The sequence below is a fragment of the Streptomyces sp. NPDC001153 genome, assembly GCF_053598315.1.
This window is the reverse complement of the sequence record NZ_JBSFJZ010000038.1, coordinates 39450-96463: the sequence shown is the minus strand read 5'-3', so window position 1 is coordinate 96463 and position 57014 is coordinate 39450. Positions and strand designations below refer to the sequence as shown.

The 57014-nt window shown below is 72.5% G+C and carries 53 protein-coding genes (1 of these 53 only partly in view); 29 read left to right on the top strand and 24 right to left on the bottom strand.

The window, feature by feature from the left end; genetic code table 11:
* The 15 genes from ACWDEN_RS35015 to ACWDEN_RS34945 form a co-directional block, all read left to right on the top strand.
* A protein-coding gene (locus ACWDEN_RS35015; RefSeq protein WP_450861906.1) for an acyl-CoA dehydrogenase family protein crosses the window boundary here: on the top strand, positions 1 to 386 show its final stretch. Its footprint begins 1252 nt before the window's first position; only the last 386 of its 1638 coding nucleotides appear in the window; the start codon falls outside the window, past its left edge; it ends in the stop codon at positions 384 to 386.
* A 319-nt stretch (positions 387 to 705) separates the two neighbouring features.
* Complete coding sequence (locus tag ACWDEN_RS35010) at positions 706 to 1992, top strand: GAF domain-containing protein (RefSeq protein ID WP_450861915.1); 1287 nt, start codon at positions 706 to 708, stop codon at positions 1990 to 1992.
* Positions 1993 to 2167: 175 nt separating this feature from the next.
* Complete coding sequence (locus tag ACWDEN_RS35005; protein ID WP_450861904.1) at positions 2168 to 3502, top strand: hypothetical protein; 1335 nt, start codon at positions 2168 to 2170, stop codon at positions 3500 to 3502.
* Between the two features lie 398 nt (positions 3503 to 3900).
* Complete coding sequence (locus tag ACWDEN_RS35000; protein WP_351607430.1) at positions 3901 to 4473, top strand: GNAT family N-acetyltransferase; 573 nt, start codon at positions 3901 to 3903, stop codon at positions 4471 to 4473.
* A gap of 139 nt (positions 4474 to 4612) precedes the next feature.
* Positions 4613 to 4696: a putative leader peptide gene (locus tag ACWDEN_RS34995; protein WP_309486338.1), complete on the top strand. Its 84-nt coding sequence runs from the start codon at positions 4613 to 4615 to the stop codon at positions 4694 to 4696.
* A 126-nt stretch (positions 4697 to 4822) separates the two neighbouring features.
* Positions 4823 to 6520 (top strand): nitrite/sulfite reductase, encoded by a 1698-nt coding sequence (locus ACWDEN_RS34990; protein ID WP_351607432.1) that lies wholly within the window; start codon positions 4823 to 4825, stop codon positions 6518 to 6520.
* Positions 6517 to 6708, top strand: coding sequence for a hypothetical protein (locus ACWDEN_RS34985; protein ID WP_351607435.1), 192 nt, complete (start codon positions 6517 to 6519; stop codon positions 6706 to 6708). Before ACWDEN_RS34990 ends, ACWDEN_RS34985 begins: the two co-directional genes overlap by 4 nt.
* On the top strand, positions 6705 to 7424 hold the full coding sequence (locus tag ACWDEN_RS34980; RefSeq protein ID WP_450861901.1) for a phosphoadenylyl-sulfate reductase: 720 nt from the start codon (positions 6705 to 6707) through the stop codon (positions 7422 to 7424). Before ACWDEN_RS34985 ends, ACWDEN_RS34980 begins: the two co-directional genes overlap by 4 nt.
* 29 nt (positions 7425 to 7453) lie before the next feature.
* Positions 7454 to 7990: an adenylyl-sulfate kinase gene (cysC, locus tag ACWDEN_RS34975; RefSeq protein WP_450861899.1), complete on the top strand. Its 537-nt coding sequence runs from the start codon at positions 7454 to 7456 to the stop codon at positions 7988 to 7990.
* On the top strand, positions 7987 to 8931 hold the full coding sequence (cysD, locus tag ACWDEN_RS34970) for a sulfate adenylyltransferase subunit CysD (RefSeq protein WP_351607440.1): 945 nt from the start codon (positions 7987 to 7989) through the stop codon (positions 8929 to 8931). The genes cysC and cysD overlap by 4 nt, the downstream gene beginning before the upstream one ends.
* Before the next feature lie 2 nt (positions 8932 to 8933).
* Positions 8934 to 10268 carry a sulfate adenylyltransferase subunit 1 gene (locus ACWDEN_RS34965; protein ID WP_450861897.1) on the top strand — a complete coding sequence of 445 codons (1335 nt, stop codon included), beginning with the start codon at positions 8934 to 8936 and terminating at the stop codon, positions 10266 to 10268.
* Positions 10269 to 10490: 222 nt separating this feature from the next.
* The gene (locus ACWDEN_RS34960; protein WP_450861896.1) at positions 10491 to 11600 is read left to right on the top strand and encodes an aliphatic sulfonate ABC transporter substrate-binding protein; all 1110 of its coding nucleotides are present in this window, start codon (positions 10491 to 10493) and stop codon (positions 11598 to 11600) included.
* Between the two features lie 36 nt (positions 11601 to 11636).
* Positions 11637 to 12416, top strand: a complete 780-nt coding sequence (locus ACWDEN_RS34955; protein ID WP_351607448.1) for an ABC transporter ATP-binding protein — start codon at positions 11637 to 11639, stop codon at positions 12414 to 12416.
* Positions 12403 to 13287, top strand: coding sequence for an ABC transporter permease (locus ACWDEN_RS34950; RefSeq protein WP_351607451.1), 885 nt, complete (start codon positions 12403 to 12405; stop codon positions 13285 to 13287). The genes ACWDEN_RS34955 and ACWDEN_RS34950 overlap by 14 nt, the downstream gene beginning before the upstream one ends.
* A gap of 8 nt (positions 13288 to 13295) precedes the next feature.
* Positions 13296 to 14045 (top strand): sirohydrochlorin chelatase, encoded by a 750-nt coding sequence (locus ACWDEN_RS34945; protein ID WP_351607453.1) that lies wholly within the window; start codon positions 13296 to 13298, stop codon positions 14043 to 14045.
* Between the two features lie 49 nt (positions 14046 to 14094).
* Here the strand turns inward: ACWDEN_RS34945 and ACWDEN_RS34940 are convergent, their stop codons facing one another.
* The 5 genes from ACWDEN_RS34940 to ACWDEN_RS34920 all read right to left on the bottom strand — a co-directional run bounded on the left by ACWDEN_RS34940 (position 14095) and on the right by ACWDEN_RS34920 (position 18413).
* Positions 14095 to 14403, bottom strand: coding sequence for a hypothetical protein (locus ACWDEN_RS34940; RefSeq protein ID WP_351607456.1), 309 nt, complete (start codon positions 14401 to 14403; stop codon positions 14095 to 14097).
* Between the two features lie 605 nt (positions 14404 to 15008).
* A complete protein-coding gene (locus ACWDEN_RS34935; RefSeq protein WP_351607459.1) occupies positions 15009 to 15644 on the bottom strand; it encodes a mycothiol-dependent nitroreductase Rv2466c family protein in 636 nt (211 codons plus the stop codon).
* A 55-nt stretch (positions 15645 to 15699) separates the two neighbouring features.
* Positions 15700 to 16650 carry a sigma-70 family RNA polymerase sigma factor gene (locus ACWDEN_RS34930; RefSeq protein ID WP_450861893.1) on the bottom strand — a complete coding sequence of 317 codons (951 nt, stop codon included), beginning with the start codon at positions 16648 to 16650 and terminating at the stop codon, positions 15700 to 15702.
* Positions 16651 to 16723: 73 nt separating this feature from the next.
* On the bottom strand, positions 16724 to 17767 hold the full coding sequence (locus ACWDEN_RS34925; RefSeq protein WP_450861891.1) for a ketopantoate reductase family protein: 1044 nt from the start codon (positions 17765 to 17767) through the stop codon (positions 16724 to 16726).
* 94 nt (positions 17768 to 17861) lie between these two features.
* Positions 17862 to 18413: a DUF1697 domain-containing protein gene (locus ACWDEN_RS34920; RefSeq protein ID WP_450861889.1), complete on the bottom strand. Its 552-nt coding sequence runs from the start codon at positions 18411 to 18413 to the stop codon at positions 17862 to 17864.
* A gap of 422 nt (positions 18414 to 18835) precedes the next feature.
* Here ACWDEN_RS34920 and ACWDEN_RS34915 point away from each other — a divergent pair, with 422 nt between their 5' ends.
* From ACWDEN_RS34915 to ACWDEN_RS34905, 3 genes are all read left to right on the top strand, one after another.
* Complete coding sequence (locus tag ACWDEN_RS34915; protein WP_450861887.1) at positions 18836 to 21088, top strand: MMPL family transporter; 2253 nt, start codon at positions 18836 to 18838, stop codon at positions 21086 to 21088.
* A gap of 61 nt (positions 21089 to 21149) precedes the next feature.
* A complete protein-coding gene (locus tag ACWDEN_RS34910) occupies positions 21150 to 21497 on the top strand; it encodes a hypothetical protein (protein WP_450861885.1) in 348 nt (115 codons plus the stop codon).
* 154 nt (positions 21498 to 21651) lie between these two features.
* Positions 21652 to 22515 carry a phosphotransferase enzyme family protein gene (locus ACWDEN_RS34905; RefSeq protein ID WP_450861883.1) on the top strand — a complete coding sequence of 288 codons (864 nt, stop codon included), beginning with the start codon at positions 21652 to 21654 and terminating at the stop codon, positions 22513 to 22515.
* 106 nt (positions 22516 to 22621) lie between these two features.
* Here the strand turns inward: ACWDEN_RS34905 and ACWDEN_RS34900 are convergent, their stop codons facing one another.
* The 4 genes from ACWDEN_RS34900 to ACWDEN_RS34885 form a co-directional block, all read right to left on the bottom strand.
* A complete protein-coding gene (locus ACWDEN_RS34900) occupies positions 22622 to 23347 on the bottom strand; it encodes an exonuclease domain-containing protein (protein ID WP_450861881.1) in 726 nt (241 codons plus the stop codon).
* Between the two features lie 102 nt (positions 23348 to 23449).
* Positions 23450 to 24688: an SAV2148 family HEPN domain-containing protein gene (locus ACWDEN_RS34895; protein WP_351607480.1), complete on the bottom strand. Its 1239-nt coding sequence runs from the start codon at positions 24686 to 24688 to the stop codon at positions 23450 to 23452.
* Positions 24689 to 24803: 115 nt separating this feature from the next.
* Positions 24804 to 26120 carry a copper amine oxidase gene (locus ACWDEN_RS34890; RefSeq protein ID WP_450861879.1) on the bottom strand — a complete coding sequence of 439 codons (1317 nt, stop codon included), beginning with the start codon at positions 26118 to 26120 and terminating at the stop codon, positions 24804 to 24806.
* Positions 26121 to 26168: 48 nt separating this feature from the next.
* Positions 26169 to 26969, bottom strand: a complete 801-nt coding sequence (locus ACWDEN_RS34885) for a Tat pathway signal sequence domain protein (RefSeq protein ID WP_450861878.1) — start codon at positions 26967 to 26969, stop codon at positions 26169 to 26171.
* 194 nt (positions 26970 to 27163) lie between these two features.
* On the opposite strand from ACWDEN_RS34885, the gene glgX reads away from it, so the two are divergent.
* Both glgX and treY read left to right on the top strand, forming a co-directional pair.
* Complete coding sequence (gene glgX / locus ACWDEN_RS34880; RefSeq protein WP_450861876.1) at positions 27164 to 29275, top strand: glycogen debranching protein GlgX; 2112 nt, start codon at positions 27164 to 27166, stop codon at positions 29273 to 29275.
* Positions 29276 to 29429: 154 nt separating this feature from the next.
* A complete protein-coding gene (gene treY, locus ACWDEN_RS34875) occupies positions 29430 to 31805 on the top strand; it encodes a malto-oligosyltrehalose synthase (protein WP_450861874.1) in 2376 nt (791 codons plus the stop codon).
* Between the two features lie 29 nt (positions 31806 to 31834).
* Here the strand turns inward: treY and ACWDEN_RS34870 are convergent, their stop codons facing one another.
* Positions 31835 to 32737 carry a LysR family transcriptional regulator gene (locus ACWDEN_RS34870; RefSeq protein WP_351607493.1) on the bottom strand — a complete coding sequence of 301 codons (903 nt, stop codon included), beginning with the start codon at positions 32735 to 32737 and terminating at the stop codon, positions 31835 to 31837.
* Positions 32738 to 32848: 111 nt separating this feature from the next.
* On the opposite strand from ACWDEN_RS34870, the gene ACWDEN_RS34865 reads away from it, so the two are divergent.
* Complete coding sequence (locus ACWDEN_RS34865) at positions 32849 to 34402, top strand: dihydrolipoyl dehydrogenase (RefSeq protein WP_450861871.1); 1554 nt, start codon at positions 32849 to 32851, stop codon at positions 34400 to 34402.
* Between the two features lie 138 nt (positions 34403 to 34540).
* Positions 34541 to 35791, top strand: a complete 1251-nt coding sequence (locus ACWDEN_RS34860; protein ID WP_351607497.1) for a M14 family zinc carboxypeptidase — start codon at positions 34541 to 34543, stop codon at positions 35789 to 35791.
* A 41-nt stretch (positions 35792 to 35832) separates the two neighbouring features.
* Here the strand turns inward: ACWDEN_RS34860 and ACWDEN_RS34855 are convergent, their stop codons facing one another.
* On the bottom strand, positions 35833 to 36261 hold the full coding sequence (locus ACWDEN_RS34855; RefSeq protein WP_351607498.1) for an SSI family serine proteinase inhibitor: 429 nt from the start codon (positions 36259 to 36261) through the stop codon (positions 35833 to 35835).
* A gap of 108 nt (positions 36262 to 36369) precedes the next feature.
* Entirely contained in the window at positions 36370 to 36921 is a 552-nt protein-coding gene (locus ACWDEN_RS34850) for an FHA domain-containing protein (protein WP_450861869.1), read from the bottom strand.
* A gap of 191 nt (positions 36922 to 37112) precedes the next feature.
* Between ACWDEN_RS34850 and treZ the strand changes: the two genes are divergently transcribed.
* Positions 37113 to 38858: a malto-oligosyltrehalose trehalohydrolase gene (treZ, locus tag ACWDEN_RS34845; protein WP_450861867.1), complete on the top strand. Its 1746-nt coding sequence runs from the start codon at positions 37113 to 37115 to the stop codon at positions 38856 to 38858.
* Between the two features lie 216 nt (positions 38859 to 39074).
* Here the strand turns inward: treZ and ACWDEN_RS34840 are convergent, their stop codons facing one another.
* The 4 genes from ACWDEN_RS34840 to cyc2 form a co-directional block, all read right to left on the bottom strand.
* Entirely contained in the window at positions 39075 to 40010 is a 936-nt protein-coding gene (locus ACWDEN_RS34840; RefSeq protein WP_450861865.1) for a phosphotransferase family protein, read from the bottom strand.
* 66 nt (positions 40011 to 40076) lie between these two features.
* Entirely contained in the window at positions 40077 to 41204 is a 1128-nt protein-coding gene (locus ACWDEN_RS34835; protein ID WP_450861863.1) for an aminopeptidase P family protein, read from the bottom strand.
* Between the two features lie 217 nt (positions 41205 to 41421).
* Positions 41422 to 41997: a PDZ domain-containing protein gene (locus ACWDEN_RS34830; RefSeq protein ID WP_450861861.1), complete on the bottom strand. Its 576-nt coding sequence runs from the start codon at positions 41995 to 41997 to the stop codon at positions 41422 to 41424.
* Positions 41998 to 43241: 1244 nt separating this feature from the next.
* On the bottom strand, positions 43242 to 45404 hold the full coding sequence (cyc2, locus tag ACWDEN_RS34825; RefSeq protein WP_450861859.1) for a germacradienol/geosmin synthase Cyc2: 2163 nt from the start codon (positions 45402 to 45404) through the stop codon (positions 43242 to 43244).
* Positions 45405 to 45558: 154 nt separating this feature from the next.
* On the opposite strand from cyc2, the gene ACWDEN_RS34820 reads away from it, so the two are divergent.
* Together ACWDEN_RS34820 and ACWDEN_RS34815 are read left to right on the top strand one after the other, a co-directional pair.
* Entirely contained in the window at positions 45559 to 46398 is an 840-nt protein-coding gene (locus ACWDEN_RS34820; protein WP_450861858.1) for an alpha/beta fold hydrolase, read from the top strand.
* Entirely contained in the window at positions 46395 to 47657 is a 1263-nt protein-coding gene (locus tag ACWDEN_RS34815; RefSeq protein WP_450861856.1) for a cytochrome P450, read from the top strand. Before ACWDEN_RS34820 ends, ACWDEN_RS34815 begins: the two co-directional genes overlap by 4 nt.
* Here the strand turns inward: ACWDEN_RS34815 and ACWDEN_RS34810 are convergent.
* Positions 47650 to 48840 (bottom strand): damage-control phosphatase ARMT1 family protein, encoded by a 1191-nt coding sequence (locus ACWDEN_RS34810; protein WP_351619531.1) that lies wholly within the window; start codon positions 48838 to 48840, stop codon positions 47650 to 47652. The two genes, ACWDEN_RS34815 and ACWDEN_RS34810, sit on opposite strands and share 8 nt — an antisense overlap.
* A 22-nt stretch (positions 48841 to 48862) precedes the next feature.
* Positions 48863 to 49510, bottom strand: coding sequence for a ScbR family autoregulator-binding transcription factor (locus ACWDEN_RS34805; RefSeq protein ID WP_351619534.1), 648 nt, complete (start codon positions 49508 to 49510; stop codon positions 48863 to 48865).
* A 434-nt stretch (positions 49511 to 49944) separates the two neighbouring features.
* Here ACWDEN_RS34805 and ACWDEN_RS34800 point away from each other — a divergent pair, with 434 nt between their 5' ends.
* The gene (locus tag ACWDEN_RS34800; protein ID WP_351619536.1) at positions 49945 to 50760 is read left to right on the top strand and encodes a lytic polysaccharide monooxygenase; all 816 of its coding nucleotides are present in this window, start codon (positions 49945 to 49947) and stop codon (positions 50758 to 50760) included.
* A 30-nt stretch (positions 50761 to 50790) separates the two neighbouring features.
* On the opposite strand, the gene ACWDEN_RS34795 is transcribed toward ACWDEN_RS34800, so the two are convergent.
* Complete coding sequence (locus ACWDEN_RS34795) at positions 50791 to 51444, bottom strand: Tat pathway signal sequence domain protein (RefSeq protein ID WP_351619538.1); 654 nt, start codon at positions 51442 to 51444, stop codon at positions 50791 to 50793.
* Positions 51445 to 52295: 851 nt separating this feature from the next.
* On the opposite strand from ACWDEN_RS34795, the gene ACWDEN_RS34790 reads away from it, so the two are divergent.
* The gene (locus tag ACWDEN_RS34790) at positions 52296 to 52850 is read left to right on the top strand and encodes a DUF6230 family protein (RefSeq protein ID WP_450861913.1); all 555 of its coding nucleotides are present in this window, start codon (positions 52296 to 52298) and stop codon (positions 52848 to 52850) included.
* A gap of 5 nt (positions 52851 to 52855) precedes the next feature.
* A complete protein-coding gene (locus ACWDEN_RS34785; RefSeq protein ID WP_450861853.1) occupies positions 52856 to 53326 on the top strand; it encodes a DUF6114 domain-containing protein in 471 nt (156 codons plus the stop codon).
* 71 nt (positions 53327 to 53397) lie between these two features.
* On the opposite strand, the gene ACWDEN_RS34780 is transcribed toward ACWDEN_RS34785, so the two are convergent.
* From ACWDEN_RS34780 to ACWDEN_RS34760, 5 genes are all read right to left on the bottom strand, one after another.
* The gene (locus ACWDEN_RS34780) at positions 53398 to 53574 is read right to left on the bottom strand and encodes a hypothetical protein (RefSeq protein ID WP_351619546.1); all 177 of its coding nucleotides are present in this window, start codon (positions 53572 to 53574) and stop codon (positions 53398 to 53400) included.
* 40 nt (positions 53575 to 53614) lie between these two features.
* Complete coding sequence (locus tag ACWDEN_RS34775; RefSeq protein WP_351619549.1) at positions 53615 to 53983, bottom strand: ArsR/SmtB family transcription factor; 369 nt, start codon at positions 53981 to 53983, stop codon at positions 53615 to 53617.
* 226 nt (positions 53984 to 54209) lie between these two features.
* Positions 54210 to 55172: an ABC transporter substrate-binding protein gene (locus ACWDEN_RS34770; protein ID WP_351619552.1), complete on the bottom strand. Its 963-nt coding sequence runs from the start codon at positions 55170 to 55172 to the stop codon at positions 54210 to 54212.
* A gap of 137 nt (positions 55173 to 55309) precedes the next feature.
* Positions 55310 to 55978, bottom strand: coding sequence for an ABC transporter permease (locus tag ACWDEN_RS34765; RefSeq protein WP_351619555.1), 669 nt, complete (start codon positions 55976 to 55978; stop codon positions 55310 to 55312).
* A complete protein-coding gene (locus ACWDEN_RS34760; RefSeq protein ID WP_351619558.1) occupies positions 55975 to 56628 on the bottom strand; it encodes an ABC transporter permease in 654 nt (217 codons plus the stop codon). The genes ACWDEN_RS34765 and ACWDEN_RS34760 overlap by 4 nt, the downstream gene beginning before the upstream one ends.
* On the opposite strand from ACWDEN_RS34760, the gene ACWDEN_RS34755 reads away from it, so the two are divergent.
* Positions 56628 to 57014: hypothetical protein (locus ACWDEN_RS34755; RefSeq protein WP_450861849.1), on the top strand; the 387-nt coding region annotated here is incomplete at its 3' end. The genes ACWDEN_RS34760 and ACWDEN_RS34755 overlap by 1 nt on opposite strands.

Here is a 57014-nt window from a genome sequence, read left to right as displayed (position 1 = left end):
CACCGCTGAACTCGATATGGGAGGGCGCCGGAAACGTTCAGGCACTGGACGTGCTCCGGGCGCTGCAACGCGAGCCGGGCGCACTCGACGCCTGCCTGACCGAGATCGGCCGGGCCCACGGCACCGACCACCGCCTCGACCGCGCCGTGAAGGACCTCTTCACCGAACTCGCCGACCTGGACGCCGTCGAGGGCCGCGCACGACGGCTCGTGGAGCGCCTCGCACTGGTGCTCCAGGGCTCACTCCTGGTCCGCCACGCTCCACCGGAGGTGGCGGACGCCTTCTGCGCGTCCCGCCTGGGCGGCGACCGGGGAGCGTCTTTCGGCACGCTGCCAACGGGCCTGGATCTGGCGTCGATTGTGGAGCGGGCACGTCCGGCACTGTGAAACGCGGACCGAGCCGAGCGAAGTCGGCCACATCCCCGGTGGGGGTGGTGCTGCGCCGACACGGCACCACCCCCACCTCATGGGCCCGTTAAGCCCGCGGACGCGACATCGCGTCGGGTCAAGTCTCGGCCACCCTCGGGCCGTCCACCAGGGTTGCAGGGGGTTGCAACTTAATGGTGCACATGCGCGGAGTGTGTGCCTCCGGCCTGCCCGGAGCGGCAGTATGAGAGGCACAGTCGGACCGGAAACCGCCGCCCGGGCGGCTTGACAAGTGTGTTCGACGCCCTTTCCCGGGAGGACCCCCGTGGTGAACCCGCTGATCAACGTGGCGCGCCTGGCCGCCATGGACGCGACGCAGGCGGCGCGGCTGCTGAGCGAGGTACGCGACGCCACCCTTGCCGGTCAGCGGGCGAGGATCGCGCCCCGGCCGGTGATCGAGGAGTCCTGGGGACGGATGCTGCGCAGCGGTGTCGATCCCGACCACGACTTCAGATCCGGGCTGCTGTCCTCCGACGAAGTAAGGCGCCGGCGCGAGGAGTCACCGCTCAGGCACGTCCTGCCGGTGCTGCGCCAGGGGCTGCTTTCGGTCGCCGATGTCGCCCAGCACATCATGGTCGTCGCCGACGCCGACGGGCGGGTGCTGTGGCGGGAGGGGGCCTCGCCGGTGCTGCGCAAGGCGGACGGGCTGGGCTTCGAACTCGGCGCGGACTGGCGGGAAGACGTCGTCGGCACCAACGGGGTGGGCACCCCGGCGGTCGTACGGCGGCCGGTGCAGGTCTTCGCCGCCGAGCACTTCGTCCGCTCGCACGCCTCCTGGACCTGCACCGGCGCGCCGATCACCGATCCGCGGGACGGCCGGCTGATCGGTGTGGTGGACATCAGCGGCCCGCTGGAGACCATGCATCCGGCGACCCTCGCCTGGGTGGACTCGGTGGCCAAGCTGGCCGAGGCGCGGCTGCGGGAGCTGCACCTGGACTCGCTGGAACGGCTGCGGTCGGTGGCGGCGCCGGTGCTGGCCCGGCTGGACGGGCGGGCGCTGGTGGTGGACCGGGACGGCTGGTCGGCGGCGATGTCCGGGATGCCGTACGTGCGGCGTGTCGCGCTGCCCAAGTCGCTGGCGCCGGGCCGCCGGTGGCTGCCGTCGCTGGGTTCGTGCGCGGTGGAGCCGCTGGCCGGGGGCTGGTTGCTGCGGGCGGCCGAGGAACCGGCCGGCACGCCCACGCGGATCGTGCTGGATCTGGCCGCACCGGGCCGCAGTACGCTGACGGTGTCCGGTTCGGCGGGTTCCTGGTCGCGTGAACTCAGTCCCCGGCACGCCGAGTTGCTGTATCTGCTCGCCGCGCATCGCGCCGGCCGCGGGGCGGCGGCCCTGGCCGGGGATCTGTTCGGGGATCCCTCGCGCACGGTGACGGTACGGGCGGAGATGTCCCGGATCCGAAGATATTGCGGGGAACTACTGCAGCATCGGCCGTATCGTTTCCGCGAGGACACGGAGATCGAGGTGCTCCTTCCCGACAACCCCCGTGACCTGCTGCTCTCCTCGACGGCGCCGGCGATCACCCAGAAGCGGACGGCCGCGCAGTGCGGCGGGCCCGCGGACCGGTGAGCGTGTCTTCCGCATATTTGCGGGGTCTTCGCCCTGCGCGGACCGTTACTGCCGTAGCATCCCCTAAGGGCCTCCCCAGCCGCTCCTCGCGTCAACGTACGGACCACCAGGCGCAGTTGGACCGCCACCGGCCGGCGCGCCCCGGCGGCTGAGGAGCCCTGGAGAAGGGGACGAGATGAAGCATCGCGGCAGACACCGCCGGCGCAGGCGGGGCGCTGCACTGCGCGCGGTCCTGACCGGGACCGCACTGGCGCTCACCGCGGCCGCCACGCTGATCAGCGCCTCCCAGGCGGACGTCACCGACAGCCCCGGCGCGCTCAAGCCGCTCTCCTCCCCCGCGGACACCGGCCGGCTGCGGCTCCAGGAGCACCTGGTCCCCGCCCGCACGCTGGACCGGCTCTCCGCCGCGATGGGCCGCCCGGTCGGCGTGGACGCCGTCCTGGCGAGCGCCGACCGCGGGATGCGCACCTCCGCCGACTGCTCCTCCGCCGACCGCGCGTCCCTGCCCGTCACCCCGGCCGCCACCCGCGGCTACTGCTGGGACCCGGCCGACGCCGTCGGCAACGGCTGGCGGCCGGCCTCCGTGACGACGTCCGGGGACGCCGACGACGACGGTGTCTGGGGCACCCACCGGGTCGTGCTCGCCGGCTGGACCCACAGCACCGCCACCGGCCGGGCCGCCGAGCGGGGACTGGCCAGGGTGGCCTTCGTGAACGCCGACGACCCCGCCCGCCTCGACTACCGCTGGGTGCTGCTGGTGGTGCCGGTCGACGGCGGCCGTGACTACCGGGGGCTGGCCTCCGGGATCTCCGGGATGGTCTGGTACCAGGACAAGCTGCTGGTCACCGCCAGAACCGGCGGCGCCGACGCGCTGTACGTCTACGACCTCGACCGGATCCAGCGCGTCGGCATGGACGGGCCCGCGATCGGCCGGGTGCCCGGCGGCTGGTCGGCCGACGGCTACCGCTTTGTGATGCCCGCGATCGGCTCCTACCGCTTCACCGGGGGCCGCTGCGGCCGCTCCGGCCCGCCCTGTCCCGGCGCACTCGCCGTCGACCGGGGCAGCGTGCCGGACAGTCTGGTCGCCGCGGAGTGGACCGCGCCGGACGGGGAGCGGAACGCCCGGCTGTGGCGGTACGCGTTCAGCACGGATCCGGCGCGCGGAGGGCTGCTCGACGCGGACACCGCGGGGCGGGTGAGGGCGGCGGAGGCGTACCGGACCCGGGCGGCGGGGATTCGGGGGGTGCTGTCGTACTGGCAGCCGGGCGCGGTGGAAGCGTCCTGGTATGTGGGACGTCTGCCCGGCTCACGGGACGGCCACGGCACGCTGTGGCGGCAGGACGCCGGCGGGGCGAAGGCGGCGCACTGCGGTGCGGACGGCTCGCGCCGCTGCTGGGCCGAGGGGGCGGGTTCCCTGTCCTACTGGCAGGCGACGGGCGAGGTGTGGTCTCTGACGGACCGCATGCTCTTCGCCCTGCCCCTGGCCGAGCTGGACCGTTCCCTGCACTGACCGCGCCGTTCGCTGCGCGCGCCGGAACGACCGGCTCACTGACGCGACCCCGGGTGACTCGCCCGCCCGACCCGCCTCGGCTCTGGCCCGCACGCCGGGCCAACCCCCGGGCTGGGCATGCCGCCGGACCAACCCCCGACCCGACCCTGCCGCCAGACCATTCGCTCAGGTACCCCACTCCCGGGACCAGCGCCTGAACCGGCCCTGCCGCAGAACCGGCCCCGAGGCGCCCCCGGTCGTCCGGCCGATGCCCCGCGGTCCGCCTGGTCCGTGCGTAAGGTGCCCCGCGGTCCGCCTGATCCGTGCGCCAGGTGCCCTGCGGCCGTCAGGTTCCCCGCCGTCCAGTACGTGACCAAGTCGATCGACAGACCGGCCGGTGGGATGATTCCCTGGCTCGCATGAGCAGCGTCCCCGTCACCACCTGGTCCCTGGAGCAGACCTCGCCGGCCGACCTCCTGCCCGCCGCCGTGCCCGAGGGCGACGTCCGGATCGTGCGCGCCGAGGTCCCCTCCCCCGAGTTCAGCCGCTTCCTGTACGCCTCGGTCGGCGGCGACATCCTCTGGACCGACCGGCTCGGCTGGACCTACGCGCAGTGGCAGGAGTACCTGGAGCGGCCCGGGGTGGAGTCCTGGGTGGCCTACGACCGGGGCACCCCGGCCGGCTATGTGGAGCTGGATCCGCAGGACGAGGGCGTGGTCGAGATCGCCTACTTCGGGCTGATCCCCGCCTTCCGCGGCCGGCGCATCGGCGGCCATCTGCTCTCGTACGGTACGGCGCGCGCCTGGGACCTGGCCGAGCGGTGGCCCGTGCGGACGCCGACCAAGCGGGTGTGGCTGCACACGTGCAGCAAGGACGGCGAGTTCGCCATGGACAACTACCAGCGGCGAGGCTTCAAGCTGTTCGACACCAAGGTCGAGCTGGAGCCGGACCTGGCGACTCCGGGTCCCTGGCCCGGCGCGCACCCGGCCTGATACCCCGCCTGACCTGGCGGGACAAGACCCCCCGCGCGGCATGTGAGCGACGACACCCTTGTCCCATATTCCGGGACAAGGGTGTCCGCATGATGGATAAAGCTGGACTGTGTCCAGATCGCCATGACACGCTTCCGTCATGTCTGGAACTGGAATTGCCTTGGTGAGTCGGCGGCACGTCGACCTCGGCCGCATGTCCAGCGCCATCTGTCCGGCGAGCTGACCGCCCCAGCACCGCCGCGAACCCTCCACCCGATTTTTCCTTGCGCAATGACGCGCACGCCTGCCCGCGTGCGCGCATATGTGCAGGTCAGAGTCGATTCCCACCGGTCCCGAAGGACGTAGAACCATGGCCGCCACCCCGCCGAACCCCGCCGCCTCCGCGCCCCGCCGCAAGGTGAGTCGTCACCGTGGTGAGGGTCAGTGGGCAGTGGGCCACTTCACCCCGCTCAACGGCAACGAGCAGGTCAAGAAGGACGACGACGGTCTCAATGTGCGGACACGCATTGAGACGATCTACTCCAAGCGCGGTTTCGACTCGATCGACCCCAGCGACCTGCGGGGCCGGATGCGCTGGTGGGGGCTGTACACCCAGCGCAAGCCCGGTATCGACGGCGGCAAGACGGCGGTGCTGGAGCCGGAGGAGCTGGACGACCGCTACTTCATGATGCGGGTGCGCATCGACGGCGGCGCGCTGACCACCCAGCAGCTGCGGGTCATCGGCGAGATCTCCCAGGAGTTCGCGCGCGGCACCGCGGACATCACCGACCGGCAGAACGTGCAGTACCACTGGATCCGGATCGAGGACGTGCCCGAGATCTGGGAACGGCTGGAGGGCGTGGGCCTGTCCACCATCACCGCCTGCGGTGACACCCCGCGTGTGATGATCGGTTCGCCGGTCGCCGGTATCGCCGAGGACGAGATCATCGACGCCACCCCCGCGCTGGAGGAGATGAAGCGCCGCGTCCTGAACAACAAGGCGTACTCGAACCTCCCCCGGAAGTTCAAGACGGCCATCTCGGGTTCGCCGCTGCTGGACGTCGTGCACGAGATCAACGACGTGGCGTTCGTCGGCGTACGCCACCCCGAGCACGGTCCGGGCTTCGACGTGTGGGTCGGCGGCGGCCTGTCCACCAACCCCAAGCTGGGCGTGCGGCTCGGCGCCTGGGTGTCGCTGGAGGAGGTCACGGACGTCTACGAGGGCGTCATCTCGATCTTCCGTGACTACGGCTACCGCCGGCTGCGCAACCGCGCCCGGCTGAAGTTCCTCGTCGCCGACTGGGGCGCGGAGAAGTTCCGTCAGGTGCTGGAGGACGAGTACCTGGGGCGCAAGCTGACCGACGGGCCCGCTCCCGAACAGCCCGTGCAGCAGTGGCGCGACCACATCGGTGTGCACCGGCAGAAGGACGGCCGGTTCTACGTCGGTTTCGCCCCGCGGGTCGGCCGCGTCGACGGCACCACGCTGACGAAGATCGCCGACCTCGCGGAGGCGCACGGCTCGGGCCGGGTGCGCACCACCGTCGAGCAGAAGATGATCGTCCTCGATGTCGAACAGGGGAAGGTGGACTCGCTGGTCGAGGGCCTGGAGGCGCTGGATCTCACCGCCCGGCCGTCCTCCTTCCGGCGCGGCACCATGGCCTGCACCGGCATCGAGTTCTGCAAGCTCGCCATCGTCGAGACCAAGCAGCGCGGCTCGTCCCTGATCGACGAACTGGAGCGCCGCCTGCCGGACTTCGACGAGCCGATCACCATCAACCTCAACGGCTGCCCGAACGCCTGCGCCCGTATCCAGGTCGCGGACATCGGTCTCAAGGGCCAGCTCGTGCTCAACGACCAGGGCGAGCAGGTCGAGGGCTACCAGGTGCACCTCGGCGGCGCCCTCGGCCTGGAGCCGGGCTTCGGCCGCAAGGTGCGCGGACTGAAGGTCACCGCGGAGGAGCTGCCCGACTACGTCGAGCGGGTGCTGAAGCGGTTCCAGGCCGAGCGCGAGGACGGCGAGCGGTTCGCCGCCTGGGCCGCGCGGGCCAGTGAGGAGGCTCTGTCGTGACGGAGCGTGCCGCGCCCTTCTACTGCCCCTACTGCGGCGACGAGGACCTGCGTCCGAGCGAAGCTCTGGAAGGCGGTCACGGCGCCTGGGAATGCGGGGCGTGCAACCGCGCATTCCAGCTGAAGTTCCTCGGGCTGCTGGCCCGGGGCCTTCGGCGAGCCGACAACGGAGGGGACCGACAGTCATGACGACGGCTCAGGAAAGCCGCACGACCGAGGAGTTGAAGGCGCTCGCCGAGCAGGCGGGCCGCGACCTGGAGGACGCCTCCGCCCTGGAGATCCTGCAGTGGGCGGTCGACACCTTCGGCGCGAAGTTCTGCGTCACCTCGTCCATGGAGGACGCCGTCGTCGCCCATCTCGCCTCCCGGGTACTGAAGGGCGGGGCCCCCGTGGACGTGGTATTCCTCGACACCGGTTACCACTTCCCGGAGACCATCGGCACCCGCGACGCCGTCGAGGCCGTGATGGACGTCAACGTCATCACCCTCACACCGAAGCAGACCGTCGCCGAGCAGGACGCGGAGTACGGCCCGAGGCTGCACGACCGCGACCCCGACCTGTGCTGCGCGCTGCGCAAGGTCAAGCCGCTCGAGGAGGGACTGCGGGGCTACCAGGCGTGGGCGACCGGACTGCGCCGCGACGAGTCCCCGACCCGGGCGAACACCCCGGTCGTCGGCTGGGACGAGAAGCGGCAGAAGGTCAAGATCTCCCCGATCGCCCGCTGGACCCAGGCCGACGTGGACGCCTACGTCACCGAACACGGCGTGCTCACCAACCCGTTGCTGATGGACGGCTACGCCTCCATCGGCTGCGCCCCGTGCACCCGCCGGGTCCTGGAGGGCGAGGACGCACGCGCCGGCCGCTGGGCGGGCCGCGCCAAGACCGAGTGCGGGCTGCACGGATGACGAACCATCAGACTCTTCAGGAGACCGACGTGACCACCGGAGCCACCGTCTGGCTCACGGGTCTGCCGAGCGCCGGCAAGACCACCATCGCCTACGAGCTGGCCGGCCGGCTGCGTGCCGAGGGCCACCGCGTCGAGGTGCTCGACGGCGACGAGATCCGCGAGTTCATCTCGGCGGGCCTCGGCTTTTCCCGCGAGGACCGGCACACCAACGTCCAGCGCATCGGTTTTCTCGCCGAGCTGCTCGCCCGTAACGGCGTCAAGGCGCTGGTGCCGGTGATCGCGCCGTACGCCGACAGCCGGGAGGCGGTGCGGGGGCGGCACGAGGAGAACGGGACGCCGTACCTGGAGATCCATGTGGCGACCCCGGTCGAGGTGTGCAGCGTGCGCGATGTGAAGGGGCTGTACGCCAAGCAGGCCGCGGGCGAGCTGACCGGGCTGACAGGTGTCGACGACCCCTACGAGGAGCCGAAGGCGCCGGATCTGCGGATCGAGTCGCAGCACCAGAGCGTGCAGGAGTCCGCGGCGTCGGTGTACGCCCTGCTGAGCGAGAGGGGACTGGCATGACGACCGTGGCCAAGGCCGCGACCGGCGACGAGGGTACGGACAGCCCGTACGCCCTCTCCCATCTGGACGCGCTGGAGTCCGAGGGCGTGCACATCTTCCGCGAGGTGGCGGGCGAGTTCGAGAACCCCGTGATTCTCTTCTCCGGCGGCAAGGACTCGATCGTCATGCTGCACCTGGCGCTGAAGGCGTTCGCCCCCGCGGCGGTGCCCTTCTCGCTGCTGCATGTGGACACGGGACACAACTTCCCCGAGGTCCTTGAGTACCGGGACCGTGTGGTCGCCGCACATGGGCTGCGCCTGCATGTGGCCTCCGTCCAGGACTACATCGACCGGGGTGTGCTCAAGGAGCGTGCCGACGGCACCCGTAACCCGCTGCAGACGCTTCCGCTGACGGAGAAGATCCAGAGCGAGAAGTTCGACGCGGTCTTCGGCGGCGGACGCCGGGACGAGGAGAAGGCGCGGGCGAAGGAGCGGGTGTTCTCGCTGCGCGACGAGTTCTCCCAGTGGGACCCGCGCCGCCAGCGCCCCGAGCTGTGGAACCTGTACAACGGCCGGCACGCCCCCGGTGAGCACGTGCGGGTGTTCCCGCTGTCGAACTGGACCGAGCTGGACGTGTGGCAGTACATCGCCCGTGAGGGCATCGAGCTGCCGCAGATCTACTTCGCGCACGAGCGCGAGGTGTTCCAGCGGGGCGGGATGTGGCTGACGGCCGGCGAGTGGGGCGGCCCGAAGGACGGCGAGAGTGTGGAGAAGCGCCAGGTGCGCTACCGCACCGTCGGTGACATGTCCTGCACCGGCGCCGTCGACTCCGACGCCACCACGCTGGACGCCGTGATCGCCGAGATCGCCGCGTCCCGGCTCACCGAGCGGGGCGCGACCCGAGCAGACGACAAGCTGTCCGAGGCCGCGATGGAAGACCGCAAGCGCGAGGGGTACTTCTAGCCATGAGCACGACCACGACCGAGGCGCTCTCGGCCACCACGCTGCTGCGGTTCGCCACCGCCGGCTCCGTCGACGACGGCAAGTCCACGCTCGTCGGACGGCTGCTGCACGACTCCAAGTCGGTCCTCACCGACCAGCTCGAGGCCGTGGAGCGGGTCTCCGCGAGCCGCGGCCAGGACGCCCCGGACCTCGCGCTGCTCACCGACGGCCTGCGTGCCGAGCGCGAGCAGGGCATCACGATCGACGTGGCCTACCGTTACTTCGCCACGCCCAGGCGCCGGTTCATCCTGGCCGACACCCCGGGCCATGTGCAGTACACCCGCAACATGGTCACCGGCGCCTCGACGGCGGAGCTGACGGTGATCCTGGTCGACGCCCGCAACGGCGTGGTCGAGCAGACGCGCCGGCACGCGGCGATCGCGGCCCTGCTGCGGGTTCCGCACGTCGTCCTCGCGGTCAACAAGATGGACCTCGTCGGGTACGAGGAGTCCGTGTTCGCCGCGATCGCCGAGGAGTTCACGGCGTACGCGACCGAGCTGGGCGTGCCCGAGGTCACCGCCATCCCGATCTCGGCGCTCGCCGGTGACAACGTGGTGGAGCCGAGCGCGAACATGGACTGGTACGGCGGCCCGACCGTCCTGGAACACCTGGAGACCGTGCCGGTCAGCCATGATCTGGCGCACTGCCACGCCCGGCTGCCCGTGCAGTACGTGATCCGGCCGCAGACCGCCGAGCACCCCGACTACCGCGGCTACGCGGGCCAGATCGCGGCGGGCACCTTCCGCGTCGGCGAGGAGGTCACGGTCCTGCCGTCCGGTCGGACGTCGAGGATCTCCGGCATCGACCTGCTGGGCGAGCCGGTGGACGTGGCGTGGACGACGCAGTCGGTGACGGTCCTGCTCCAGGACGACATCGACGTCTCGCGCGGTGACCTGATCGTGCCGACGAAGGACGCACCGGCCACCACCCAGGACGTGGAGGCGACCGTCTGCCACGTGGCCGACGCCCCGCTGACCGTCGGCCACCGCGTGCTGCTCAAGCACGGCACCCGCACGGTCAAGGCGATCGTGAAGGACATCCCGTCCCGCCTCACGCTCGACGACCTGTCCCTGCACCCGCACCCGGGACAGCTCCTCGCCAACGACATCGGCCGGGTGAAGATCCGTACCGCCGAGCCACTGCCGGTCGACTCCTACGCCGACTCGCGGCGCACGGGCTCCTTCATCCTGATCGACCCGAGCGACGGCACCACGCTCACCGCGGGCATGGTCGGCGAGTCGTTCGCCACCCCCGAGCCGGTCAAGGACGAGTCCGAAGACGACGGCTGGGACTTCTGACATGACGACGACCGACGTCTACTCGACGTTCGCGAAGGAGGGCGGCCGCATCGGCAGCGGCGCCCTCGGCAGCGGGCAGGGCGGAGTGGCCCGATGTGTGCGCTGACGTACGCGCACCGCTTGCGCGCCCTCACCCCCCACCGCCGTAGACGAAGACCTGCCGACCTCCCGGCCACGACCTGAGAGACCGTGACCGCCGGGCCAACGAGAGGAAAACCTCCCGTGCCTGCCTCCCGCTCCGCGTTGTTCCGTCGCGGCATGGCCGCGCTCGCCGCGCTCCCCCTCCTCACGCTCGCCGCCTGCGGTTACGGCTCCCAGGCCAAGAACGGCGACACCGCCAAGGTCGCCGCCGGGGCCAAGAAGGTCGACGGACTCGACACCGTCAAGATCGGCTATTTCGGCAACCTGACCCACGCGACCGCCCTGGTCGGCCGTGAGCAGGGCCTCTTCCAGAAGGAGCTGGGCGCCACCAAGGCGGACTACGCCACCTTCAGCGCGGGCCCGTCCGAGATCGAGGCCCTCAACTCCGGTTCCATCGACATCGGCTGGATCGGCCCGTCCCCGGCGATCAACGGCTACACCAAGTCCGACGGCAAGAGCCTGAAGATCATCGGCGGTTCGGCCTCCGGCGGCGTCAAGCTGGTCGTCAACCCGAAGAAGATCACGTCCCTGAAGGACGTCAAGGGCAAGAAGATCGCCACGCCGCAGCTCGGCAACACGCAGGACGTGGCGTTCCTCAACTGGGTGGCCGAGCAGGGCTGGAAGGTCGACCCGCAGAGCGGCAAGGGTGACGTCACGGTCGTCCGCACCGACAACAAGATCACCCCGGACGCCTACAAGTCCGGTTCCGTCGACGGTGCCTGGGTGCCTGAGCCGACCGCGTCCAAGCTGGTCGCCGAGGGCGGCAAGGTGCTGCTGGACGAGTCGTCGCTGTGGCCGGACAAGAAGTTCGTGATCACGAACATCGTCGTGCGGCAGGCCTTCCTCAAGGAGCACCCGAAGGCCGTCGAAGCGGTGCTGAAGGCCTCGGTCGAGGCCAACAAGTGGATCAACGCCAACCCGGACCAGGCGAAGGCGGCCGCGAACAAGCAGCTGGCGGCGGACTCCGGCAAGGCGCTGCCCGCGAACGTCCTCGACCCGGCCTGGAAGTCCATCCGGTTCACCGACGACCCGCTGGCCTCCACCCTCGACACCGAGGCGGCGCACGCGGTCAAGGCCGGCCTGCTGGACAAGCCGGACCTCAAGGGGATCTACGACCTGACGATCCTCAACAAGGTCCTCAAGGCCGAGGGTGACAAGCCGGTCGACGCGGCCGGTCTCGGCACCAGCTGACGCCAGTCCCGATGAGTTTCCCAGGAGGTGACGACCATGGCCACGACCCTCGCCAAGGCCGCTGAGTCGGTCGAGTACGCCGCACGCCTCGAGCAGGTCTCGAAGTCCTTTCCGACACCCGGCGGGCAGCAGCTCGTCCTGGACGACATCAGCCTCGATGTCGCGCCCGGCGAGTTCGTCACCCTCCTGGGGGCCTCGGGCTGCGGCAAGTCCACGCTGCTGAACCTGGTGGCGGGCCTGGACCGGCCCACCGCCGGGTCCATAACGACCGACGGCCGCCCGGCCCTGATGTTCCAGGAACACGCCCTGTTCCCGTGGCTCACGGCCGGCAAGAACATCGAACTGGCCCTGAAACTGCGGGGAGTCGCGAAGTCCGAGCGGCGCGGCAGGGCCGAGGAACTGCTCGAGCTCGTCCGGCTGAAGGGCGCGTACGGCAAGCGCGTCCACGAGCTGTCGGGCGGTATGCGGCAGCGGGTGGCGATGGCCCGGGCGCTGGCGCAGGAGAGCAATCTGCTGCTGATGGACGAGCCGTTCGCGGCGCTGGACGCCATCACCCGGGACGTGCTGCACGACGAGCTGACCCGTATCTGGTCGGAGACCGGGCTGTCCGTGCTGTTCGTGACGCACAACGTGCGCGAGGCGGTGCGGCTCGCGCAGCGTGTCGTGCTGCTGTCCTCCCGTCCGGGCCGCATCGCCCGCCAGTGGGAGGTCGACATTCCGCAGCCGCGCCGCATCGAGGACGCGCCCGTGGCGGAACTGTCCCTGGAGATCACCGAAGTCCTGCGTGGGGAGATCCGCCGCCATGGCCAGCACTGAGACGACGACCTCCCCCGAGACGGGGAGCGTGGAAGCGGGCCTCGACGCGCTGGAGACCGCGCAGCCGGGCCGTACGCCGCTGCGCAAGACCCTCGTCGACAAGGTCGTCCCGCCGATCACCGCGATCGTCGTGGTCCTGGTGGTCTGGCAGGGCCTGATCACCCTGAAGATCGTCGACGATCCGACCAAGCTGCCCACGCCGGGCGCGGTCTGGCACGCCTTCCGCAACGACTGGCTGCAGGGCAAGCTGCTCGGCTACATCTGGACCAGCGTCTCGCGCGGTCTGCTCGGCTTCTGCCTCGCGCTGCTGATCGGCACCCCGCTGGGCCTGCTGGTGGCGCGGGTGAGGTTCGTGCGCGCGGCCATCGGCCCCATCCTGTCCGGTCTGCAGTCGCTGCCGTCGGTGGCGTGGGTGCCGCCCGCGGTGATCTGGCTGGGCCTGAACAACTCGATGATGTACGCGGTGATCCTGCTCGGCGCCGTGCCGTCCATCGCCAACGGTCTGGTGTCCGGTGTGGACCAGGTGCCGCCGCTGTTCCTGCGCGCGGGCCGCACCATGGGGGCCACGGGCCTGAAGGGAACCTGGCACGTCACCCTGCCGGCCGCCCTGCCCGGGTACGTGGCGGGCATGAAGCAGGGCTGGGCCTTCTCCTGGCGCTCCCTGATGGCCGCGGAGATCATCGCCAACTTCCCCGACCTGGGCACGGGCCTGGGCCAGCTGCTGGAGAACGCCCGCACCGCCAGCGACATGGCCATGGTGTTCGAGGCCATCCTGCTCATCCTGTTCGTCGGCATCGCCATCGACCTGCTGCTCTTCAGCCCGCTGGAGCGGTGGGTGCTGCGCAGCCGCGGCCTGCTGGTGAAGGGCTGAGGCTGGACATGCGCGAACCGGTCCTTCTCGTCATCGCCCACGGCAGCCGCGATCCGCGGCACGCCCAGGCCGTGCACGCCCTCGTGGAGCGGGTACGGTCGCAGCGGCCGGGGCTGCGCGTGGAGACCGGCTTCCTGGACTTCAACGTGCCGTCGGTGCACGGGGTGCTGGAGTCGCTTGCGGCGGACGGCGTCCAGGACGTGGTCGCGCTGCCCCTGCTGCTGACCCGCGCCTTCCACGCCAAGGCCGACATCCCCGCCGTGCTGCGGGAGGCGCCGGCCCGGCTGCGGATCCGGCAGGCGGACGTGCTGGGTCCGTCGCCGCTGCTGCTGGCGGCGCTGGAACGGCGGCTGTACGAGGCGGGGCTGACGCCCGCCGCCAAGTCCTCGACCGGGGTCGTGCTGGCCTCGGCGGGGTCCACCGACCCGGAGGCGATCGCAGTGATCGCAGGAATCGCGCGGGAGTGGCGGCACACCGGTTGGTGCGCCGTGCGGCCTGCGTTCGCCTCCGCCGGTTCTCCCGCGGGGTTCCCGCGCACCGAGGACGCGGTGGCCGAGCTGCGCGCCCTCGGCTGCTCGCGGGTCGCCGTCGCGCCGTACGTCCTGGCCCCCGGCTTTCTGCCGGACCGCATCGCGCGGGGCGCGGCCGGGGCGGACGTACTGGCGGACGTGCTGGGTCCGGCGCCGGAGGTGGCGCGGGTGCTGCTGGAACGCTACGACGCGGCCCGGCGGCCGGCCATGACGGCCCTGGGCGCCTGACCGTCCCCCGGCGTTTCCCGCGTTTCCGGTGTTCCCGGCGTTTCCGGGGTCACAGGCCGAGTGCGTGCAACAGGTGCTGGGTGAAGGTGAGGCTGGCGGTGCCCGCACCCGCCGTGATGGCGACGTTCTCCAGTGCGGTGCGGATCCGGCCCCGGTTGGGCGGCAGGCCGTCCTCCGCGGACAGCGCCAGCTCCGCCTGGATGACCTCCCCGTTCCCGGCGATCCCCGGGTACTCGGCGCGCAGTGCCTCGGTGAGCCGGTCGGCGACGGCCATGAGGGTTTCGATGTCGGGTGTGCCGTTCCTGGGGTCGATGCGGGCGAGATCGGCGGGGCTGTTCCCGAACTTGTAGGTGCTCATGTCCTGTCCTCGCTTGTGGTCCGAAGGAGCCTTCGGGGATGGGGGGTGGCTACGGCTTCGGCGCGGGCGACCAGGCTCTGGCCGCCGAAGGTGCTGGGGCGGCTGACGTTACCGATGTTGCGGGGAGGAACACCGCGCGTGCGGTGCTGTGGGCCAGGGCCCCGCCAGCCGAGATGGCGCCGATTAGGCTGAAAATCGACACCCATCCGGGTGAACGGTGTCCGTTGACCGGGCTGCGCAGAGCACGGGGGTGTTCCGCTTCGGGGGTCGCCCCCCGTCACGGTGGTAGCACGCGGTGCCCGTAACGGACTGCCCGTCACGCTCATCTGTCCCCTCGCCCCTTCTGTCGGCCCTTCCGGCCGTCTGCGCGCTTCACCCTAGGGACAACGGGATGGGTTTGTCGCGAGGTTCTGCGAGGGCTGGCCTTGGAGGGCGGGCGCGTGATATGGGAGCCGTCGGGGTCCGGCGCTCCCCTGTGACGTCGGACCCCGGCGGCTCTTCGTTCTGCGCCGCTCATGGTTGGCGTGTCACACGAGCGGCGGACCCGCCGCGAGCGAGGGATGTTTATCGGCCACCCCGCTGTTCCTGGTGAGTTCGTTCCTCGTTCAGTCGAAGCGGAGGGCGCCGGTGCGGGTGCGCTTGAGTTCGAAGAGATCGGGGTGGCGGGCCAGCACCCGGAAGCTGTCGAAGAGTTCGGCCGCCTCCTCGCCGCGCGGAACGGCGCGCAGCACGGGGCCGAACCACACCGTGCCGTCGATGTGCAGGGTCGGCGTGCCCACGTAGCCGCCCGTCTCGGGTTCGGCGCCGGCCTCGTGACTGCGGCGCACCGCGTCGTCGTACGACGGATCGTGGGCGGCGGCCGACAGGTCGGCGGGCAGCCCGAGTTCGGCCAGCGACTCGGCGACCACCCGGTCGAAGTCCTCGATACGGCCTTCGTGGATCCGGGTGCCGAACGCGGTGTACAGGTCGCGCAGCACCTTGTCGCCGTGCCGTTCGGCGGCGGCCACGGCGACCCGCACCGGACCGATCGAGCGGTCCACCAAGTCCCGGTACCAGTCGGGGAGTTCGTTGCCCATGTTGTGCAGGTACAGGCTCATCGCCCGGAACCGGAGGTCGAGCGGGCGCAGGCGCTCGACCTCCAGCAGCCAGCGGGAGGTGATCCAGGCGAAGGGGCAGGCGGGGTCGAAGAAGAAGTCGACCCGGGTCGGGGCGGGCTCGGTGGCGGTGTCGCGGTATGTCATGGCAGCGACGCTACCTCCGGATTGGTGCAGCGTCCCGGCCCAATCCGGTCTCACTTCATTGGTCCATTCCTTCGAGCCCGCCGCCTGCCCCGGCCTGCACCGGGTCCACCACCGCGATCTCCGTCCCGCGCAGGCGTTCCGGTTCCGCCACGACGTCGATCCGGGTCATCCGGCCGTCCGAGCCGAAGGCGAAGGCCAGGAGCAGGCGCGGCCGCCCCCGCTCCGCCATGACCAGGCCGAACTCGCCGTCCAGCAGGGCGAGTCCGGTGAGCCGAGCGCGCGCCACGGCGGCCATCGCACCCTGGGCGACGGGCTCGGCGCCCCGCACCGTGATCGGTTCCGGCGTGGGTACGACCAGCGCGTCGGCGTGCAGCACCACATCCGGGTCGAGCAGCGCGACCAGGGCCGTGAAGTCGCCGCCGCGGGTGGCGGCCAGGAACGCCTCGACGGCCCGGCGACGGCGTACGGCGTCGGCGGCGGGCGCGGCCGGCCGGCCCTGGACCCGGCGGCGGGCCCGGCTGGCGAGCTGCCGGGTGGCGGCCGGGGTCTTCTCGATCAGCGGGGCGATCTCCTCGAAGGGCACGGCGAACATGTCGTGCAGCACGAAGGCGACCCGCTCGGCCGGGCCGAGGGTGTCGAGGACGACCAGCAGCGCGACGCCGACCTGGTCGGCCAGCAGCGCCTCCCGGGCGGGATCGCCCGCCTCGGCGGAGACCGCCGGGGCGTCATGGGCGTGGTTGCAGGCCTCGAGGAACTCCTCGCGCCGGTTGCGGCGGGCCCGCAGCAGGTTGAGGCAGACCCGGGTCACCACGGTGGTCAGCCAGCCGGTGAGGTTGCGCACCGCGTCGAGGTCGGCCTCCCGGGCCCGCAGCCAGGCCTCCTGCAGCGCGTCGTCGGCCTCGGCGGCCGAGCCGAGCAGCCGGTATGCCACGGCGGTGAGATGCGGCCGGTCCGCCTCGAACCGCTCCGCGAGCCGCCGCCCGGCGTCCTCGGTGACGTCGTCCACCGTTCCCCCGCCCTCTCCTGCGCACTGGTAGGCACGGTCCGGGTCCTGACGGGACGCCGAACCGACCGGAAGATCAACTGCCGTGTGGTGCAAGGGCGTCGGCCGGCATCGTGCCCTCGGCCGCGTCGGCCCTCCGCACCAGTTCCGCGACCGGCATCGACCCGGCGGCCCGGCGCTCCCGTGCGAACCGGTCGGCGAGCCGCTGGAGCAGTTCGTTCAGCGGGGTCGGTACGCCGTGCAGCCGGCCGAGCAGCACGATCTCCCCGTTGAGGTAGTCGGCCTCGATGGTGCCGGTGCCCCGGGCGAGGGACTGCCAGGAGGAACCGCCGCCGCGCGTGACCCCGTCCAGTGGCACCAGGGTGACCTTGTCGCCGCGGGCCGCGCGCTGCTCCCCGTCGCCGGCGCGCGCGATGCCCGCCGCGTCGAGTACGGCGGCCCCTTCGGCCCGCACGCGGGCGAGCAGGGCGTGCGCGGCCTCGTCGGAGGCGGGACCGCACAAGGCTTCGAAGGCGGTGCCGAGGTTCCAGAGCAGCTTGGCGTACTGCCAGCGGGCCACGTCGGGCACCACCGGCGCCTCGAAGTGGGAGGCGTCCAGGTCCGCGCCGATCCGGTGGGCGGTGTCGTCGGTGCCGTGCGGGAGGCGGCCGAGGTGGAGGATGCCGGTGAGCGGGGTGCCCGCGGCGGAGACGACACCGGGCTCCACGTAGGTCGAGGGCAGCCAGACGCAGACGCCGTACACGTGCCGGAAGCGGCGCAGCGCGAGCCGGCCGCTCTCGACTCCGTTCTGCAGCAGGACGAGCGGCAGCCGCTCGGCCGCCGTGCCCCCGCCGGCCACGGGGACGTCGGCCCAGGTCTCCAGGGCGGCCACCGTGTCCTGGGTCTTCACCGCGAGCACGAGGACGTCGTCGGCGCGCAGCTCACCGAGCGGGCCCGGCCCGTCGACGGCCGGGAGCCGGTACGTCAACTCCCCTTCCGGCACCCGCAGTCGCAGCCCGTGCTCCGCGAGTGCCGCAAGATGCCTGCCCCGTGCCACGAGCACGGCCTCACGCCCGGCCTGGGCCAGCCGCCCGCCGACGGTGCCGCCCACCGCTCCCGCCCCGATGATGATGTAGCGCATGAGGTAGAGCCTCGCACAGGCGTGCGTGCACGTGCTCGGCAGTATCTCGGGGAGGCACGCGTGTCCGACCGTGCCCCTGGGGGCCCGCGGTCCGTCACGCTCCCGGAGCGGTCAGCTCGACCAGCTTGACGACGGTGTTCCAGTTGCGGCTGGTGGCGATCAGGTCCTTGGTGCGCCGCGTCCGGGACAGTACCTCGGCGAGCTTGGAGCGGCCGAGGCCCTCGGGGGCGTACAGGTACAGGCAGCGGTCGCCGAGGCGGAACTCCTCGGGGAGGTGGGCGGCGGGGTCGATGTCCGCGTAGCGGTCCGGGGTGACGGGTGCGGAGAAGTACGTGACGTGGAGCTGCCTGGGCTCCAGGTCGGCGGCCGGGAACGGGCAGGCCTCGACGACCGCCTTCAGATAGGCGTGGTCGCGGACGATCACGTCGACGGGGAAGCCGAACCGCTCCTCGATCGCCCGGGTCAACTCCGCCGCCAGCGACGCCTCGTCGCCGTGGCCGGTGGTGAACACGGCCTGGCCGCTCTGCAGATGGGTCCGTACGCCGGTGTGGCCGAGGCCGGTCAGCAGCGTACGGAGGTCGGCCATCGGCAGCTTCCTGCTGCCGCCGACGTTGATTCCGCGCAACAGCGCCGCGTAGGTCGTCATCCGGCCACCCTAGGCGGCCGTCGTGCCCCGTGGGGGCGGGCACGACGGCCGGGCCCGCGCGGGGCGGGGCTGCGCGAAACTCTCGCTGATCGACGGCACCGGATCAAGCTCTACACGCAGCTGTAACTTGTTCAACGAGGTTTCGTAATCACAAACCAGCGCGCCGGCGGCAGAACGGACAACCCATGTCCGACGGCCGGCGGAGCAGGCCGGCGCAACAGGCTGCCGAACCCCGAGACGTGCCCCCGAGAAGTGCGGATAGGTGTAAGGGGCCGTCGTCCTCCCCAGTGCTGACCGGCCGGTCGCCGAGTTCACCGGGCAGCACGACGAGACGCGTTTATCCAGCTCATACGGTCATACCGGAGCAAGCGCAGACGTGGCGGCAGGGGGTCGCCACCGCACACGAGGGGGTAGGACCCGCGATGGGGAACAGGGACGTGCCGGTACGGGGGCTGGCCGCCCGCGCCGGCGGCTGGAGCGCCCGGCACCGCTGGGCGGCCGTCGGCATATGGGTGCTGTTCGTCGTGCTGGCCATGGGGCTCGGCTCGGCGGCGGGCCGGGTCGACGTCGACGAGAGCAACCAGCTCAAGGGCGAGACGCACACCGCCGCCCAGATCATCGACGACGCGGGGATCAAGGAACCGGCCGGCGAGACGGTCCTGATCCAGTCCAGGGACGCCGAAGTCACGGCGACCGGCGCCGAGTTCCGCGCCGCCGTCGCCGACGTGGTGAAGGCCGTCGAGGGCACCGGCAAGGTCACGGCCGTGACCTCGCCGTACGACACGCACACCATCTCCCGGGACGGCCGCAGCGCGCTGGTGCAGTTCGACATGCGCGGTGACGCCAAGACGGCCGTCGACCGGGTCGAGCCGGTGCTCAACGCCGTCTCCGGGGTGCAGAAGGCGCACGGCTCGCTGCGGATCGAGGAGATCGGCGGCGCCAGCATGCAGAAGCAGTACAAGGATGCCTTCGGGGACGACTTCAAGCAGGCCGAGTACTCGGCGGTGCCGGTGGCCCTCGGCATTCTGCTGATCGCCTTCGGGGCGCTGGTGGCGGCGCTGCTGCCGGTGGCCCTCGCGATCACCGCGATCATGGCCACCATGGGTCTGATGGGCCTGGTCAGCCATCTGCAGCCGATGAGCGACACCGCCAACTCCGTGATGCTGCTGGTCGGTATGGCCGTCGGCGTCGACTACTGCCTGTTCTATCTGCGCCGCGAGCGCGAGGAACGGCAGGCCGGGCGGGACCCGGGCACCGCCCTGCGGATCGCCGCCGCCACCAGCGGCCGGGCGGTCATCGTGTCCGGTGTCACGGTGTGCGTGGCGATGGCGGGCATGCTCTTCACCGGGCTCGCCCAGTTCGAGGCGATGGGCCTGGCCTCGCTGATGGTCGTCGCGGTCGCCATGGTCGGGTCGGTGACGGTGCTCCCGGCGCTGCTGTCGCTGCTCGGCGAGCGGGTGGACAAGGGCCGGATCCCGTTCCTCAGCCGCCGGAACCGGAAGCGGGCCGCGGGCGAGGGCAGCCGGGTCTGGACCGCCGTACTGCGCGCGGTGCTGGCCAGGCCGCTGGTCTCCGTCGTCGTGGCGGCCGGTGCGCTGCTGGCGGTGGCCGCGCCCGCGCTCGGCATGAACACCCAACAGCTCACCCTTGACCAGGAGTTCGGGAAGTCGCTGCCGATCGTGCAGACGTACAACCGCGTCAACGACGCCTTCCCGGGCGGCAGTGAGCCGGCCCAGGTCGTCGTCAAGGCCAAGGACATCAACGCGCCCGAGGTGCGGCAGGCGCTGGCCGACTTCAAGAAGGAGGCGATCGCCTCCGGCGCCTCGCGCGGCCCGGTCGACATCCGGGTGCACGACGCGCAGAACGTCGCCCTGGTCTCCGTGCCGCTGGTCGGCGGCTCCGACATGGACCGGGCGGTCAAGAACCTGGACAAGCTGCGCGACGAGGTGCGCCCCGCCACGCTCGGCAAGGTGGCCGGCCTGCAGGCGCCGATCACCGGACAGGTGGCCGGCAACCACGACTTCAACGACCAGCTGCTCGGGTCCGTCGTCCCGGTCTTCGCGTTCGTGATCGTCTTCGCCTTCCTGCTGATGCTGCTGTCTTTCCGCTCGCTGACCGTGGCCATCACCTCGATCGTGCTCAACCTGCTGTCGGTGGGCGCCGCGTACGGCGTCCTCGTCGCGGTCTTCCAGCACGGCTGGGGTGCCTCACTGGTGGGCGCGGAGGGGGTCGGCGCCATCGTGACCTGGCTGCCGCTGTTCCTGTTCGTGATCCTTTTCGGGCTGTCGATGGACTACCACGTGTTCGTGGTGTCCCGGATCCGTGAGGCCCGCATGAACGGCCGTACGACGAAGGACGCGATCCGGCACGGCGTGGTCACCACGGCCGGCGTCGTCACCAGCGCCGCGGTGATCATGGTCGCCGTGTTCGCGATCTTCGGCACGCTGTCGATGCAGTCCATGAAGCAGATGGGTGTGGGCCTGGCCGCGGCGGTCCTCATCGACGCGACGGTCATCCGCGGTGTGCTGCTGCCGGCCGTGATGGCCCTGCTCGGCGAGCGCAACTGGTACCTGCCGAAGTGGCTCCACTGGCTGCCCGACCTGACCCACGACGAGACACCGTCCGTGGTCGCCGCCCGTCCGGTTCGGGAGGAAGGGGAGCGGCTGCCGGTCTGATCCGGCGGGCTGGACGGGCGCCTGCCCGCCGGGCGGTTGAGAGCGTGCGCGGTGCGGGGGCGTGGAGGCTGACGGCACAGGCCCCCGCGCCCCCTTCGGGCGCTCGTGGCTGCGGGCAGTCGTGCCGCCAGGGGCGGCACGGGTCTGGCGCAGCGGCACCCCGCACGCAAGCGCGGGCCCAGGAACGAGCCATGTACTCGAGATCGCCCCGGGCCCGGCCGCCCCGCCGACGGACGACGGCGAGGCGCTGGACCTCGGCGGCGGCCCGGTGCGCCGGGTCGCGCGCGACATCAACACCCCGCACATGCAGGACAACTGGGAGGCCCGGCCGCTCCACGAGCAGACCACGTCGACCCCGCCCTGCGGGCCGAGGAGATGGTCCGTCAGGCCTCCCGTCTCACCGCCCTGACAACCACGCTGCGGGGCCCTGGCCGAGCTGCGCCCGGCCCGTCTCGCGGTGATGCACGTCTGGCGGCTCAAGGGCCCGCGCACACCGCCCGACCTGTGTGAATGCGAGACTGGCCGGAGAGACGGCAGGGACGACGGCGCGGCACGGAGGCGGGATGGACGAGGCACGGGCACGGGACGTACTGGCGGCGGCGGGCGTACTGCCCGGCCCGGTCCGGGACGCGGCTCTCCTCGCCCTCGGCGAGAACGCGGTGTTCGCCGCCGGTGATCTGGTGGTGAAGGTGGGCCGAGACGCCGAGCTGCTGCAGCGGGCCCGGCGCGAGCTGGACATCGCCGGCTGGCTGGCCGGGGCGGGCGTGCCGGCGGTGCGGGCGGCGGAGCCGGAGCCGCGGCTGGTCGAGGGCCACCCGGTGACCGTGTGGCACCGGCTGCCCGACCCCGTACGGCCCGCCGAGCCGCGGGACCTGGCGCGGCTGCTGCGGATGGTGCACGCACTTCCCTCTCCTTCCTTCGCCTTGCCGCCCCGCGAGCTGCTGGGCGGTGTGGAGCGGTGGCTGCGGCTCGCGGGCGACGCGATCGCTCCCGAGGACGCGGCCTACCTCCGCGCGCGCCGGGACGGGTTCGCGGCGGCCGCCGCCGCGCTGACGCCCCATCTGCCGCCCGGCCCGATCCACGGCGACGCGCTGCCCCGCAATGTGCACATCGGGCCGGACGGGCCGGTGCTGGTCGACCTGGAGACCTTCTCCGCCGACCTGCGCGAGCACGACCTGGTGGTCATGGCCCTCTCCCGCGACCGGTACGGGCTGCCCGCCGAGGCGTACGACTCCTTCACCGAGGCGTACGGGTGGGACGTGCGGGAGTGGCAGGGGTGTGGCGTGCTGCGCGGGGCCCGGGAGACGGCGAGCTGCGCCTGGGTGGCCCAGCACGCGCCGAGCAACCCGAAGGCGCTGGCCGAGTTTCGGCGGCGGGTGGCGTCGCTGCGGGACGGGGATGAGACGGTGCGCTGGTACCCGTTCTGAGGCTGTCCAGCGTTCCTGAGGGGCGACGGGCTGTGCCGATGCGCGGCTCCGCCGCGTGGGCGCGACCGGCCGCCCACTCACCCGCGCCCGAAAAGCGGTCCGTGGCCTACGCAGGCTGGCTCTCGGTCAACTCCCGCAGCGGCCACGCCCCGTCCACCACCGCCCCCGCATCCCCCTTGCGCCGCAGGAAGGCCTGGAAGTCCGCCGCCCACTCCGCGTACCACTCGATCTGCCGCTGGTGGAGTTCGACCGGGCTCAGGGATGCGATCTTCGGGTGGCGGTCGGCTATCGCGGAGGCGAGACGCGCTGCGGCGAGGGCGTCGGCCGGGGCCGTGTGGGCCGCGTCGAGGGCTATGCCGTACTCGGCGCAGACCGCTTCCAGGTTCCGTTTGCCGCGGCGGTAGCGGTCGACCCAGCGGTCGATGGTGTAGGGGTCGACGACCGGGGCGGGGGCGGCGCCGCCCAGGCGGTCGGCGAGGGACGGCAGGGCGTGGCGGCGCAGTTCGGCGGAGAGCAGGGTGAGGTCGAACGCGGCGTTGTAGGCGACGAGCGGGACGCCCGCCTGCCAGTAGGAGACGAGGACGTCGGCGATGGAGTCGGCCACCCGGTCGGCCGGGTGGCCCTCGGCCGTCGCCCGCTCGTTGCTGATGCCGTGCACCGCGACCGCGTCCGCCGGGATCTCCACGCCCGGATCGGCCAGCCATTCCCTGCGTCCCCCGGGCTCACCGGCCCTGACCTCGATCACCGCGCCGGTGACGATGCGCGCCTCGCGCGGATCGGTCCCGGTCGTCTCCAGGTCGAAGCCGATCAGCAGCTCCCGGTGCCAGCCCATGGGCGGCCCCCCTTCTTGGTGGTGCTTTCCCCCAGTGGCCTCCACCCTCGCACGCGGCACTGACAATCAGAGGTTCGCGTTCCGCTTGCACCGGCGGACAGTTCAGGACACAGGGCGTGAATCCGCCCAGGCGAGCTCGAACTCCTCGCGGTATGTCGGGAAGAGTCCTGCTTCACCCACCTCGTCCGACTTGACCAGCTTGCTGCCGTTGCGCAGTACGAGTACCGGCGACTCCATCCCGCGCGCCCCGCGCAGATAGGACTGCACCACGGCGATGCCGTCGGCGCCGTCGCCGTCCACCAGGTAGGCGGTGAAGCGCGGTGTCTCGTCGTAGACCTGGATCTCGAAGGCGCCCGGGTCGCGCAGCCGGGAGCGGACCCGGCGCATGTGCAGGATGTTCATCTCGACGGAGCGGCTCAGTTCGCCCCGTTTCATCCCGAGTTCCCGCTCGCGGCGCTTGACCGAGCTGGAGGCCGGGTTGAGGAAGAGCAGCCGCACCCGGCAGCCCGTCTCGGCGAGCCGGACCAGCCGGCGGCCGGAGAAGTTCTGCACGAGCAGGTTGAGGCCGATGCCGACGGCGTCGAGGCGGCGGGCGCCGCCGAAGAGGTCCTCGGCGGGAAACTGGCGCATCAGCCGCACCCGGTCGGCGTGGACGGCGACGACGTCGGCGTACCGGTCGCCGACCAGGTCCTCGACCGCGTCCACGGGCAGCCGGCGCGCCGAGGGGACGTCACCGCCCGAGCCGAGCATCTCCAGCAGCCGGGCGGAGGCGCGCTCGGCCTGGTTCAGGACCGCCCCGGACAGCGCCCGGTTGCGGGAGACGACGTTGCGGGTCACCTCCAGCTCGTCCAGGGCGAGTTCGAGGTCGCGGCGCTCGTCGAAGTACGGCTCGAAGCAGGGCCAGTGCTGCACCATCAGTTCACGCAGCTGGGGAAGGGTGAGGAAGCTGAGCACGTTGTCGTCGGCCGGGTCGAGCAAGTAGCCCTTGCGGCGGCTGACTTCGCGGACGGCGACGGCGCGCTGCACCCACTCCTGCCCGGCCGGACCGGCCGCGGCGACCACCCAGTCGTCCCCGTGGACGGGTTCGTAGATGGGCCGCAGTACGGCGGCCACGACCGCGCGCAGCCGCTGCTCGACGAGGTTCAGCCAGATGTAGGCCCGGCCGGCCCGCTGGGCGCGGGTGCGCACCTCGCGCCAGGCGTCGGCGTCCCAGTCCAGCTCCGGCCCGATGGACCCCGCGTCCATCGGGCGGGCCAGGGACACCGCGCCGGGCGGGACGTCTGTGGAGTTCCCCTCGTGACCCTCGTCACCAGGGGGCAGCTCCAGGCCTCCCGAGCCCACCCGTGCACCGCCTTCCGATCCCCGGGCCTTTCCCGTCTCAACGATCAAGGAAGGGTACTCCGCGAGGGGTGGGCGGTGCAGCCGGATGGACAGGTCGGTTTCTCAACTGTTCTGCTCAACTGCGCGGCTCCCAATGGCCGTTCTGCCATGCCAGGTCACTCGGAGTGAGCGGATTCATAGCGGTCACGTCCCGGGGTGCGATGGCGAAGCCCTGCCAGTGCACCGGCATGGGCTGCTGGTCCTCGTCCCGCGCGATGTGGTGGAAACCGACGTTCATCCAGATCACCGGGTGGGTCAGGGTCTGTCCGCCGACCCATCCGTCCACGGATGCGGGGTGTCCTTGGCCGCACTTCGGGTTGTCGCTCGCGAACAGTTCGCACGGGTTGTACTCGGTGACGTAGAGGTCGTGCTCGGTGAAGCCGCGGCCGAGGTACTTGGTGGTGGGCCCGGGGACTATCTCGTACGAACGTGCGTGTCCGTCCTTGTTCTTTCCGGTCGCGCTGACCACCCGCCACCAGCGGTAGTCCTTCAGGTCGCCGGCGAGTTCCCTGGTGACCTCGGTGCGGGTGGTCCGGGTGGTCGGCCCCTGCTGTCCTGAGGTGCGCGGGCTCACGGCCGAGTCGTACTGCTCGACCTTTGTCCTCGACGAGCCGTCGAGGCCGAAGTCCAGCCGCCAGAAGACGTTGTGGCTGTGGCTGGTGGCGTAGGCCTTGGCGCCCTTGCCGATGGGCCAGCCGCGTCCGTCGCCGGAGTCGTAGTCGTCCCAGGAGAGGCAGCCGGTCGCGCCGACGTTCATGGCGATCAGGCCGTCGTCCTGGAAGCGCCACTCGGTGATGTACTCGTACCAGCCGACCTGGTTGACGGTGTAGACGAGGAGGTCCTTGCCCTGGGCCTGGTAGACCTTGTCCGTGCCCATGTCGTGCATGCGGTAGGCGTGGCCGCGGGCCCGGGTGGTCGTGCACAGCCCGTTGACGTCCGGGTGCCGCGGATCCACGGCGTCGGGGACCTTGACGGTCCTGATGGTGCCGCCGGGGCATTCGGCGGGCGAGAGGTTCATCAGCGCCTGCGCGAAGTCCTGCCCCGTGAGGTCGCTGTACTCGTTCTTCCCGTCGTCGTAGGGAACGTGGATCTGGGCGAGTCTGGCGCTGTTGAGGACCTTGATCGGCTTCGGTTCGCCCTGGGGCTGGTAGCTGATGTCCTCCAGGACGAGACCGGCCTTGCTGTCGTAGTGCCAGCACATGCGCCAGGTCGTGCCGCCGGAGAGCTTCTGCTCGATGCGGTAGGCGGCGCCGCAGTCGGCGGCGGGCGCGGCGGCCGTTCCCGGCCGGGCGGCGGCCGGTCCGGCGGCGGTCGTCGCGCCGGCGGCCAGCGAGGCCACGGTCAGGCCGACGGCCGCTGCCCTGCGGGCACGGCGGATTCCGTACTCGGGCATGACGATATGGCTCCCTTTCAGGAGGTACAGGTCTGGGGAAACGTTCGGTCAGCCGTGGTCGAGGGCGGCGACCCTGCGGGCGCTCAGGTCGATCACCAGGGACCTGGTGTCGATCCAGGGCCCGTTCCTGACCTTGGTGAACAGCCGGACGCACCGGTGTTTGCCGCACGGGTCCAGGACCGCCGGCTGGGCGCCCGGAGCCGCCCGGTAGACGCCGCCGCTCAGCAGCAGCTGGTCCGGGGAGGTGAGCTCCTTGCCGGTGGCGTCCTTGTAGTCCGCCTTCAGGCCTGCGCCGAGCGGGGAGGCGATCAGGAGCCGGGCGGCCTCGGCGTTCTCGTCCCGGCTCGGTGGCGGCTGCACGCCGTGCTGGGTGGTGGTGCCCTCGACCCTGCCGGTGTCCAGGTCGACGGTCCTGGTGACGAGGGTGTCGCTCTTGTAGTCGTAGAAGGTGATGTCGGCCCGGCGCGGCGCGGCCGGGTCGTCCGCCTCGCCGGGCTCGGGTTCGGCGAGGTCGACGCTCAGCCGCTGCGGTCCGCGTCCGCCGTCGACGTTCTCGCCCGTGATCGGCAACTGCCCGTTCAGGGCGAACTTCTCGGCCCGTCGCATCTCGTCGTCGGTGAGCGGATCCCGGCCGGTGCCCTTGCCGCGCTCGGCGGGCGCCTGCTCGACGACTCCGGGCCGGACCCCGTCCGGGCCCTGCCCGGCCCGCGTACCGCCTCTCGCCCCCGCCGAGGTGTCCGCCCCCGCCGTGCCCGGCAGGGTGATCGCGACCATCGCGGCGGTCCCCACCGCCGCGATGGCCACTCCTGCCACTAACTTGCCCAGATGGCGGTGCACTGTCTCACGCACATGTCCCCCTGCTCCCCGTGGTTCACGGGAGTACGTGTCGCCCCACTGGTTCGGCACGCAGCGGGTACGAGAGCCGCCATGTGCGCCGGTCGGTGGGTAAGAGGGACGCAAGACACGTGTGGTTCCGTCAATTGGGGGCGACTCGGGGGCCAACGCGGCCCCGGGGCGGCGGCACACCTGGGAGAGTCGTAGCCATGCAGGTCTGGCCTGGACAGGCGTATCCGCTCGGCGCCACCTACGACGGCGCCGGAACCAACTTCGCGGTCTTCACGGAGGCCGCGGACCGAGTAGAGCTGTGTCTGCTGCACGACGACGGCTCGGAGACAGCGGTGGAACTCCGCGAGAGCGACGCGTTCGTGCGGCACGCGTACGTGCCGGGCGTGATGCCGGGACAGCGGTACGGGTTCCGGGTGCACGGCCCGTACGACCCCGGGCGCGGACTGCGCTGCAACTCCGCGAAGCTGCTGCTGGACCCGTACGCGAAGGCGGTCAGCGGCACGGTCCGGTGGGGCGAGGAGGTGTACGGCTACCACTTCGGCGCACCGGACAGCCGCAACGACCTGGACTCGGCCCCGCACACCATGGCCTCCGTGGTGATCAACCCCTACTTCGACTGGGGCGACGACCGGCCGCCGCGGACCGAGTACCACCACACGGTGATCTACGAGGCCCACGTCAAGGGCCTGAGCATGCGTCATCCTGAACTGCCGGAGGAACTGCGCGGCACGTACGCGGCACTGGCGCATCCGGCGCTGATCGAGCACCTGACCAAGCTCGGGGTGACGGCCCTGGAGCTGATGCCGGTCCACCAGTTCGTGAACGACCACCGGCTCGTCGACATGGGCCTGAGCAACTACTGGGGCTACAACACCATCGGCTTCTTCGCCCCGCACAACGCGTACGCCTCCTGGGGCGACCGCGGCCAGCAGGTGCTGGAGTTCAAGTCGGCGGTCCGGGCGCTGCACGAGGCCGGGATCGAGGTCATCCTGGACGTCGTCTACAACCACACCGCCGAGGGCAACCATCTGGGCCCGACGCTGTCCTTCAAGGGCATCGACAACCGGCAGTACTACCGCCTCACCGAGGACCGCCGCTACTACATGGACACCACGGGCACCGGGAACTCGCTGCTCATGCGGTCCCCGCACGTGCTGCAGCTGATCATGGACTCGCTGAGGTACTGGGTCACCGAGATGCATGTCGACGGGTTCCGCTTCGACCTCGCGGCGACCCTGGCCCGGCAGTTCCACGAGGTGGACCGGCTGTCGTCGTTCTTCGACCTGGTGCAGCAGGACCCGGTGGTCTCCCAGGTGAAGCTGATCGCCGAGCCCTGGGACGTGGGCGAGGGCGGCTACCAGGTGGGCAACTTCCCGCCGCTGTGGACCGAGTGGAACGGCAAGTACCGGGACACCGTACGGGACCTGTGGCGGGGCAGGCCGCGGGCGCTCGCGGAGTTCGCCTCCCGGCTGACCGGCTCCTCGGACCTCTACCAGGACAACGGCCGCCGGCCGCTGGCCTCGATCAACTTCGTCACCTGCCACGACGGCTTCACCCTGCACGACCTCGTCGCGTACAACGAGAAGCACAACGCGGCCAACGGCGAGGACAACCGGGACGGCGAGAGCCACAACCGGTCCTGGAACTGCGGGGCGGAGGGCGAGACCGACGACCCGGAGGTGCTCGCGCTGCGCGCCCGGCAGATGCGGAACTTCATCGCCACGCTGATGCTGTCCCAGGGCGTGCCGATGATCAGCCACGGCGACGAGTTCGCCCGCACCCAGCTCGGCAACAACAACGCCTACTGCCAGGACAGCGAGCTGTCGTGGGTGCACTGGCCGGAGTCCCTGGAAAGCGACCTGCTGGAGTTCACGCGCGCGATGGTGTGGCTGCGCCGGGACCACCCGGTCTTCCGCCGGCGCCGCTTCTTCCACGGCCGTCCGGTGGAGGGCACCCACGACGAGCTGTCCGACATCGCCTGGTTCACTCCGGAGGGCAGCGAGATGACCCAGCGGGACTGGGACTCGTCGCGGGCGTCCGCGCTGACGGTGTTCCTGAACGGCAACGCGATCTCCGAGCCCGGCGCGCGCGGGGAGCGCATCACCGACGACTCGTTCCTGCTGATGTTCAACGCCTCCCCGGGGCCGCTGGACTTCCTGGTGCCGGTCGACCACGGCCGGCAGTGGCAGGTCGTCGTCGACACCGCCTGCCCGAACGGGGTGTCGCCGGGGTCCGGGACGAAGGTCGCGGCGGGCGACCGGATCACCCTGCCCGACCGCAGCATGACGGTGCTGCAGCGGCCGGCGTAGCCGGGGTCCGCGCGGCGGCGGCCCACGCCGGCGAGGCTGCCTGTCCGGTACGCGCGCGTACAGGACGTTGTCCTCGCATGGGCCGGATGGGCGAGTACGGGTCCGTTCAGGGGCCGGTGACACGAAAGGCGGCGGGCTGGGTACGTAGGTTTCCATGACTTCTGCGCGCCCCGGACCGGAGGTGCCCACGGCCACCTACCGGCTGCAGCTCCAGCCCGCGTTCCCGTTCGCCGCCGCCGCCGCCGCCGTACCGTACCTGGCCTCGCTCGGCGTCTCGCATCTGCACCTGTCGCCCGTCCTGGAGGCGGTGCCCGGTTCCCTGCATGGTTACGACGTGGTGGACCACGCGCGCGTGCGCGAGGAACTGGGTGGCGAGGAGGGCCTTCGGTCGCTGGCGCGGACCGCGCGGGAGCACGGTCTGGGCCTGGTGGCCGACATCGTGCCGAACCACATGGCCATGGCGCCCCGGCACAACCGCGCCCTGTGGGAGGTGCTGCGCGAGGGGCCCGGCTCGCCGTACGCGCGCTGGTTCGACATCGACTGGGAGGCGCAGGGCGGGCGGCTGCTGCTGCCGGTGCTCGGCGGTCCGGTCGGCTCGCAGCTGGAGCACCTCGTGGTCGACGGTGACGTGCTGCGGTACCACGAGCACGCCTTCCCGCTCCGCGCGGGCACCCGCGACCTGCCGCTGCCGCAGCTGCTGGACGCCCAGTGGTACCGCCCGGTGTGGTGGCGGCTGGCCCGCACCGAGCTGAACTACCGGCGGTTCTTCAGCATCTCGGAGCTGATCGGGCTGCGCGTGGAGGACCCGGAGGTGTTCGACGCCACCCACGCCAAGATCCTCCAGCTGCTGCGCGAGGGCGTGTTCGACGGGCTGCGCGTCGACCACCCCGACGGGCTCGCCGACCCCGACGGCTACCTCGCGCGGCTCCACGAGGCGGCCGGCGGCCGCTGGACGGTGGTGGAGAAGATCCTCGCCGACGGGGAGCGGCTGCCGGCGTCCTGGCCCGTCGCGGGGACCACGGGCTACGACGCCCTGCGCCAGGTGGACGGCCTGTTCACCGACCAGACAGGGGCGTACGAACTGCTGGGCCGGTACCGGGCGTTCGCGGCGCCGCAGACGGACCGGGGCGGCAACTGGGAGGCGACGGTACGGCGGGCCGCCTACAAGGTGCTCACGCACGAGCTGGCCGCCGAGACCGACCGGCTCACCCGGGTGGCCACCCGCGTGTGTGCCACCTCGCCGGACCTCGGCCTGCGCGACCGGGCTCCCTGGGCGCTGCGTACGGCCGTGGAGGAGCTGCTGGTCCGGATGCGGGTGTATCGGCCGTACGCCTCCACCGACGCCTCCGCCGTCGTCACCGAGGAGGCCGCCGAAGAGGCCCGGCTCGCCTTCGTGGTGCCCGAGGAGGCGGAGGCCGTCGGCATCGTGCGCCGGCTGCTGGTCGAGCCGCCCGGTGACCCGTCGGCGCCGGACCGTGCCGACCGGGTGGAGTTCCGCACGCGGTTCGCGCAGACCGCGTCGGCGCTGCGCGCGAAGTCGGTGGAGGACACCGCGTTCTACCGCTATGTGCCGCTGCTGTCGGCGACCGAGGTGGGCGGCGATCCGGGCCGGCCGGGGGTGTCCCCGGAGGACTTCCACGCCTACTGCGCGCGCGTGCAGCGCGACTGGCCGGACACGGGCACGGTGGTCTCCACGCACGACACCAAGCGCAGCGCCGACGTACGCGCCGCGCTGGCCGTGCTCACCGAGTGCCCCGACCGGTGGACGGAGTTGCTGGCCGAGGTGAACCGACCCGAGGAGGGCGTGGGCGTGCCGGACGGGCAGTTGGCCTGGGCGGCCTGGCAGACGGTGTTCGGGCTGGGGCCGGCCGGGGAGGAGCGGGTGCGGCAGGCGCTGCTGAAGCATGTGCGCGAGGCGGGTATGTACACCAGCTGGACGGAGCAGGAGCCGCCGTACGAGGAGGCGGTGGCCGCGTTCGTCACCGCGGGGCCGTGCGGGGCGCCCGGTGAGCGCGTGGCGGCCTTCCGCAAGGCGCTGGAACCCCACATCCGGGCCAACGTGCTCGGCACCGCCCTGGTCCATCTGACGATGCCGGGCGTGCCGGACGTCTATCAGGGCACGGAGGGCGAGTACCGGGCGCTGGTGGACCCGGACAACCGGCGTCCGGCGGCGTTCCCTCCCGAGGCGCCCGGTGAGAAGGACGCGCTGACGGCGGCGGCGCTGCGGCTGCGCGCACGGCGCCCCGGCGCCTTCGGCGCGGCCGCGTCGTACGACCCGCTCGCCGCCGAGGGCCCGGCGGCCGGGCACTGTGTGGCGTTCGCGCGCTCCGGTGAGGTGGTGACGGCGGTGACCCGGCTGTCGCTGCGGCTCGCGGAGGCGGGCGGCTGGCGGGAGACATGGCTGGCCCTGCCGCCGGGGCGGTGGGCGGACGTGCTCACCGAGGGACGGGAGTTCACGGGGCACGCACGCGTGGCGGACCTTTTCGACCGGCTGCCGGTGGTGCTGCTGGAGCGGGTCGCCGAGGGCTGAGCGGCACAGGGGAAACCGCTTGAAGAGCCTCAGCGGGCCGGGGCGGCTGCGGGGGCGGGCCATGTGGCGCGGAGCAGGTCCACGAAGGCCTCGGCGGCGCCGGTGGGCGGCACGCGCGCGTAGACGGCCAGAGGGCGCCTCCAGGCCGGATCGGGGATGAGGATCACACAGTCCTCACCCACCGCACCGCGCACGACGTCGGCCGACGCGGTGCACACGCCGACCCCGGCGGCCGCCATGCGCACGGCCGTGGAGGAGTGTTCGGTCCACAAGGCGGTCCGCGGCCGGAATCCGGCCTTGCCGCAGGCCCAGTCCAGGAAGCGCTCGCCGTGGACGACGGGTTCCAGCGCGCAGCGGACCCAGGCGCGGTCGGCGAGTTCGGGCAGCGTCACCGTCGTACGGCCCGCCAGCCGGTCGTCGAACGGGACCACCAGGACGAGTTCCTCTTCGCCGACCGGTACGACGATGCCCGGCGGGGCGTCCGGCACCGGACCGAAGGCGAGGTCGGCGGTGCCGCGCTGGACGGCCTCCTCCAGGGCCTCGGCGGTGGCGTACTCGTGCAGCCGCAGCAGGACCCGGGGATGGGCCTTGCGCCAGCGGGCGAGGACATCGGGCAGGACGCCCACGGCGAGGGAGTGCAGGGTGGCGACGTGCAGTTCGCCGCCGTCGGCGCCGGCGGTGGCGCGGGCCGCGCGGCGGGCCTGCGCGGCGCTGCGGACGGCGAGTTCGGCGTGCGGCAGGAAGGCCCGCCCCATCGGGGTGAGGCGCACGCCGCGGGCCATGCGCTCCAGCAGGGCGCCGCCGACCGACTTCTCCAGCGCCTTGATCTGGTGCGAGAGCGCGGGCTGGGTGACGTGCAGGGCCTCCGCCGCGCGGGTGAAGGACGCCTCCTGGACGACCGTCACGAAATACTCCATCTGCCGCAGGCTCAACTCCGCGCCCCTCCCCTACGAGTCATGAGCATCGCCCCATAAGCATCCTGCATGGCGCCCACAAGAACATTGCCTTGGACTCATGACGAGGGCCGGACGGAGGGTGGGGACATGACCACACAGGCCACGAACACTGCGGACGTCATCGTCATCGGCGGCGGCACGGGCGGTTACAGCACCGCCCTGCGCGCCGCCGCCCTCGGACTTGACGTCGTCCTCGTCGAACGCGACAAGGTCGGCGGAACCTGCCTGCACCGCGGCTGCATCCCGAGCAAGGCGATGCTGCACGCCGCCGAACTGGTCGACGGCATCGCCGAGGCGCGCGAGCGGTGGGGTGTGAAGGCCACGCTGGACTCGGTCGACTGGGCGGCGCTGGTGGCCACGCGGGACGACATCGTGGCGCGCAACCACAAGGGGGTCGAGGCGCATCTGGCGCACGCCGGCGTGCGGGTGGTGCGGGGCAGCGCACGGCTGACGGGAGCGCCCACCGTGCGCGTGGAGGGCGCGGGGGGCGTGGAGGGCGTGGGGACGGAGTGCGCGCCGTTTGGGAGCGCGCCCGGCGCGCACTCTTTGCCCACGCCCGGCCTCGCGCAGAGCGAACCCACGCCCGGCCTCGCGCAGAGCGAACCCGCGCCCGGCGTGCACGACTTCACCGCGCGCCGGGGCCTCGTGCTCGCGACCGGCTCACGCCCGCGCACGCTCCCGGGGCTCGAACCGGACGGGCGGCGCGTGGTGACCAGCGACGACGCCCTGTTCGCGCCGGGGTTGCCGGCATCCGTCCTGGTGCTGGGCGGGGGCGCGATCGGCGTGGAGTACGCCTCCTTCCACCGGTCCATGGGCGCGGAGGTCACCGTGGTCGAGGCCGCGGACCGGATCGTTCCGCTGGAGGACGCCGAGGTGAGCCGTCATCTGACGCGCGGGCTGAAGAAGCGCGGGATCGATGTGCAGGCGGGCGCGCGGCTGCTGGACGCGGAGGTGCTGGAGAACGGCGTACGCGCGCGCGTGCGCACCGCGCGGGGCGAGACGCGCACGGTGCGGGCGGAGCGGCTGCTGGTGGCCGTGGGCCGGGCGCCGGTCACCGAGGGCCTGGACCTGGCGGCGGCCGGCCTGACGACGGACGAGCGGGGGTTCGTCGTACCGGCGGACTGGGACCGGCTGGAGACGGCCGTGCCGGGCATCCACGTCGTCGGGGACCTGCTGCCGCCGCCCTCGCTCGGTCTCGCCCACGCCTCGTTCGCGGAGGGCCTGCTGGTCGCGGAGACGCTGGCCGGGCTGCGGACGGCCCCGGTGGACTACGCGGCCGTGCCCCGGGTGACGTACTCCTCGCCGCAGACCGCCTCGGTGGGGCTGAGTGAGACGGAGGCACGCGCGCGTGGGCGCGAGGTCGAGGTGAACACGATGCCGCTGACCGCCGTGGCCAAGGGCATGGTGCACGGCCTGGGCGGCATGGTGAAGGTCGTCGCCGAGGCCGGCGGCGGGCAGGTGCTCGGGGTGCACCTGGTCGGCCCGAACGTGTCGGAGATGATCGCCGAGAGCCAGCTGATCGTCGGCTGGGACGCCGAACCCTCGGACGTGGCCCGGCACGTGCACGCGCACCCGACGCTGTCGGAGGCGGTGGGCGAGGTGTTCCTGACGCTCGCGGGACGCGGCCTGCATCAGCAGTGAACCCACGGCACGCACCGCGCTCGCCGCGCCCCCGCGACTCCGTCCGGGCGCCCCGGTAGCCTCCCCCGTCAGATGCTTGACAGTTCACCTTTCGCGTGCGGGACTTGGAGGGCGAGGCCGGGCGGGAACAAGTCGGGGGTGAGTCTTCTGCCGGAGCTGCGCTATCCCAGCGTTCCCGAACTGGTGGCCTCTGCACAGGCGCTGGCCGCTCAGGAACCCGGGCTGTCCTCGCTCAGGCAGGTGGGCGTCTCTCGCGGGGGAAGACCCCTGCACCTGCTGTCGGTGGGGCACGCCCGGCGGGCGGTGCTGGTGGTCGCCGGCGCCCACGCCAACGAGCCGACCGGGGGCTCCACACTGCGGGTGCTGGCCGAACGCGTGCTGGCCGAGCGGGAGTTGCGGGCAGACACGTCCTGGCACTTCCTGCTGTGCGCGGATCCGGACGGGGCGAGCCTGCATGTGACGCCGGCGCCGCGCAGCCTGCTCGACTACCACCTCGGCTTCTACCGGCCGACGGGCGCCGAGCAGCCGGAGTGGTCGCCCTCCGTGCTGCCGCCGGACCGGCTGCCGCCCGAGACCCGGGCGCTGACCGGGGTGATCGACGAGCTGCGGCCCTACCTCCAGGTCACCCTGCACGGCACCGATCTGGGCGGCAGCTGGGTGCAGTTGACCAAGGACGTGCCGGGGCTCGCGGAGCCGTTCGCCAAGTCGGCGGCGCAGTTGCACATCCCGGTGGAGACGGGCGCCTCGGACGCCGCCGGCTGGCCGGCCTCCGGCCCCGGGGTGCACGTCATGCCCGGCCCGGACTCGGGCGCCGCCTACCCGAGCATGCCGGACGACGCCCGGCACAGCACCTGGTACCACGCGCACCGCTACGGCGGTCTGACGGCCGTGGTGGAGGTGCCGATGTGGGCGAGCGACCTGGTCGACGATCCGGCACCGCACCCGGCACCGGCGGCGGCGATGCGGCGCCTGGCGCAGCGGCTGCTGCGGGACTCGCTGGAGGTGGAGCGGATCCTCGCCGAGGCGCTGCCCCGCCTCGACGGCGCGGACGGTCCGCTGCTGCGGGCGGCGCGCTGGGCGCTGGAGCTGATCCCGGGCCTGGCCGAGGACTGGATCCACACCCCGCCGGCCGCTACGACGATGGCGTACGTCGGCAGTGTGGACGCCTTCGGGCGGCGGCTGCCGCTGCGGGCGGCGGCGATGCTGCTGCGGGTGCTGCGGGAGACCGACGACCGGGCGGCGCCGCGGCTGGAACAGCTCGTCGTCGACTGGTGCGATGCCTTCGCGGCGCGGTTCCGGGCCCGCTGGGTGCCGTTGGAGCACCAGGTGGAGCACCAGTCCCGGACGGTGCTGGTGGCGGCGCAGCAGGCCCGGGAACGGGCGGCGTGAGGCCTCCGCGCCGCCCGTGTCGCGCCGCCCGGCGGCCGGGCTCAGTGGTCGACGGCGAACACCGCTCCCGTCCGTGTTTCCATGGCGCACTTGCTGGAGTAGGTCTCCTGGTAGTCGACCGGCCGGCCGTTCCACTGCCCGTGCGCCCGGACGGTCACGGGGGCGAAGATCATCGGACAGAAGACCCCCTTCTTCTGCGGGATGCGCGCGATGTCGCCGTCGGCCTCCGCGAGTTCGGCACAGGCCTCGGCCGCACGTGCGTACCCCAGGGGCAGCGGGTCGCACAGCAGCAGCGTGCCGTGCTTGTCACCTGACTGGGCCCGCTCGCCGGGGGTGACGGTGACGTAGAGCCAGTTGTCGCTGAGGGGGAACGTGGTGCGGGGGGCCGCCTGGGCCGGGGCCGCGGCGAGAAGGCCGGCACAGGTGAGCAGGGCGCCGACGGCGGCGGTGACTCGGGTGATGTACGTCATGACCGATGCATCGGCACACAGGCCCGCCTTCCACAGCCCGGCTCACCCGATCGGTTCGTCACCCGCCCGTGAGGGTGAGCCGGTTCGCACGCCACCGGCCGGCGCCGCTCAGCTCACGGCGAGCCGGAACGCCATCCTGCCGAAGGCGACCTGGTCGCCCTCGCGGACCACGACCGAGCCGATCACCCGGCGGCCGTTGACGGTGGTGCCGTTGGTGGAGCCGAGGTCCCTGAGCACCCACATGCCGCCCTGGCGGCTGAGCTCGGCATGCACACGGGAGACGGTCTCGTGGTTCAGGCGCAGCCCGTTGGCCGGGTCGCGGCCGATGCGCAGCGGGTGGGTGTGCGCCGGGTGCGGCAGCAGCAGCTTGGGCAGCCGTTCGGCCTGCCAGGCCCGGCGCAGCCGTACGGTGAACCCGGAGACGGCCTCGACGGTGCCGAAGACCGCGCGGGAGAAGCGGTTCTCCCGGGGCAGGTCGGCGACGAGGGCGGCCAGTTCGTCGGCGCGGCGGGCGGCCAGCGCCAGCTCCATGCGGCGCACGAACGTGTCGTGCGAGAGCCGGCCCATGGCGACGCCGTCACGCAGCACCTGCAGCGCCTTGTCGCGCTGCGCGTCGGACAGCCGCGCGGGGTAGGTGGAGAACTCGAAGGACGACGTCACGCAGGCGATTGTCGGGCAGTGAACCCCGGGTGTCCAGAAAACGGGGAATCGGCGCCGATCTGCGGGTACTTCCACGACACCCACCGGGAAAGGCCGGATTCGAAAGCGGTTTGATCGTCCCGGCGGGCACGATGGGGACGCGGGACATCACGGTGAGCAGGCGAGAGATCACAGACGAAGGGGAACCGTCCGTGCAGTTCGAGGTGTGGGCACCGCAGGCAGGCCGAGTGACGCTCCATTGCGAGGGCGGCACGCACGCGTTGGCGCGCGATCCGGAGCGGGCGGGCTGGTGGACGGGGGAGGCGGAGGCCGGGGACGGCGCCCGGTACGGCTTCGCGCTGGACGACGGGCCCGTGCGGCCCGACCCGCGCTCGCGCCGCCAGCCGGACGGCCCGGAGGGGCTGAGCGCGGTGGTGGACCACGGGCGGTACGCGTGGCGCGGGCCGTGGGCGGGGCGCGGGCTGCCGGGTGCGGTGCTCTACGAGCTGCACGTGGGCACGTACACCCGCGAGGGCACCCTGGACGCGGCCGCGGCCCGGCTGGAGCATCTGGTGGAACTGGGCGTCACCCACGTGGAATTGATGCCGATGTGCCCGTTCCCCGGGAGGCACGGCTGGGGCTACGAGGGGGTGTCGCTGTGGGCGGTGCACGAGCCGTACGGCGGTCCCGAGGCGCTGAAACGGTTCGTGGACCGGGCGCACGAACTCGGCCTGGGGGTCGTCCTGGACGTCGTGCACAACCACGTGGGCCCGTCCGGGAACTGTCTGCCGCTCTTCGGGCCGTACTTCACCGACGCGCACCACACGCCGTGGGGCTCGGCGGTGAACCTGGACGGGCCCGGCTCGGACGAGGTGCGGGCGTTCCTCGTCGGCAGCGCGCTGGCGTGGCTGCGGGACTACCGGGTCGACGGGCTGCGGCTGGACGCGGTGCACGCCCTGTACGACACGCGCGCGTGCCACTTCCTGGAGGAGCTGTCGACGGCCGTGGACGCGCTGGCCGGGGAACTGGGCCGGCCGCTGTTCCTGATCGCCGAGTCGGACCTGAACGACCCGCGGGTCATCACCCCGCGCGCGGAGCACGGCCTCGGGCTGCACGCGCAGTGGAACGACGACTTCCACCACGCGTTGCACACCGCGCTGACCGGGGAGTCGCAGGGCTACTACGCGGACTTCGCGCGTGCCCCGTTCGCCGCGCTCGCCAAGACGCTCACCGGTGGTTACTTCCACGACGGCACGTACTCCGGTTTCCGGGGGCGGCACCACGGCCGGCCGCTGGACCGCGCGCGGGTGGCCGGGCACCGGCTGCTGGGCTACAGCCAGACCCACGACCAGGTCGGCAACAGGGCCCAGGGCGACCGGCTCTCCGCCCGCCTCTCCCCCGGTGTGCTGGCCTGCGCGGCGACGCTGACGCTGACCTCGCCGTTCACGCCGATGCTGTTCATGGGCGAGGAGTGGGCGGCGGGCACGCCCTGGCAGTTCTTCACCGACCACACCGATCCGGAACTGGCCGAGGCGGTACGGCGGGGCAGGCGGCGGGAGTTCGCGGCGCACGGCTGGGCCGAGGAGGACGTACCGGACCCGCAGGACCCGGCGACCCGCGAGCGTTCCTGCCTGGACTGGTCGGAACCGGAACGCGAGCCCCACGCGCGCGTGCTCGCCTGGTACCGCCGGCTGATCGCCCTCCGCCACGAGCAGCCGGACCTCACCGATCCCGACCTGGCCGACACCAAGGTGGCGTACGACGAGGACGCCCGCTGGCTGGCCTTCCGGCGCGGTGACGTGTGCGTGGCGGTGAACCTGGGCAAGGCACCGGCGGCCATCCCCCTGGGCACCCGCCCCGCGGTGGTTCTCGCGGCCTGGGACCAGGTCGAACCGCCTGGCCAGGACGGCCTGCTCCAGGTGCCCGGGGAGTCGTGCGTGGTGCTGGCGCAGCCCTGAACCGGGCTCCGCGGCCGAGGCGGCGGGGGTGCCGGGGCTGCGGCTCCCGGGGCACCGGGCGGGCGCTGGCCGGTGCCTCCGCGCCCGGCCGTACCGTCCGCGGTCCGACTGCCCACAGCGCCGGCGGCACGCCACCCGTCCCGCCGGCCCCACCGGCCCGGGGCAGCAGGGCCGGCGCGGCGGTCGGGCGGGCGGTGCACGCCCGGGCCCGACCGTCTACGGCTCCGACTCGTCCTCCTTGAAGTCCGACAACCGCTCCAGCAGGATCGGCTCCCACGCGCGCCGCAGCTGGGTCCGGAGCAGCACCGCGGAACCGCCCGCGCGGCCTTCCAGGTGGGCGGCGAGCCGGATGACCGTGTCGCAGCGGGCGAGCCACAGGCCGCGCAGGCAGGGGCGGGCGCCGTACCCGGCGAGGGTGGCGGCGCGTACGGACGCCGGGGAGCCGACGGCGACGGCCAGGCCGGCGATGTCCTCGGCGGGGTCGCCCAGGGCCGCCCGGGTCCAGTCCAGGATGCCGCGCACCCGGCCGTCGGCGCTGACCACCACGTGCTCTCCGGTCAGGCCGTGGTGGGTGAGGACGGCGGTGCCGGGCTGCGCGGCGAGCTGGGCCGCGCCGGGCGGGGGCAGCTGGTGCATCCGGGCGGCGTCGAACTCGTCGGCGGCGGCGAGCCGTTCGGCCGCGTGGACTGCCATGCGGCGCAGCGCCTCCAGGGAGCGCGGCGCGGTACGCGGCACGCCGAGCGCCTCGGCCTGCCGTACGGGCACCGCGCGCAGGCCCGTGAGCAGCCCGGCGAGGTCGGCCTCACCGATGGCGGAGACGTCGTGTTCGTCGGCCGTGCCGCCGGGCAGCTTGGTGTCCAGGGTGTAGGCGAGGCCGGGCGCCCAGTCGCCGTGCGCGACGCTCGTGGGGACGGCCACGGGCACGTGCGGCCGGACCAGGTCGCGCAGGCGCAGTTCCCGGCGGCGCAGCACGGAGGCCTCGCGGTCGGGCTCCAGGCGCAGCACATGACGGGTGCCGACCCACCACGTGTAGTCGAGACCCTCCGTCACGGGCCGTACGTCGGGGCCCGCGGTGTCGTCGCCGCCCTCCTTGAGCAGCGAACGGACCAGTCGGCGGACGGTGTCCGCGGTAGGTGTCGGTGCCTGGGTCATGGGTTCGCGCGTCGCCGTTCCGGGATGTCGTCGGAAAGTGTGTCTCCTGGGTCTCCGTGTGGTCTCTCAGTCCACTATGACCATGTCACGCGTGGTGTTGTTGAGGCGGCGGCCGCCGTCCTCGGTCACCGTGACGATGTCCTCGATGCGCACCCCGAAGCGGCCGGGCAGATAGATGCCGGGCTCGACGGAGAAGCACATGCCGGGCACGAGGGGCTGTTCCTCGCCCTCGATCATGTACGGCGGCTCGTGCGTGGTGACGCCGATGCCGTGTCCGGTGCGGTGGATGAAGTACGCGCCGTACCCGGCGTCGGTGATCACGGCGCGGGCGGCACGGTCGACGTCCTGGCAGGCCGCCCCGGGCCGTACGGCCTGGTAGCCCGCCTCCTGGGCCTCGCGGACGATGTCGTGCACCCGGCGCTCCTCCTCGGTGGGCTCGCCCACGTGGACCGTGCGGGTGGTGTCGGAGCCGTAGCCGTCCTTCAGACCGCCGAAGTCCAGGACGACCATGTCGCCGCGCCGGATGACGCGGTCGCCGACCTCGTGGTGCGGGTTGGCGCCGTTGGGGCCGGAGCCGACGATGGTGAAGTCGACCTGCTCGTGGCCGAAGCGGCGCAGCAGGCCGGCGAGGTCCTGGCCGACCTCGGACTCGCGGCGGCCGGCGAAGGGAACTTTGCGGATCTCCTCGAACGTTGCATCGGCAGCCGCTCCGGCGGCGGCGAGGAGTTCCAGTTCCGCGGCGTCCTTGACGGCGCGCAGCATGGGGAGGGCGTCGGTGAGAGAGGCGTAGGAGGTGTCCGGCAGGGCCCGCTGGAGGCCCAGCAGGTGCATGGCCCAGGTGTTGTCGCTGATGCCGTAGCGGCCGTGGCCGTCGAGGAGGGCGGCGGTGACGGCGTAGGGGTCCTTGCCGTCGGTCCAGTCGCGCAGGGTGAGCGTGGAGGCGCCGACGGCGTGCTCGGCGTCCGGGGCCTCCAGGGTCGGCACGACCAGGACGGGGTCCTGGCCGGGGGTGAGCACCAGTACGGTGAGCCGCTCGGTGACGGCGGTGGGCGTGTAGCCGGTGAGCCAGACCATGTCCGGTCCCGGGGCCACGAGCAGTCCCGCGAGGCCGGCGTCGGCCGCGGAGCGCGCGGCACGCTCCATGCGGGCCCTGTGGTCCACGGCGGTGAAGAGCGCGGGCGTACTACCGGTCATCCGGGCCTCCGGGCACGGGTGGGGAAACGGGCGACGGCGTCTCGGGCAGCATCCTGCCCGGCCGGACAGGGTCACGCGAGCCGATCGCCGGTGTTCCCCGCTGGGCGCGGTCGGCTCGGAAGGGACTCGGCATGGGGCCATCATGGCGCGCGGGGCGGATGGTGACCAGCGGGTTTCCCGGGGTGACCGAGAGGGTGAGGCAGGGCCCGCGCCCCGCTCAGGTCATCACGCCGGGCACGACCGTCAACTGCTGGTAGCCCCCGCCGCGGTGACGCACGGTGAGGAGCACCTGTTTCCCGGGGCCGGCCTGGGCGACGGCCCGGGCGAGGTCGGCGGCGCTGTCGACGCGGACCGGGCCGAACTGCAGCAGCACGTCGCCGCGGACCAGGCCGGCCGCGTAGCCCGGGCCGGGCACGTGCACGCCCACGACCAGCGCGCCCGCCTTCTCGGCGTCGACGGCCTCGATGCCCAGGGTCACCCCGGCCGCGGCGGCAGGAGCGGGGCGCGGGGTGGCGGCGGGGGCGGTGGGTGTGGCCCTGGCCGGGGAGGTGCCCGGCGGGGCCTGGCGTTGCAGTTCGGCGAGCCGGCTCATGCCGATCACCGTGGCGCCGACCGTGCCCATGCCGACGCCGGACAGCACCAGCAGGGTCCCGGTGCACACGGCGAACAGCAGGGTCCGCAGCCGCCGTCCGCGCCGTGGCGCGGCGTGCGGGCGGTGGGGCGGGACGGGGGTGCCACCCTCCCGCCGGTCCTGACCGGGCATCGGCTTGGGACGCAACGCAGTCTGTTCCATGGTTCGCTCGCCTCCGGCTGATGGTCTACCCGGCGCGCCGGGCCGCGACGAGACACGAACGGGTGAGACTGGCCGGAGCGTGGCGGAGGGTAGCCATGACCTCCAGGGGCGAGCGAGCGCGGGGACGCGCCCAGCCCCGGGACCACCGGGGCGGCGCGGTGATCACACGCTCCCACCAGCCTCCGGACCACCTCCTGCGCCCCTCCCCGGGAGGTCCGCCGTGCAGGAGTTCCGTGCGGCGGAGGCCCCGGGTCACGGTGGGCGGGACGGCGACCGTGCGGAACGGGGCAGCAGAGCAAGGCCGTGTCCTGCGGCCGCGAGAGCGGTGAGGGCGCGCAGGACGGTGCCCTCGTGGCGCGGGTCGGAGCGGGACGCGCCGCCACCGGGCCGCGGGCGCCAGGCCGCCGCACGACTCGGCCACCGGACCGGCGTCGCCCCGGCGCCCCCGCCGCCCTCGGGACCAGGCGCAGCCGGAGCACGAGACGGACCGGCTCACCGCCGCCGCGCGGCCCCTGGCCAGGCGGCGGGACATCCCCGCCGCACCGGATGACGAGTCGCTCGGGGCGGTGGGGGCGCGCAGGACGGTGCCCTCGTGGCGCGGGTCGGAGCGGGACGCGCCGCCACCGGGCCGCGAGCGCCAGGCCGCCGCACGACTCGGCCACCGGACCGGCGTCGCCCCGGCGCCCCCGCCGCCCTCGGGACCAGGCGCAGCCGGAGCACGAGACGGACCGACTCACCCCCGCCGCGCGGCCCCTGGCCAGGCGGCGGGACATCCCCGCCGCACCGGATGACGAGTCGCTCGGGGCGGTGAGGGCGCGCAGGACGGTGCCCTCGTGGCGCGGGTCGGAGCGGGACGCGCCGCCACCGGGCCGCGAGCGCCAGGCCGCCGCACGACTCGGCCACCGGACCGGCGTCGGCCCGGCGCCCCCGCCGCCCTCGGGACCAGGCGCAGCCGGAGCACGAGACGGACCGACTCACCGCCGCCGCGCGGCCCCTGGCCAGGCGGCGCGACATCCCCGCCGCACCTGGTGACGAGTCGCTCGGGCACCGGCGGGAGGTGAACCCGGGCCGGTACCTCGCCCAGGAGCACTGCGCGCCGGCCCGGGCCCTGGTCGGCGCGGACCTCCGTCAGGAGGCCCGCGCGGTCCTGGCGGGCGGCGAGGCGATACGCGGCGAACCGGGCGGGGCGGCCGGCAAGGGACTGGACGAAGCCGCGGCAGAGGTGGCCGAGCGGCTCGGCGGGGTCAGCCGACGAGCTGGAGGGGCAGCGCCGGGGCCCGGTCGGGCAGGAAGCCGTGCGCACGGCGGCCCAGCCACTCGGCCTTGTACCGGTCGACGCTGCGATGCCAGTTCAGGATCCCGGCCATCCAGTTCTGCAGGTCGAGGACATAGCCGTCCAGGGCCGCCCGGCCCGCCTCCGAGAGCTCGAAGTCGTCGTAGAGCACGGGCAGTTCGTGCTCGATGACATGCTCGAACTGCTGCATGCGCTGGGTCGTCAGGTCGTGTACGACTCCGAGCGCGGCCGGATAGTCCACGCCGAAGAAGTTCTGCACGACGAGAACGGCGTTGTGGAGCTCGCCCTCGTACTCGATCTCCTTCTGGTACGAGAAGATGTCGTTGAGCAGGCAGCCGTAGTCGAAGGCGGCGTTCTCCAGGGAACGCACCGGGCCGCTGCGGTAGACCTCCGGCGGGACCGCGGGGCCGTGGCCCATCCGGCACAGGCTCAGGGTGAGGTCGGAGCCGAAGGTGGCGCGCCGCATCTCCAGGTAGTCGACCGGGTCGGGGACGCGGTTCTGCAGATGGTTGGACAGCTCCCACAGCCAGCTCTCGGTCATCGTGTTCACGGCCGCCTTCAGGGTGCGCCGCTGGTCGGCGGTCATGCCGGCCGCCGTTCGCGCCCACAGGTCGACGAGCCCCCGTTCCATCGCGCTGGCCGGGACGAGGGCCGGCTCGCCCTCCAAGGGCATGCACTGCGACAGCCGGGCCGTGGTCAGCCGGGCCGCGGCGAGGTCCCGGCGGTGGCCGTGGACCAGCGGGTAGTAGTCGTCGGCGTACGTCCCCCAGGCGAGCCACTGGGCGCTGAGGTCGAGCGCCTCGGGGGTGGCGTCCGGGTCCATGCCCGCGGAGCACAGCGCGAGGTCGGACGCGGCGAGTTTGTCCTCGTCCCAGACGCCCTCCTCCAGGATGCCCATGCGGTGCGACCAGTCGACGAGGCGCAGCCGGGCGTCGTCGAGGTGGGGGCTCAGTTCGAGCCGGTAGGACATGCGGAACTCGGGCAGGATGGACGGGCCGATCTTCTGGTAGGGCAGGTGGGTGTAGGCGCGCAGGCGTTCCTGCGCGGCCGAGGCGAGGAGCGCGCCGATGTCGGCGGCCGATACGCCGGGACCGCTCGGCAGCTGCCAGGGCGTGCCGGGCCGCGCACCCTTGTTCATGTAGCGGCTGGAGCGCATGTGCCACTCGTGGCCGCCGGACTGCCAGTCCTGAAGTCCCTTGGTGTAGGCGGCGATCGCGGCGGCCTCGGCCGGGGTGAGGCCCTTCTCCAGGGCGACGGCGGGGACTTCGGTGAGCGCCGTGTGCTCGAACTGGTGCAGGCGTGAGGTGAGGATGTCGTTGACGGTCTCGGCGGCCTCCTGGGTCGTACAGCCGAAGAAGGTCTCCAGCACCAGCACGCCGTTGCTGTTCTCGCCCTCGTCCTCGACCTCGCGCTGGTAGGAGAACAGGTCGTTGCGCAGGTGGACGGCGTCGGCGAAGGTCTCCATCAGCACGCGCAGCGGGCGGGTGCCGGCGACGGCGGCGGGCACCTCGGCGGTCGCGTACTCCACGAGCCCGGCCGACCAGGGGGCGCCGCCCACCTTGCGGCGCATCTCGATGTACTCGACGGGGTTGGCGATCCGCCCCTCGTTGATGTTCGACAACTCCCACATCGACTCGTTGAGCAGGTGCTCGGTGGCCACGGAGAAGCGGCGGCGCCAGTCCACGGACATCGACGGCACCGTGCGCGCCCACAGGTCCTTCAGCCCCGCCTCGACGGCGTTCTCCGGCTCCGGTACGGGAGTTGCCGGGTCGAGCGGCATGAACAGGGGCAGGCGGTCCAGGTGGGCCTTGCCGGCGGCGCGGTCCGGGGTGCGCTTGTACATGTCGAGGAAGTGGTCGTCGAAGAAGAACACCCACACGTACCAGTCGGTGATCAGCGAGAGAGCGGGTCCGTCGCAGTCGGGGTGGGTGTAGGCGCACAGGAGTCCGTAGTCGTGTGCCTCCAGGTCGGCCTGCTCCCAGATCCCGGACCCTTCCAGCATGCCCATCTCGCGTGCCCACTCGGTCGAGTGGGCACGGGCCTCGTCGAGGTGCGGGTTGAGCCGCGCGGGATACGGCATGTAGAAGTGCGGGAGTTCGAACGGCTGCGTCATGGCCGGGGCCCTACCCGCGGCCCCGGGCGCCCATCCACCGCCCGGGACATGATCACACCATCGCGTGAACCGCCCGCGGAACGGGCAACTCACGTCGCCGATATGCCCCGTCCGCTCCCTTGCCGTGCCCCGGCGGGCGGGCCACGGTAGGCGCATGACCTCCTTTGTGCTGCCCCATGAGGTGCACGGCGACGGCGCCCACAAGGTGTTCGCCGTGCACGGCTGGTTCGCCGACCGGTCCGCCTACGCCGCCGTCCTGCCGGATCTCGACCGCTCCTCCTTCAGTTACGCGCTGGTCGACCTGCGCGGCTACGGCGAGGCCCGGGGCGCGGCGGGCGCGTACACGACGGCCGAGGCGGCCGGGGACCTGGTGGAGCTGGCCGACCGGCTGGGCTGGGAGCGGTTCTCGGTGATCGGGCACTCGATGGGCGGCGCGGTGGCACAGCGGCTGGCGGCCGCCGTACCGGACCGGCTTCGCCGGATGGCCGGTGTCTCCCCGGTGCCGGCCTCGGGGGTGCCGCTGGCCGGCGAGCAGGCCGCGCTGTTCACGGACGCCGCGCACAGGCCGGAGTACCGGCGCGCGATCATCGACTTCACCACCGGGGGCCGGCGTCCCGCCGCCTGGCTGGACCGGATGGTCGCCCGTTCGCTGGAGTGCAGCGACGCGAAGGCGTTCCGGGCCTGGCTGGACTCGTGGGCGGGCGAGGACTTCCACGCCGACGTCAAGGGCAGCGAGGTGCCCGCCCTGGCCGTGGCCGGGGAGCTGGATCCGGCCCTGTCGCCCGAGGTCATGCGGCAGACCTGGATGTCCTGGTATCCGCGTGCCGAGCTCGTGGCGCTGCCCTTCGCCGGGCACTACGCCATGGACGAGGCCCCGCTCGACGTGATCCGCGTGGTCGAGGACTTCCTGCGCGCGGACGCCGAAGGCCCGGCGGCTGACGCCGAAGGCCCGGCGGCTGCCGTGGTCCCGGCCGGCGAGGGCGAGCCGGCGTGAGCGGGCGCGGGACCCGGCCGGTGCCCGACGTGTTCGACCCGCGCCGGTACGCCGTCGGCGTGCCGTACGACGACTACCGTCTGCTGCGCGACCGGCACCCGGTCGCCTGGCAGGAGGAGCCGGAGGTGCTGGGCTGGCCGGCCGGGCCGGGGTTCTGGGCGGTGACCCGGCACGCGGACGTCGTCCGGGTGCTGAAGGACGCCACGACGTACTCCTCCCATCTCGGCGCGACGCAGATCCGCGACCCGGATCCGGCGGACCTGCCGTTCATCCGCCGCATGATGCTGAATCAGGATCCGCCGTGGCACGGGCGGTTGCGGCGGCTGGTGAGCCGGGCGTTCACGCCGGGCCGGGTCGACCGGTTCGCGGCCGTCGCCCGGGAGCGGGCGCGCACCCTGCTCGCCGGGGCGCTTCAGCGGGCGCGGGAAGGGGATGGCACGGTCGACCTGGTGGCCGCCGTCACCGACGAGTACGCGCTGCTCAACCTGGCGGACCTGCTGGGCGTGCCGGAGAGCGACCGGCGGCTGCTGCTGCGCTGGACGCAGCGGGTCATCGGCTACCAGGACCCGGACGAGGCCGGTCCCCCGGTGCTGGACGCGACGGGCAGGCCGGTCAATCCGCGGTCCCCGGCGATGCTGGAGGACATGTTCGCCCATGCGCGGCAGCTGGCCGCCCACAAGCGGGAGCATCCGGCCGACGACGTCCTGACCACCCTGGCCCGTGACGCCGAACTCGCCGACGGCGAGCTGGAGATGTTCTTCTTCCTGCTCACCGTCGCGGGCAACGACACCGTGCGCAGCGCGGCCCCCGGCGGACTGCTGGCCCTGGCGGAACACCCGGAGGCGTACGAGGCGTTGCGTGCCGGGAAGGCGGAATTGACCAGCGCTGTCGAGGAGTTGCTGCGCTGGCATCCGCCCGTGCTGACCTTCCGGCGGACCGCCGCGCGGGACACCGAGCTGGCGGGGCGGCGGATCCGGGCCGGTGACAAGGTCGTGGTCTGCCACGCCTCGGCCAACCGGGACGAGCGGGTCTTCACCGATCCGGACCGGCTCGACCTCGCCCGCTCCCCCAACCCGCACGTGTCCTTCGGCGACGGCCCGCACGTCTGCCTGGGCGCCCACTTCGCGCGGCTGCAGCTGCGGCTGCTCTACGAGGAGGCGCTGCGGGTGCTCCCCGAGCCGCGGCTCGCCGCACCGGCCGGGCGTCTGGTGTCGAACTTCATCAACGGCATCAAGTCGCTGCGCATGCGGATCACTTGACGTCGGCCCCGGCGACCTGGATCAGCGCGTGCGTGCCGCTGGTGCGCCAGCGGTCGCCCTCGGCCGCCACCAGCGCGGCCTCGGTCGCCGTGGACAGGCCGGTGATCACGTCCGACTTCAGGGTGCGCAGCGCGGCGACCGGGCCGGGGAAACAGGCGGTCGTCTCCTGGAAGGGCGTGGTCGGCGGCCAGAGCCGGTCGCCCACCAGACGGCGGTAGTTGAGGTCGCCCTTGAAGACGGTCAGCGTGGCCGCGGCGAACTCGGCGCGCAGGTCGTCCGGCATCCGCGCATACGGCAGCGGGGCGCAGGAGAAGGGATGGGCGCGCACGGCGAGGCGGCCGTCGGCCATGGCCGACCAGAGCACGCGCGCGTACTCGGCGGCCGCGCCGGACGCGGCGCGCAGCCGGTGCAGCGCGTCGACGACGTCGGCGGTGGTGGCGTCGGAGACGTAGTACGGGTACGGCTTGACGTGCAGCACCGCCCGTGCGGCCCGGTGCTCGGCGAGGAGATGGGCGATCAGCAGCAGGTCCGGAACGAGTTCGCGGCCGGCGTTGTCCGCGACCAGGACGAGGGTGGCCGCGCCGCCGGGCGGCAGCAGTGACCACAGGGCCGCGCTGTCGTCGGCGACCAGCGCGGGGGCCGGGTCCCGGGTCGCGGCGCCCTCGGCGGAGAGCCGGAAGCCGAGGTCGGCGCGGTTGCCCCACAGCGAGCCGTGCAGCAGGGCACGCGCCCGCTCCTCCTCCGGCAGGCCGGGCAGGGCGTCCAGTGCTCCCAGCTCCTCGTCCGTCTCCGGCGCGTCGAGTTCGGCGCGTTTGAACGGGCGGAACGGGTCGATGCCCTGCCAGGCGCCGGGGCCGAACCAGCCGACGGCGTCCAGCAGCCGGCGGTAGAAGTAGCTCTCGGACCACAGCCACGGCACGTCGTACCAGGAGCGCCCGGCGCAGTCGGCCATGTCCCACTCCTGCCACCGGTCCCGGTCCGGGGCAGCGGCGGGCAGCGGCTCGACCGTCCCCTCGGTGCAGCTCTTCAGCAGTTCGTCCAGCGCCCGGTGCTGCCCGGGGCCGTAGGGGAAGGCGTCCCGTACCCGGCCGATGATCGCGGGGTGCCGCTCGGCCAGCACGCTGTGCGGGAACGAGCCGGGTTCGTTGCCGAGGATCACGGGTGCGAAGGGGGTGGAGGGCATGTCCGTCACCGTACCGCGCGCCTCAAGCGGTTCTGATCTCCCGCTCCAGTTGCGTGGCGAGCGTGACGTAGCGCGGACGGCGGTGCACCGGGACCAGGCCCCGGACCAGGAGGTGCCACATCTCGGCGACCCGGCGTGGAAGCCGTCCCGTCGGTTCGAGCGAGCGGCCGGCGACCCGGGTGCCGATGAAGAAGGAGACCAGGGAGTGCGCGACGATGCCGACGTCGAGATCGCTGTGCACGTCGGACTCCCTGACGGCTCCCGCGAACTTCCGGCCGGCGAACTCCAGCCATTCGTTGAACGGGTGCCTGAGGGGCGGCCGTATGGCGACGTCGGCGGTGGCGAGGCGGAGCGCGGCGCGCGGCACCGGGTCCTCCACGGCGAGTCTCGCGACCCCGAACGTGGTCCGCATCAGGGCCTCCAGCGAGGAGCAGCCGCGGCTGTCGACCTCGGCGACGAGCGCTTTCGCGGACCTGGCGTTGAGTTCGAGGATGGCGTGGGCGAGATCCTCCTTGGCGGCGAAGTGGAAGTACAGCGCACCCTTGGTGACCTTTGCGTGTGCGACGATGTCGCTCAGACTCGTGGACTCATAGCCTTGCCGGTCGAACAGGTCGGCGGTGGCCGTGATGATCGTTGCCCGGGTCTGTTCGGCGCGTAACTGCCTCGCCATCCTGGGACCCCTCCTCGCGACGTACGAACGGGACATGCGGTTTGTTCTTAACCCCCTGCACACGATAACTCACCGAGCGGCAGGGGCAGTCCGGGGCCCGGGTGGTCGGCGCCCCGACACGTGTCACGGCGGATCCGGCGCCGGACGGGCCCGCGGCGGTTCGTGAACCACGAGACCAGAACGGTTTCCCCCTTCCTTGCCCGGCCGCCCTGGGCAGCCGCGGGACGGTGGGTGCCGGACCCGTGATCGCCACCATACGAGGATGACCGGTGGCTCCTCAACGGGGCCTTGAATCAGGCGCGAAACATCCGAACTGGTCGGTGCCTTTGCGCCCCCCGAGCATCGATACGCCGGGCCCGATGAACACCCGGAAGGCCTCCGCCGTACTGGACCGCGCAGACCCTGTTCCCGCGCCCGCCGAGGAGAGATCCCGGATGACCCGGATGCCCGCCCGCCCGAGCGTCATGGCGGCCGCCGCCGCGGCCCCGCTGCTGCTCCTGTCGTGGGCGGCGGGGTCTGCCCAGGCGCACGGGGCCCCCACGGATCCGGTCAGCCGGGTCTACGCCTGCTCCCCCGAGGGTGGCGACGCCGGCCGCTCGGCGGCCTGCCGGGCGGCGGTCGCGGCGAACGGCGCTCCCTTCACCGCCTGGGACAACCTGCGCGTGGCCGGGGTGAACGGCCGTGACCGGCAGGTGATTCCGGACGGCAAGCTGTGCAGCGGGAACCTTCCGGCGTACCGGGGCCTGGACCTGGCGCGGCCGGACTGGCCGGCGACCCGGCTGACGCCCGGGGCCGCACTGACGATGACGTACGCCTCGACGATCGCGCACACGGGCACGTTCCGGCTGTATCTGACCAAGCCCGGTTACGACCCGGCGAAACCGCTCGCCTGGTCCGATCTGCCGGAGCGGCCCATCGCACAGGTCACCGATCCGCCACTGCGCGACGGGGCGTACCACATCGCCGCCAGGCTGCCGCGAGACCGGACGGGGCGTCAGATCCTGTACACGGTATGGCAGAACAGCAGCACGGCGGACACCTACTACTCGTGCTCCGACGTGGTCTTTCCGCAGAAGGGTGCGGGGAAGCCGAAGGCCGGACCTGCCGTGTCGGCAAGTCCGGCCTCCGTCGCGAGTGGGCAGGCCGCCCGGGAGACGGGCCCGTCGGCGCCCGTGCTGGCGGGCGGCGCCGCCGCGGTGCTGGTGCTCACCGGGGGCACCGCCCTCGCAGTGCGTCTGCGACGACGCTGAACTCAGCTGTGCTGCTCGGTGATGGATCGCTCAGTTGACGTACACCGGCGTGCCGCCGTCCGTCACGGGCGCGTACTTGGCGGTGAAGTAGCCGCTGGCGAAGCACAGCGACGAACCGGACGTCTTGGTGAACTGCTGGTTGGTGAAGCTGATGCTGTTGTCCGCGTTGTCGGCCTTCCCGGTCAGGGAGGCCGCCTGGTAGACGCAGGTGATCGAGCCCAGCAGCGTGCGCAGCTTGACCGTGGTCTGGATGGTGGAGCCGCTCGCCGGCGAGACGGTGAGGGTGCCGTCGGAGGCGACCGTCGCCGTGTAGGGCAGGTTGTCGACGGTGATGCCGCTGACCCCGAGCACGCCGATGACGTTGCTGGTGCAGGAGCTGCTGTCGAAGGTGTGCCCGGTGACGGACTCGGTGGCCGTGCCAGGGGCGGTCGGGTTGCCGGTGACCGTGGCGGTGAACTGGGAGGACGTGCAGGTCACGCCGCTGGTGCCGGTCGCGCTGGAGTAGAGCGTGGCGGACGTGCCGGAGGCCAGCGGCGCGGTGAGGGAGTCACCGGTCGCGACGGCGGTGCCGCCCGCCCCGCCGGTGGTGAGGACGGCGCTGCCGTCGGCGGAGGCGGGGGCGGCGACCGCGAGGGCGAGCGCGGTCGCGGTACCGGCGAGGGCGAGAAGGGATCGGGTGCGCATGCGGGCGCCTCTTTCCTGGGTGGGGTCCGGGTGAGGTGGGGGTGGGGGGTGGCAGATGGTGGGTGGATGGGTGCGTGGGTGGCGAGTGATGCCACAGCGGCGTGGTGCGGTGCTGCGCGCGGTGCCGCCGGCGCAGGACCGTGCGCCTTCTCCGTACGCGACGGTCCGGCGACGGCGGCGGTCCGGGCACCGGCCGAAGGCCCGGGGGAAGGCCTTCGGCCGGGCCGGCAGGAGGCAGCCGGACACGGCCGGGGGGAGGGCCGTGCGAGGCCGCAGCGGTGTGAACGGTTTCTGTCGGCGAGGTGAGCGGTCGGCGTGAGAGACCGGGAAACGCATCCGGTGCCGCTCGGCGGACCCGGCGCCACGGATCCGTGAAAACAGGGGAAGTTGTAGACCTGATCAACCGTCAACGTCAAGCCGGACCAAGGGAGTTGTGGCGTGCGATCGCAGCTCGGGCACATCCAACACTCTTTTTTCACATCTGCCTTGACCCCCCGAAGTAACCGGCGGTAACTTCCTCGCAGGCTACTGCCGCGTAACGAGAAAGCCCTTGCTCCGCCGGGGTGCGAGGAGGCGTACGCGACAGTCGCTGTCCGCGCCAGGACACCGCGCCCCTGAAGCCCGACCCGCAGTGATCCATGCCCATGGGAGCAGACATGGCCTCGTCCCCGGACGTCCCGTCCGTCGGCAACACCCCCGAGAACCCGGGAAACGGTTCACCCTCCGAGACCTCCGAGACCTCCGAGACCTGCGAGACCTCCGCAGCCTCCGGATCCTCCGAAGCGCCGCACGCGGCCCAGGCCGCCGGCGGCGAGAGGCGGGGCCGGGTCCGGGCCCGTCGGGCCGCGGTGATGGCGGTACCCGCCACCCTCGTCGCCGCCGGTCTCGCGGTGCTCACCGCCCAGGGGGCGCTGGGCGTGCAGTTCGCGATCTCCGGCATGCCGTTCACGGTCACCGCGACGGAACTGAACGGAACCGGTTTCGAGCAGTTCGGCGGCCTCGACAACATGGCGGCCGGCAGCCCGAACGCCGGGGACACCGGGGGCCAGGAGCTCGTGGTGACCTCCGCGATCAAGAACGCCACGCTCGACCATCTGTGCCAGAGCGTCGACCTCGGCGGCACCAACCTGCTGATCACGGCGGGCGCCGGCGCGGACAAGGTGCAGGCGAGCGATCTGACCACGGACTCCTCGGAGCTGTCCGGCAACGCCGCGTTCAACAACATCGAGATCGGCAACGACGCCAGCACGCTGACCAAGGCGGGCGTGAAGGGCCCGATCGGTGTGTTCAGCCAGCAGGCCGACACCGTGCACATCGCCAACCTGCGGCAGACCAACTACGCCACCACGGCCGGTGTGTTCAAGCTTCCCGGTCTCAAGCTCCGCTTCAGCGACTCGGGTTGCTGATCGCGGTGGCCGACCGTCCACGCCGGGCAGCGCGGGCCGCCTTCCGTGGCTGGCGGGCCCGGCGGCCGTTCTGGGGCGGGCTGCTGCTCGCGCTGGCCGGCGGCGAGATCCTGCTCACCGAGAAGGCCTCGCTGAAGGTCGTGATGCACATCGGCATGCAGGGAGCGGCCGGCTATCTGCTGCCGGGCCTGATGGCGCTGCTGGGCCTGCTGATCCTCTTCAATCCGGCGCAGCGGCTCTTCTACTCCATCACCGGCGTGCTGCTCTCCCTGGGCACCTGGGTCACGTCCAACCTGGGTGGCCTCTTCATCGGCCTGCTGCTGGGCGTCACCGGCAGCTGCCTCGCCTTCGGCTGGCTCCCCGACCAGGAGCCGCGGGTCAGTCGCCGCGAGCGCCGCAGGCAGGCGGAGGCGGCGGCGCGTACAGGGGCCGAGGCGACCAAGGGCCCGGAGGGCGCGGAGGGCCTGGCCGCCTGACGGCCCGACGACGGCGTACGGCGCACACAGGCGTCCGCCACGGCGCACACAGCTGTCCGCCGGTCGACCGATCAGGCACCGGGACTCGGCCGACGCTCACCGGGGACTCGGTCCTTCCCCTGACCACGGCCGGCACCGCGCGTGGCGGCGGTCGCCACGAGGAGGGCGCGGGTGAGCAGGACGGTGGTGAACGGGTCGCGCGGGCCGGTGCCCAGGCGCCGCAGCACCTGGAGCGACGTGCCACCCACCGGGCCGGTCGCAGGTCCGCCGGCCGGGCCCGTCGGGCTGTCAGAGGCCAGGGAGACGGCGGGCCGGAGCCGGTGCGTCCGCGGCCCGTTCGGCGAGCCGGCCGACGAGGAGGCGTACGACGTCGACGACGGCGGCCTGTCCGCCTGCGTCCACGAAGTACACCTGGCGGCGGCCCTCCCGGCGGGAGCGGACCAGCCCGGCGAGCTTCAGCTTGGTCAGGTGCTGGCTGACGGCGGGCAGCGCACCGCCGATCCGCCCGGCGAGCCCGGTGACGTCGCTCTCCCCCTGGATCAGCGCCCAGACGATGTGCAGCCGGGCGGGCGAGGCGAGCAGTCCGAAGGCGGCGGCAGCCTCGGTGAGCACCTCGGCGGAGGGGTCCTGGTAGCCGGTGCCGGGCGCTGCCGCCACTGTCGCCCTCCCTCCGCTTCGTCCTGTGGTTTCCGTCTGTTCCGTCTGTCCGCGGGGACCAAGTGTAGGTCGGCGGGAACGGCCTCCGAGCCCGTCGGGCCGCGCGAGGGCGGGGACATGCCGGTGAAGAGATCCGACAGCACGACGCGGGTGCCCCCGGTCTTCGGGGGCACCCGCGTCGGCAGTGAAGACGGTGCTGCAGGGTCGTGCCGGGGCCGGTGAAACGTCAGGCGAGGCCGGCGGACTGCAGCCAGGCCTTGGCCACGTCCAGCGGGTCCTTGCCCTGGACCTGCACCTGGGTGTCCAGGTTCAGCAGGGTCGCGGTGTCGAGCTTGGCCGAGACCGCGTCGAGCGCGTCGACGCCCTTCTGCGACAGGGCGCCCTTGTGGACGAGCGGCTGGACGTTCTCGAACCCGAAGAGGTTCTTCGGGTCCTGCAGGACGACGAACTTCTCCTTGGAGATGGTCGAGTCCGTGGTGAAGATGTCCGCGGCCTGCACGGCGTTCTTCTGCAGCGCGGCCTGGGTGAGCGGGCCGCCCGCGTCGAGCGCCTTGAACGACTTGAACTCGAGGCCGTAGACCGACTTCAGGCCCACCAGGCCCTGCTGCCGGGTCTGGAACTCCGGCGAGGCGCCCATGACCAGGTCCTTCGCGATGGGCTTGAGGTCGGCGATGGTCGACTTCTCGGTGAGGTGGTACTTCTGCGCGGTGGCCGCGTTGAGCGTCACGGAGTCCTTGGACTGTGCCGCCGCCGGCTTGAGCAGGGTCAAGTCGGAGTCCAGCTTGGCCTCGATGGCCGTCGTGGTGGCGTCGGCCGTCGTCGGCCTGGCCTTCGGGTCGAGGTAGGCCAGCAGGGCACCGTTGTACTCGGGCAGCACCTTGATGGAACCGCCCTTGATCAACCCGTAGGTGGTCTCGCGGCTGCCGATGTTCGGCTTGTAACTGACCTTGATCCCCTTGGCCTTGAGGGCCTCGCCGTAGATGTCGGCGAGCAGGGTGCTCTCGGGGAAGTTGTTGGATCCGACGACCACGGTGTCGCCGCTCGCCTTGCTGTCCGTCAGCGGGTTGCCGCCGGACTTTCCGTCGCTGGAGGAACAGCCCGTCAGCAGAGCCGTCGCCGCCGCGAGGGCGACCACCGCCGCGCCTCGGTTCCTCCGGATGGACCTGCTGATGCGGTTGTTGGAAGTCACCCACCGATCCAATCCAGCCGGTTCTCGGTCAGTCAAGGGCCGCAGATCACCGATTGGCCTCGATCTGCGGTCGCTTGTGGGCACAGCCCGCCGGGCGCCCTGTCCGCGCCCTGTCGGCCGGCACCGGCGGGCAGGCCTCAGCCGCTCCGCCGTACCCCCGGCGAGACCGTGATCCGGGAGGCCGCCCAGAACACCACGAGGGTGGTCAGGGCGAGTCCGGCCACCAGGGTGGCGCCGCCGACGACCTTCTCGTAGTCCCGCTGGTAGAGACCGTCGATGATGTAGCGGCCGAGTCCGCCGAGGCTGACGTAGGCGGCGATGGTGGCCGTGGAGACGATCTGGATGGCCGCCGTGCGCAGACCGCTCAGGATGAGGGGGAGGGCGACCGGCAGCTCGACCTGGAACAGCACCCTCGCCTCGGGCATGCCCATGCCCCGGGCCGCGTCCACCGGCGAGGGGTCGACGGAGCGGACCGCCTCGTAGGTGGTGACCAGGATGGGCGGTACGGCGAGCACGACCAGCGGGATCATCACCGGCAGCAGACCGAACCCGATCCAGATGAACATCAGGACCAGCAGACCGAAGCTGGGCAGCGCCCGGCCCGCCGTGGCGATCAGGGCGAGGGCGTTGCCGCCGCGGCCGTAGTGGCCGGTGACCAGGCCGACGGGCAGCCCGATCAGGGTGGCGAACAGCAGCGCTTCCACGGAGTACTTGGCGTGCTCGGCGAGCCGGGTGGGGATGCCGTCGTAGCCGTGCCAGTGGGCGCTGTCGCTGAAGAAGGCGTGTGCGAAGTTCAGGACGTTCACCGGGTGGCACCCTTCCTCGGCATCCAGGGGGTGAGGAGGCGGCGGACGAGGACCAGCAGGGCGTCGGCGAGGATGCCCAGCAGCGCCGTCGTCAGGACCGAGTTCACGGCCAGGGCGGGCCGGTGGTAGGTGGTGGCGTCGTTGAGCATGTTGCCGAGCGCGCCCTGGTTGCCGATGAGCATGCCGACGCTGACCAGGGAGAAGCTGGAGACGACCGCGACCCTGAGACCCGCGATGATCGCGGGTGCGGCGATGGGCAACTGGACCTGGAGGTAACGGCGTACGGGGCCGAAGCCCATGGCCTGCGCGGCGGCCAGGGTCTCCTGCGGCACCGAGCGGACGCCGTCCACGATCCCCGGTACCAGCACCACCAGGCTGTAGACCGCGAGCGGGATCATCACCGTGGTCTCGCTCTGCCCGAAGTAGTCGATGAGCACGACGAAGAAGGCCAGCGACGGGATGGAGTAGAGCACGGTGGTGACGCCGAGGACGGGCGGGTAGACCCAGCGGAAGCGTACGCAGAGCTGGGCCACGGGCAGCGCGACGAGCAGCGCGACCAGCACCGGCAGCAGGCCCTCACGCACATGCAGGCCGACGAGCCCGAGGTAGCTGTGCTGGAGGTCGCTCGGAAGGTCGAAGAAACCGTTCATTGCGCGGCCTTGAGGCCGGAGCCGTCCGAGGGACCGCGCTGCGCGGCGTCGGTGCTGTCCGCGGGGCCGTCCTTTACAGCATCGGCGCCGTCCTCGACCCGCCCACGCTCGGCCTCACCGCCATCCACCGACCGGCCCTGCACGGCATCGGCGTCGTCTTCGGCCCGGTCCTGTACGACATCGGTGCCGGTCTCGGCCTGACCGCGCTCCGTCCCGGTGTCGTCCTCGACCCGCCCACGCTCGGCCTCACCGCCGTCCACCGACCGGCCCTGCACGGCATCGGCGTCGTCCTCGGCCCGGTCCTGTACGACATCGGTGCCGGTCTCGGCCTGACCGCGCTCCGTCCCGGTGTCGTCCTCGACCCGCCCACGCTCGGCCTCACCGCC

Bases quoted from the DNA above. Each gene is read 5' to 3' on its own strand.
- ACWDEN_RS34935 (WP_351607459.1), bottom strand. From the start codon at position 15,644: ATGACATACCGCGACACCGCCACCGAGCCCGCCCCGACCCGGGTCGAC.
- ACWDEN_RS34790 (WP_450861913.1), top strand. From the start codon at position 52,296: ATGGCGGTACCCGCCACCCTCGTCGCCGCCGGTCTCGCGGTGCTCACC.
- ACWDEN_RS34840 (WP_450861865.1), bottom strand. From the start codon at position 40,010: ATGACCCAGGCACCGACACCTACCGCGGACACCGTCCGCCGACTGGTC.
- ACWDEN_RS34900 (WP_450861881.1), bottom strand. From the start codon at position 23,347: ATGGGCTGGCACCGGGAGCTGCTGATCGGCTTCGACCTGGAGACGACC.
- ACWDEN_RS34820 (WP_450861858.1), top strand. From the start codon at position 45,559: ATGACCTCCTTTGTGCTGCCCCATGAGGTGCACGGCGACGGCGCCCAC.
- ACWDEN_RS34830 (WP_450861861.1), bottom strand. From the start codon at position 41,997: ATGGAACAGACTGCGTTGCGTCCCAAGCCGATGCCCGGTCAGGACCGG.
- ACWDEN_RS34855 (WP_351607498.1), bottom strand. From the start codon at position 36,261: ATGACGTACATCACCCGAGTCACCGCCGCCGTCGGCGCCCTGCTCACC.
- ACWDEN_RS34945 (WP_351607453.1), top strand. From the start codon at position 13,296: ATGCGCGAACCGGTCCTTCTCGTCATCGCCCACGGCAGCCGCGATCCG.
- ACWDEN_RS34835 (WP_450861863.1), bottom strand. From the start codon at position 41,204: ATGACCGGTAGTACGCCCGCGCTCTTCACCGCCGTGGACCACAGGGCC.
- ACWDEN_RS34760 (WP_351619558.1), bottom strand. From the start codon at position 56,628: ATGAACGGTTTCTTCGACCTTCCGAGCGACCTCCAGCACAGCTACCTC.
- ACWDEN_RS34890 (WP_450861879.1), bottom strand. From the start codon at position 26,120: ATGCCCGAGTACGGAATCCGCCGTGCCCGCAGGGCAGCGGCCGTCGGC.
- ACWDEN_RS34995 (WP_309486338.1), top strand. From the start codon at position 4,613: ATGTCTGGAACTGGAATTGCCTTGGTGAGTCGGCGGCACGTCGACCTC.
- ACWDEN_RS34805 (WP_351619534.1), bottom strand. From the start codon at position 49,510: ATGGCGAGGCAGTTACGCGCCGAACAGACCCGGGCAACGATCATCACG.
- cyc2 (WP_450861859.1), bottom strand. From the start codon at position 45,404: ATGACGCAGCCGTTCGAACTCCCGCACTTCTACATGCCGTATCCCGCG.
- ACWDEN_RS34865 (WP_450861871.1), top strand. From the start codon at position 32,849: ATGACCACACAGGCCACGAACACTGCGGACGTCATCGTCATCGGCGGC.
- ACWDEN_RS34990 (WP_351607432.1), top strand. From the start codon at position 4,823: ATGGCCGCCACCCCGCCGAACCCCGCCGCCTCCGCGCCCCGCCGCAAG.
- ACWDEN_RS35005 (WP_450861904.1), top strand. From the start codon at position 2,168: ATGAAGCATCGCGGCAGACACCGCCGGCGCAGGCGGGGCGCTGCACTG.
- ACWDEN_RS34795 (WP_351619538.1), bottom strand. From the start codon at position 51,444: ATGCGCACCCGATCCCTTCTCGCCCTCGCCGGTACCGCGACCGCGCTC.
- ACWDEN_RS34940 (WP_351607456.1), bottom strand. From the start codon at position 14,403: ATGAGCACCTACAAGTTCGGGAACAGCCCCGCCGATCTCGCCCGCATC.
- ACWDEN_RS34950 (WP_351607451.1), top strand. From the start codon at position 12,403: ATGGCCAGCACTGAGACGACGACCTCCCCCGAGACGGGGAGCGTGGAA.
- ACWDEN_RS35000 (WP_351607430.1), top strand. From the start codon at position 3,901: ATGAGCAGCGTCCCCGTCACCACCTGGTCCCTGGAGCAGACCTCGCCG.
- ACWDEN_RS34965 (WP_450861897.1), top strand. From the start codon at position 8,934: ATGAGCACGACCACGACCGAGGCGCTCTCGGCCACCACGCTGCTGCGG.
- ACWDEN_RS34925 (WP_450861891.1), bottom strand. From the start codon at position 17,767: ATGCGCTACATCATCATCGGGGCGGGAGCGGTGGGCGGCACCGTCGGC.
- cysD (WP_351607440.1), top strand. From the start codon at position 7,987: ATGACGACCGTGGCCAAGGCCGCGACCGGCGACGAGGGTACGGACAGC.
- ACWDEN_RS34980 (WP_450861901.1), top strand. From the start codon at position 6,705: ATGACGACGGCTCAGGAAAGCCGCACGACCGAGGAGTTGAAGGCGCTC.
- ACWDEN_RS34810 (WP_351619531.1), bottom strand. From the start codon at position 48,840: ATGCCCTCCACCCCCTTCGCACCCGTGATCCTCGGCAACGAACCCGGC.
- ACWDEN_RS34905 (WP_450861883.1), top strand. From the start codon at position 21,652: ATGGACGAGGCACGGGCACGGGACGTACTGGCGGCGGCGGGCGTACTG.
- ACWDEN_RS34800 (WP_351619536.1), top strand. From the start codon at position 49,945: ATGACCCGGATGCCCGCCCGCCCGAGCGTCATGGCGGCCGCCGCCGCG.
- glgX (WP_450861876.1), top strand. From the start codon at position 27,164: ATGCAGGTCTGGCCTGGACAGGCGTATCCGCTCGGCGCCACCTACGAC.
- treY (WP_450861874.1), top strand. From the start codon at position 29,430: ATGACTTCTGCGCGCCCCGGACCGGAGGTGCCCACGGCCACCTACCGG.
- ACWDEN_RS34955 (WP_351607448.1), top strand. From the start codon at position 11,637: ATGGCCACGACCCTCGCCAAGGCCGCTGAGTCGGTCGAGTACGCCGCA.
- ACWDEN_RS34920 (WP_450861889.1), bottom strand. From the start codon at position 18,413: ATGACGACCTACGCGGCGCTGTTGCGCGGAATCAACGTCGGCGGCAGC.
- ACWDEN_RS34915 (WP_450861887.1), top strand. From the start codon at position 18,836: ATGGGGAACAGGGACGTGCCGGTACGGGGGCTGGCCGCCCGCGCCGGC.